Source organism: Vibrio sp. M260112 (assembly GCF_036533775.1).
Lineage (GTDB): Bacteria > Pseudomonadota > Gammaproteobacteria > Enterobacterales > Vibrionaceae > Vibrio.
This window is the reverse complement of record NZ_JATABH010000002.1, coordinates 57,323-114,993: the sequence shown is the minus strand read 5'-3', so window position 1 is coordinate 114,993 and position 57,671 is coordinate 57,323. Positions and strand designations below refer to the sequence as shown.

55 protein-coding genes and 3 tRNA genes (2 of these 58 running past the window's edge) are annotated in these 57,671 nt (G+C 45.4%); 26 read left to right on the top strand and 32 right to left on the bottom strand.

Annotated features, from left to right (window positions below):
• The 6 genes from dnaE to QTN95_RS01715 all read left to right on the top strand — a co-directional run.
• A protein-coding gene (dnaE, locus tag QTN95_RS01740) for a DNA polymerase III subunit alpha (RefSeq protein ID WP_331416113.1) crosses the window boundary here: on the top strand, positions 1–933 show its 3' portion. The gene continues 2,547 nt to the left of window position 1, outside the view; 933 of the gene's 3,480 nt are visible here — the last part of the coding sequence; the start codon falls outside the window, past its left edge; the stop codon is at positions 931–933.
• A gap of 38 nt (positions 934–971) precedes the next feature.
• Positions 972–1,931 carry an acetyl-CoA carboxylase carboxyl transferase subunit alpha gene (gene accA / locus QTN95_RS01735; protein WP_331416112.1) on the top strand — a complete coding sequence of 320 codons (960 nt, stop codon included), beginning with the start codon at positions 972–974 and terminating at the stop codon, positions 1,929–1,931.
• A gap of 96 nt (positions 1,932–2,027) precedes the next feature.
• Positions 2,028–3,347: a tRNA lysidine(34) synthetase TilS gene (gene tilS, locus QTN95_RS01730; protein ID WP_331416111.1), complete on the top strand. Its 1,320-nt coding sequence runs from the start codon at positions 2,028–2,030 to the stop codon at positions 3,345–3,347.
• Positions 3,348–3,397: 50 nt separating this feature from the next.
• Complete coding sequence (locus QTN95_RS01725; protein ID WP_331416110.1) at positions 3,398–3,712, top strand: c-type cytochrome; 315 nt, start codon at positions 3,398–3,400, stop codon at positions 3,710–3,712.
• 101 nt (positions 3,713–3,813) lie between these two features.
• Entirely contained in the window at positions 3,814–4,152 is a 339-nt protein-coding gene (glnB, locus tag QTN95_RS01720) for a nitrogen regulatory protein P-II (protein WP_331416109.1), read from the top strand.
• A gap of 55 nt (positions 4,153–4,207) precedes the next feature.
• Complete coding sequence (locus tag QTN95_RS01715; protein ID WP_331416108.1) at positions 4,208–5,050, top strand: endonuclease/exonuclease/phosphatase family protein; 843 nt, start codon at positions 4,208–4,210, stop codon at positions 5,048–5,050.
• A gap of 4 nt (positions 5,051–5,054) precedes the next feature.
• Here QTN95_RS01715 and QTN95_RS01710 read toward each other — a convergent pair whose 3' ends face one another.
• The 3 genes from QTN95_RS01710 to gloB all read right to left on the bottom strand — a co-directional run bounded on the left by QTN95_RS01710 (position 5,055) and on the right by gloB (position 8,129).
• Positions 5,055–5,741 (bottom strand): YIP1 family protein, encoded by a 687-nt coding sequence (locus QTN95_RS01710; protein WP_269376703.1) that lies wholly within the window; start codon positions 5,739–5,741, stop codon positions 5,055–5,057.
• Entirely contained in the window at positions 5,738–7,300 is a 1,563-nt protein-coding gene (locus tag QTN95_RS01705) for a LysM peptidoglycan-binding domain-containing protein (protein WP_331416107.1), read from the bottom strand. Before QTN95_RS01705 ends, QTN95_RS01710 begins: the two co-directional genes overlap by 4 nt.
• 70 nt (positions 7,301–7,370) lie before the next feature.
• Positions 7,371–8,129, bottom strand: a complete 759-nt coding sequence (gene gloB / locus QTN95_RS01700; protein WP_331416106.1) for a hydroxyacylglutathione hydrolase — start codon at positions 8,127–8,129, stop codon at positions 7,371–7,373.
• Positions 8,130–8,167: 38 nt separating this feature from the next.
• Between gloB and QTN95_RS01695 the strand changes: the two genes are divergently transcribed.
• The gene (locus QTN95_RS01695; protein ID WP_138973437.1) at positions 8,168–8,911 is read left to right on the top strand and encodes a class I SAM-dependent methyltransferase; all 744 of its coding nucleotides are present in this window, start codon (positions 8,168–8,170) and stop codon (positions 8,909–8,911) included.
• On the opposite strand, the gene rnhA is transcribed toward QTN95_RS01695, so the two are convergent.
• The gene (rnhA, locus tag QTN95_RS01690; RefSeq protein ID WP_138973436.1) at positions 8,908–9,372 is read right to left on the bottom strand and encodes a ribonuclease HI; all 465 of its coding nucleotides are present in this window, start codon (positions 9,370–9,372) and stop codon (positions 8,908–8,910) included. The two genes, QTN95_RS01695 and rnhA, sit on opposite strands and share 4 nt — an antisense overlap.
• A gap of 56 nt (positions 9,373–9,428) precedes the next feature.
• On the opposite strand from rnhA, the gene dnaQ reads away from it, so the two are divergent.
• Entirely contained in the window at positions 9,429–10,166 is a 738-nt protein-coding gene (gene dnaQ, locus QTN95_RS01685) for a DNA polymerase III subunit epsilon (protein ID WP_138973435.1), read from the top strand.
• A gap of 8 nt (positions 10,167–10,174) precedes the next feature.
• Positions 10,175–11,425, top strand: a complete 1,251-nt coding sequence (locus QTN95_RS01680) for a TIGR03503 family protein (protein WP_138973434.1) — start codon at positions 10,175–10,177, stop codon at positions 11,423–11,425.
• 116 nt (positions 11,426–11,541) lie between these two features.
• Here the strand turns inward: QTN95_RS01680 and fadE are convergent, their stop codons facing one another.
• Entirely contained in the window at positions 11,542–13,995 is a 2,454-nt protein-coding gene (gene fadE, locus QTN95_RS01675) for an acyl-CoA dehydrogenase FadE (protein ID WP_331416105.1), read from the bottom strand.
• A gap of 306 nt (positions 13,996–14,301) precedes the next feature.
• On the opposite strand from fadE, the gene lpcA reads away from it, so the two are divergent.
• Together lpcA and QTN95_RS01665 are read left to right on the top strand one after the other, a co-directional pair.
• On the top strand, positions 14,302–14,880 hold the full coding sequence (lpcA, locus tag QTN95_RS01670) for a D-sedoheptulose 7-phosphate isomerase (RefSeq protein WP_331416104.1): 579 nt from the start codon (positions 14,302–14,304) through the stop codon (positions 14,878–14,880).
• A 74-nt stretch (positions 14,881–14,954) separates the two neighbouring features.
• Positions 14,955–15,800: a class II glutamine amidotransferase gene (locus tag QTN95_RS01665; protein ID WP_331416103.1), complete on the top strand. Its 846-nt coding sequence runs from the start codon at positions 14,955–14,957 to the stop codon at positions 15,798–15,800.
• Between the two features lie 280 nt (positions 15,801–16,080).
• On the opposite strand, the gene QTN95_RS01660 is transcribed toward QTN95_RS01665, so the two are convergent.
• Together QTN95_RS01660 and tsaA are read right to left on the bottom strand one after the other, a co-directional pair.
• Positions 16,081–17,796, bottom strand: coding sequence for a proline--tRNA ligase (locus tag QTN95_RS01660; RefSeq protein ID WP_331416102.1), 1,716 nt, complete (start codon positions 17,794–17,796; stop codon positions 16,081–16,083).
• Between the two features lie 110 nt (positions 17,797–17,906).
• Positions 17,907–18,602: a tRNA (N6-threonylcarbamoyladenosine(37)-N6)-methyltransferase TrmO gene (gene tsaA / locus QTN95_RS01655; RefSeq protein ID WP_331416101.1), complete on the bottom strand. Its 696-nt coding sequence runs from the start codon at positions 18,600–18,602 to the stop codon at positions 17,907–17,909.
• Between the two features lie 119 nt (positions 18,603–18,721).
• Between tsaA and QTN95_RS01650 the strand changes: the two genes are divergently transcribed.
• From QTN95_RS01650 to QTN95_RS21230, 5 genes are all read left to right on the top strand, one after another.
• Complete coding sequence (locus tag QTN95_RS01650) at positions 18,722–18,982, top strand: type B 50S ribosomal protein L31 (protein ID WP_331416100.1); 261 nt, start codon at positions 18,722–18,724, stop codon at positions 18,980–18,982.
• Positions 18,983–19,108, top strand: coding sequence for a type B 50S ribosomal protein L36 (ykgO, locus tag QTN95_RS01645; RefSeq protein ID WP_009847431.1), 126 nt, complete (start codon positions 18,983–18,985; stop codon positions 19,106–19,108).
• 375 nt (positions 19,109–19,483) lie between these two features.
• A complete protein-coding gene (locus QTN95_RS01640; RefSeq protein WP_331416099.1) occupies positions 19,484–21,070 on the top strand; it encodes an AbgT family transporter in 1,587 nt (528 codons plus the stop codon).
• A 218-nt stretch (positions 21,071–21,288) separates the two neighbouring features.
• Complete coding sequence (locus tag QTN95_RS21235; protein WP_443088844.1) at positions 21,289–21,762, top strand: substrate-binding periplasmic protein; 474 nt, start codon at positions 21,289–21,291, stop codon at positions 21,760–21,762.
• 93 nt (positions 21,763–21,855) lie between these two features.
• Positions 21,856–22,050: a hypothetical protein gene (locus QTN95_RS21230; RefSeq protein ID WP_443088843.1), complete on the top strand. Its 195-nt coding sequence runs from the start codon at positions 21,856–21,858 to the stop codon at positions 22,048–22,050.
• 52 nt (positions 22,051–22,102) lie between these two features.
• Here the strand turns inward: QTN95_RS21230 and metQ are convergent, their stop codons facing one another.
• From metQ to metN, 3 genes are read right to left on the bottom strand one after another with little or no spacing between them, the layout of a single operon-like run.
• Positions 22,103–22,912 carry a methionine ABC transporter substrate-binding lipoprotein MetQ gene (gene metQ / locus QTN95_RS01630; protein WP_331416098.1) on the bottom strand — a complete coding sequence of 270 codons (810 nt, stop codon included), beginning with the start codon at positions 22,910–22,912 and terminating at the stop codon, positions 22,103–22,105.
• A gap of 47 nt (positions 22,913–22,959) precedes the next feature.
• The gene (locus QTN95_RS01625; protein ID WP_269376720.1) at positions 22,960–23,637 is read right to left on the bottom strand and encodes a methionine ABC transporter permease; all 678 of its coding nucleotides are present in this window, start codon (positions 23,635–23,637) and stop codon (positions 22,960–22,962) included.
• Positions 23,627–24,661: a methionine ABC transporter ATP-binding protein MetN gene (gene metN / locus QTN95_RS01620; protein ID WP_331416097.1), complete on the bottom strand. Its 1,035-nt coding sequence runs from the start codon at positions 24,659–24,661 to the stop codon at positions 23,627–23,629. The genes QTN95_RS01625 and metN overlap by 11 nt, the downstream gene beginning before the upstream one ends.
• Before the next feature lie 223 nt (positions 24,662–24,884).
• Between metN and gmhB the strand changes: the two genes are divergently transcribed.
• The 5 genes from gmhB (at position 24,885) to treC (ending at position 30,225) form a co-directional block, all read left to right on the top strand.
• Positions 24,885–25,436, top strand: coding sequence for a D-glycero-beta-D-manno-heptose 1,7-bisphosphate 7-phosphatase (gene gmhB, locus QTN95_RS01615; RefSeq protein ID WP_331416096.1), 552 nt, complete (start codon positions 24,885–24,887; stop codon positions 25,434–25,436).
• 42 nt (positions 25,437–25,478) lie between these two features.
• Positions 25,479–25,823 (top strand): MliC family protein, encoded by a 345-nt coding sequence (locus QTN95_RS01610; RefSeq protein ID WP_331416095.1) that lies wholly within the window; start codon positions 25,479–25,481, stop codon positions 25,821–25,823.
• 68 nt (positions 25,824–25,891) lie between these two features.
• Positions 25,892–26,839: a trehalose operon repressor TreR gene (gene treR, locus QTN95_RS01605; RefSeq protein ID WP_138973419.1), complete on the top strand. Its 948-nt coding sequence runs from the start codon at positions 25,892–25,894 to the stop codon at positions 26,837–26,839.
• A gap of 199 nt (positions 26,840–27,038) precedes the next feature.
• On the top strand, positions 27,039–28,463 hold the full coding sequence (gene treB, locus QTN95_RS01600) for a PTS trehalose transporter subunit IIBC (RefSeq protein WP_331416094.1): 1,425 nt from the start codon (positions 27,039–27,041) through the stop codon (positions 28,461–28,463).
• A 79-nt stretch (positions 28,464–28,542) separates the two neighbouring features.
• On the top strand, positions 28,543–30,225 hold the full coding sequence (gene treC / locus QTN95_RS01595) for an alpha,alpha-phosphotrehalase (RefSeq protein WP_331416093.1): 1,683 nt from the start codon (positions 28,543–28,545) through the stop codon (positions 30,223–30,225).
• Between the two features lie 154 nt (positions 30,226–30,379).
• Here treC and QTN95_RS01590 read toward each other — a convergent pair.
• From QTN95_RS01590 to QTN95_RS01580, 3 genes are all read right to left on the bottom strand, one after another.
• Positions 30,380–30,464, bottom strand: a tRNA-Tyr gene (locus tag QTN95_RS01590).
• A gap of 105 nt (positions 30,465–30,569) precedes the next feature.
• Positions 30,570–30,654: transfer RNA gene (locus QTN95_RS01585), tRNA-Tyr, on the bottom strand.
• Between the two features lie 104 nt (positions 30,655–30,758).
• Positions 30,759–30,843: transfer RNA gene (locus QTN95_RS01580), tRNA-Tyr, on the bottom strand.
• A gap of 284 nt (positions 30,844–31,127) precedes the next feature.
• On the opposite strand from QTN95_RS01580, the gene QTN95_RS01575 reads away from it, so the two are divergent.
• Together QTN95_RS01575 and vexH are read left to right on the top strand one after the other, a co-directional pair.
• Positions 31,128–32,198 carry an efflux RND transporter periplasmic adaptor subunit gene (locus tag QTN95_RS01575; RefSeq protein ID WP_331416092.1) on the top strand — a complete coding sequence of 357 codons (1,071 nt, stop codon included), beginning with the start codon at positions 31,128–31,130 and terminating at the stop codon, positions 32,196–32,198.
• Positions 32,198–35,320 carry a vibriobactin export RND transporter permease subunit VexH gene (gene vexH / locus QTN95_RS01570; RefSeq protein WP_138973415.1) on the top strand — a complete coding sequence of 1,041 codons (3,123 nt, stop codon included), beginning with the start codon at positions 32,198–32,200 and terminating at the stop codon, positions 35,318–35,320. Before QTN95_RS01575 ends, vexH begins: the two co-directional genes overlap by 1 nt.
• A gap of 61 nt (positions 35,321–35,381) precedes the next feature.
• Here the strand turns inward: vexH and QTN95_RS01565 are convergent, their stop codons facing one another.
• On the bottom strand, positions 35,382–35,981 hold the full coding sequence (locus tag QTN95_RS01565; protein WP_331416091.1) for a YitT family protein: 600 nt from the start codon (positions 35,979–35,981) through the stop codon (positions 35,382–35,384).
• Between the two features lie 345 nt (positions 35,982–36,326).
• On the opposite strand from QTN95_RS01565, the gene glyA reads away from it, so the two are divergent.
• Positions 36,327–37,577 (top strand): serine hydroxymethyltransferase, encoded by a 1,251-nt coding sequence (gene glyA, locus QTN95_RS01560; RefSeq protein ID WP_138973413.1) that lies wholly within the window; start codon positions 36,327–36,329, stop codon positions 37,575–37,577.
• Between the two features lie 153 nt (positions 37,578–37,730).
• Here glyA and QTN95_RS01555 read toward each other — a convergent pair whose 3' ends face one another.
• The 13 genes from QTN95_RS01555 to leuS form a co-directional block, all read right to left on the bottom strand.
• Positions 37,731–38,057 carry a hypothetical protein gene (locus QTN95_RS01555; protein WP_138973412.1) on the bottom strand — a complete coding sequence of 109 codons (327 nt, stop codon included), beginning with the start codon at positions 38,055–38,057 and terminating at the stop codon, positions 37,731–37,733.
• 133 nt (positions 38,058–38,190) lie between these two features.
• A complete protein-coding gene (gene lipA, locus QTN95_RS01550; RefSeq protein ID WP_331416089.1) occupies positions 38,191–39,156 on the bottom strand; it encodes a lipoyl synthase in 966 nt (321 codons plus the stop codon).
• Between the two features lie 7 nt (positions 39,157–39,163).
• The gene (gene lipB / locus QTN95_RS01545; protein ID WP_331416088.1) at positions 39,164–39,829 is read right to left on the bottom strand and encodes a lipoyl(octanoyl) transferase LipB; all 666 of its coding nucleotides are present in this window, start codon (positions 39,827–39,829) and stop codon (positions 39,164–39,166) included.
• A gap of 179 nt (positions 39,830–40,008) precedes the next feature.
• Positions 40,009–40,287, bottom strand: a complete 279-nt coding sequence (gene ybeD, locus QTN95_RS01540; protein WP_138973409.1) for a DUF493 family protein YbeD — start codon at positions 40,285–40,287, stop codon at positions 40,009–40,011.
• Between the two features lie 148 nt (positions 40,288–40,435).
• Positions 40,436–41,614: a serine hydrolase gene (locus QTN95_RS01535; RefSeq protein WP_331416087.1), complete on the bottom strand. Its 1,179-nt coding sequence runs from the start codon at positions 41,612–41,614 to the stop codon at positions 40,436–40,438.
• A gap of 90 nt (positions 41,615–41,704) precedes the next feature.
• Entirely contained in the window at positions 41,705–42,487 is a 783-nt protein-coding gene (locus QTN95_RS01530; RefSeq protein ID WP_138973407.1) for a septal ring lytic transglycosylase RlpA family protein, read from the bottom strand.
• Positions 42,488–43,609: a rod shape-determining protein RodA gene (gene rodA, locus QTN95_RS01525; protein ID WP_138973406.1), complete on the bottom strand. Its 1,122-nt coding sequence runs from the start codon at positions 43,607–43,609 to the stop codon at positions 42,488–42,490.
• 2 nt (positions 43,610–43,611) lie between these two features.
• The gene (gene mrdA / locus QTN95_RS01520; RefSeq protein WP_331416086.1) at positions 43,612–45,492 is read right to left on the bottom strand and encodes a penicillin-binding protein 2; all 1,881 of its coding nucleotides are present in this window, start codon (positions 45,490–45,492) and stop codon (positions 43,612–43,614) included.
• A 6-nt stretch (positions 45,493–45,498) separates the two neighbouring features.
• The gene (gene rlmH, locus QTN95_RS01515) at positions 45,499–45,969 is read right to left on the bottom strand and encodes a 23S rRNA (pseudouridine(1915)-N(3))-methyltransferase RlmH (RefSeq protein WP_331416085.1); all 471 of its coding nucleotides are present in this window, start codon (positions 45,967–45,969) and stop codon (positions 45,499–45,501) included.
• Positions 45,970–45,972: 3 nt separating this feature from the next.
• Complete coding sequence (rsfS, locus tag QTN95_RS01510) at positions 45,973–46,290, bottom strand: ribosome silencing factor (protein ID WP_138973403.1); 318 nt, start codon at positions 46,288–46,290, stop codon at positions 45,973–45,975.
• Between the two features lie 72 nt (positions 46,291–46,362).
• A complete protein-coding gene (gene holA / locus QTN95_RS01505) occupies positions 46,363–47,376 on the bottom strand; it encodes a DNA polymerase III subunit delta (RefSeq protein WP_331416084.1) in 1,014 nt (337 codons plus the stop codon).
• Positions 47,377–47,378: 2 nt separating this feature from the next.
• Entirely contained in the window at positions 47,379–48,017 is a 639-nt protein-coding gene (locus tag QTN95_RS01500; protein ID WP_331416156.1) for an LPS-assembly lipoprotein LptE, read from the bottom strand.
• A gap of 137 nt (positions 48,018–48,154) precedes the next feature.
• The gene (gene leuS, locus QTN95_RS01495; protein WP_331416083.1) at positions 48,155–50,743 is read right to left on the bottom strand and encodes a leucine--tRNA ligase; all 2,589 of its coding nucleotides are present in this window, start codon (positions 50,741–50,743) and stop codon (positions 48,155–48,157) included.
• Positions 50,744–50,932: 189 nt separating this feature from the next.
• Here leuS and QTN95_RS01490 point away from each other — a divergent pair, with 189 nt between their 5' ends.
• Complete coding sequence (locus QTN95_RS01490; RefSeq protein WP_138973400.1) at positions 50,933–51,403, top strand: zinc ribbon-containing protein; 471 nt, start codon at positions 50,933–50,935, stop codon at positions 51,401–51,403.
• A gap of 251 nt (positions 51,404–51,654) precedes the next feature.
• Here the strand turns inward: QTN95_RS01490 and lnt are convergent, their stop codons facing one another.
• The 5 genes from lnt to miaB all read right to left on the bottom strand — a co-directional run bounded on the left by lnt (position 51,655) and on the right by miaB (position 57,344).
• Complete coding sequence (lnt, locus tag QTN95_RS01485) at positions 51,655–53,178, bottom strand: apolipoprotein N-acyltransferase (RefSeq protein WP_331416082.1); 1,524 nt, start codon at positions 53,176–53,178, stop codon at positions 51,655–51,657.
• Between the two features lie 33 nt (positions 53,179–53,211).
• Positions 53,212–54,111, bottom strand: a complete 900-nt coding sequence (gene corC, locus QTN95_RS01480) for a CNNM family magnesium/cobalt transport protein CorC (protein WP_331416081.1) — start codon at positions 54,109–54,111, stop codon at positions 53,212–53,214.
• A 111-nt stretch (positions 54,112–54,222) separates the two neighbouring features.
• Entirely contained in the window at positions 54,223–54,687 is a 465-nt protein-coding gene (gene ybeY, locus QTN95_RS01475) for an rRNA maturation RNase YbeY (protein ID WP_269378089.1), read from the bottom strand.
• Positions 54,687–55,790: a PhoH family protein gene (locus tag QTN95_RS01470; protein ID WP_269378073.1), complete on the bottom strand. Its 1,104-nt coding sequence runs from the start codon at positions 55,788–55,790 to the stop codon at positions 54,687–54,689. The genes ybeY and QTN95_RS01470 overlap by 1 nt, the downstream gene beginning before the upstream one ends.
• Positions 55,791–55,919: 129 nt before the next feature.
• A complete protein-coding gene (miaB, locus tag QTN95_RS01465; RefSeq protein WP_331416080.1) occupies positions 55,920–57,344 on the bottom strand; it encodes a tRNA (N6-isopentenyl adenosine(37)-C2)-methylthiotransferase MiaB in 1,425 nt (474 codons plus the stop codon).
• 289 nt (positions 57,345–57,633) lie between these two features.
• Here miaB and QTN95_RS01460 point away from each other — a divergent pair, with 289 nt between their 5' ends.
• Positions 57,634–57,671, top strand: the 5' portion of a protein-coding gene (locus QTN95_RS01460; RefSeq protein ID WP_138973395.1) for a 2-octaprenyl-3-methyl-6-methoxy-1,4-benzoquinol hydroxylase. It continues 1,117 nt past the right edge of the window; 38 of the gene's 1,155 nt are visible here — the first part of the coding sequence; the start codon lies at positions 57,634–57,636; its stop codon lies off the right edge, out of view.

Here is a 57,671-nt window from a genome sequence, read left to right as displayed (position 1 = left end):
CTTGAAGCGCGGAATAAAGGTGGCTACTTCAAAGATCTGTTTGATTTCTGTGCGCGTATTGACCTCAAGAAAGTGAATAAGCGAGTTATTGAAAAACTTATCTATGCAGGTGCTCTTGATCGCCTTGGGCCGCACCGAGCTGCGATGATGGCATCACTTGCGGATGCCGTAAAAGCAGCCAGCCAACACCACCAAGCGGAAGCATTTGGGCAAAGTGATCTTTTTGGCGTTCTGACAGAAGCTCCTGAAGAAGTTGAGCACAAGTACATCAAAGTTGAGCCATGGCCTGAGAAAGTCTGGCTAGAGGGAGAACGTGACACACTTGGCCTTTATTTAACAGGGCACCCTATAAATGCGTATAGTAAGGAACTTGGCAAGTACACCAGTTGTCGATTAAAAGATGCAACACCAACAAGGCGCGATCAGAGCGTGACTCTGGCTGGTCTGGTTATTGCTGCTCGTGTCATGACAACTAAACGTGGTACCCGTATCGGTCTTATGACGCTGGATGATCGCAGTGGCCGAATGGAGGTCATGCTGTTTTCTGATGCGCTCGATCGCTACGCAGAATTGTTAGAAAAAGATAAAATATTGGTCGTTTCAGGACAGGTCAGCTTTGATGATTTCAATGGTGGTCTTAAAATGTCCGCGCGCGAGGTCATGGATCTCGGAACCGCTCGTGAAAAATATGCACGGGGCCTATCGGTTTCAATTGATGAATCTCAAATTAATGACCGATTTTTTGAGCGGTTTAGTCAAATACTAGAGCCTCATAGGGCGGGGAGCGTTCCTGTCCATGTATACTACCAACGCTCAGATGCGCGAGCGCGTTTAACGTTGGGTACAGAATGGCGAGTTACGCCAAGCGACGCATTATTAGATGATTTAAAACAACTACTTGGGAAAGGCCAGGTAGAACTCGAATTTAACTAAGTTCGGTAGAAGGTTACCGAATAAGAAAGGATCTATAGATGAGCCTGAATTTTTTAGAATTTGAAAAACCAATCGCAGAGCTAGAAGCAAAAATTGAAGCACTACGTGATGTCTCTCGTCACGGTGGTGATTCTGGTGTTGATCTTGATAAAGAGATCGAACAGCTAGAGAGAAAAAGCTTAGAACTAAAGAAGAAAACATTTAGCGACCTTGGTGCTTGGGAAACTGCCCAACTTGCTCGTCACCCATTACGTCCTTACACACTTGATTACATCGAGCATGTTTTCACTGAGTTTGATGAGTTGGCAGGTGACCGTCACTACGCTGATGACAAGGCGATTGTGGGTGGTATGGCTCGTCTAAATGGCCGTCCAGTCATGGTTATTGGTCATCAGAAAGGTCGTGAAACAAAAGAGAAAGTGAAACGTAACTTTGGTATGCCAAAACCAGAAGGTTACCGCAAAGCGCTACGTCTAATGCAAACGGCAGAGCGTTTTAATATGCCGATCATTACTTTCATCGATACCGCGGGCGCGTACCCAGGTGTTGGTGCAGAAGAACGTGGTCAATCTGAAGCTATCGCGACCAACCTAAAAGTGATGGCGGGTTTGAAAGTGCCTGTTATTTGTAACGTTGTAGGTGAAGGTGGTTCTGGTGGTGCACTTGCTATCGGTGTAGGCGACTACGTAAACATGCTTCAGTACTCTACTTACTCAGTGATTTCTCCAGAAGGTTGCGCTTCAATCCTATGGCGTGATTCTGACAAAGCGCCACAAGCTGCAGAAGCAATGGGTCTTATCGCTCCTCGCTTAAAAGAGCTTGAATTGATTGACGAAATCATCGAAGAGCCACTAGGCGGCGCGCATCGTGATCACCTTCAGATGGCTAAGAACATGAAAGATACGTTAGTTCGTCAGCTTGAAGAGTTAGAACAGTTCGATAATGACACGCTTCTTGAACGTCGTTACCAACGCCTAATGAGCTACGGTTACTGTTAATCTATACGGATTATGCTTAAAGGCTGAACTAGGGTTCAGCCTTTTTTTGTTTCCGGTGATAAACTGGTGTTTTGAATCGTCAAGTGCTTTCTATTTATGAGTCTTAAGTCCCACTTTGCCACTGTTATTGAACGTCACGCTCAAGCTCAAGGTCGTCTTGTGCTTGGGTTAAGTGGCGGATTGGATTCACGAGTTATGCTCGACTTGATGGCCGAGTACAGTCGGAGTCAGCAGACTGAGTGTCTAGCGGTGCATGTTCATCACGGATTAAGTGTCAATGCCGATCAGTGGGCGCGACAGTGTCAGCAATGGTGTCAGCAACTCAATGTGCCTTTAGTGATTGAAAAAGTCCAACTGGATCGCAAAGGGCGTAGTTTAGAAGAGAGTGCCAGAGAAGCGAGATATCAGGCGTTAGTTAACCATCTCGAGAACGATGATCTATTGCTGACAGGACAGCATGCCGATGACCAAGTAGAAACATTCCTACTCGCTCTCAAACGGGGAAGTGGACCTAAAGGCTTGTCTGCGATGGCAGAGGCGATGCCATTTGCACACGCTAAGATTGTCAGACCACTATTGACGATAAGCCGTCAACAGATAGAAGGTTACGCTGAGCAGAAGCAGCTAACTTGGGTGGAAGATGAGAGTAATCTTGACCAGCGCTTTGAGCGTAATTTTATCCGACATACTGTCTCTCCACCGCTGACGGAGCGGTGGCCTTACTTCAATCAAGCTGTCCAGCGGAGCGCAGAACTGTGTGCGGAGCAAGAGGCATTGCTTGATGAATTGATGAGTGACAAGTTGAACAGTGCGCTTCACAGTGATGCGAGTCTCGATATCAATACGTTGGCCACCTATAGTGAGTTGGTTCGAACTCGAGCATTGCGTATGTGGTTAGCTCGGCAAAACGTTCGTATGCCTTCGCGTGAACAGTTGAAGCTTGTATGGCCACAGGTTGCTTGTGCTCAGCAAGATGCAAATCCTCAGCTCGCGTTGATTGACGGACAAATCAGACGTCACGCCAATCGGCTCTATTTCGTCAGAGAGTGGCAACCTTTGGTGGAGTGGCAGCAAGATCTTCGATTCGATCAAGCGTGTGTATTACCAGAAGATTTAGGCCGCTTAGTTCTTCGCAGTTCACCGCATGGACAATTATCAAAACAAGCACTAAGCCAGGGACAGCTACAGGTAATATTTGATCCTCAGGGGTTAAGTGCGCATCCCGTTGAGCGTAGGCACAGCAGAAAACTCAAAAAATTGTTCCAAGAATATGATGTACCTAGCTGGCTACGACGTAGAACACCTATAGTAATTTGTGATCAGCAAGTTGTTGCGGTGGGTGATTTATTTATGGATCGTCATTTTGCAGGTCAGGATTGTGAACTCGTCTGGGACAAGCCATTGTTGTTTATGTAAAATTGTATACATAATAACGCACAACTAACATGGAATTATAAGGAAGAGCAATGAAGAAATTCGCAATTGGATTGGTATTAGGAATGGGGCTACTAAGTGGTCAGGCGTTGGCAGCTGGTGATGCAGCAGCAGGGCAAGCAAAAGCCGCGGTATGTGCTGCGTGTCATGGTGCTGATGGTATTGCAATTATCCCTGGTTATCCGAATCTAAAAGGTCAGAATGAACAGTACCTTGTGTCTGCAATCAATGCGTACAAAAATAAAGAGCGTAACGGCGGTTTAGCGGTTGTGATGCAAGCGCAGGCTGCAGCATTAAGTGATGCTGATGTAGCTAACCTTGCTGCATACTACGCAAGCTTGAAGTAACCGAGTTGTGAGAAATCAGCCCGAGCATGATTCGCTCGGGCTTTTTATTACCTAGTTATCGTGGGATAATGGCGCAAGTAACAATAGTTTAAGGGATGAACATGAAAAAGATTGAAGCCATCATTAAGCCATTCAAATTAGATGATGTCCGTGAGGCACTGGCGGAAGTAGGCATTACAGGCATGACGGTATCAGAAGTAAAAGGCTTCGGACGTCAGAAAGGTCATACTGAGCTATATCGTGGCGCTGAGTATATGGTCGACTTTCTACCTAAAGTAAAGCTTGAAATTGTTGTCACTGACGAAGTGGCTGATCAGTGTGTCGAGACCATTATTGAGACAGCGCAAACGGGTAAAATTGGCGACGGTAAAATCTTTATCACCGATGTTGAGCGTATCGTTCGAATCCGAACTGGCGAAGAAGACGAAGACGCAATTTAAAGATACACCTTGGAAAAAGAGCCGCATGGCTCTTTTACTTTTTGGATAGTGAGAAATGAATAAAGCTCGTTGGTTTGTAGTTGCTCTGCTTCTCGTTGGTACAGCACTGATTGGATATAAGAGCGTTTTTAGTTTGCCTTCTCAGGCTCAAATAACGTCATATGACCATGATTCAGAACAGCTATCCCTGACATGCTACGAAAACCCAACGACCAAACAGCTTGATCAAAACCAGCAAATTAGCTTGTTGGTGTGGAATATCTATAAGCAAAATCGATCTAACTGGAGCTCGAGCTTGAGCAACTATGCTCAAGGTAAACAACTGGTCTTGCTGCAGGAAGCCAGCATGACGGGGGAGCTGAGAGAGTGGCTGAAGCAAGGGCGGTGGTTTGGTAGCCAAGTTGATGCTTTTAAAGCGTTTGATACCACGGCTGGGGTGCTGAATTTATCTTTGAATACGCCACTAAAAGCTTGTGCATATACAGAGCTTGAACCTTGGCTTCGTCTACCTAAATCGGCACTCTACGCACTCTATCCGTTGTCAAATGGGCAACAACTTGCGGTCGTGAATATCCATGCGGTCAACTTTACCTATGGCACTGAAGAATATCATCGTCAGTTAAACGTATTGGCACAGGAACTCAGTGAACATCAGGGGCCAGTGATTGTGGCAGGCGATTTTAATAGCTGGAGCCAAGAGCGTTTGAGAGTGATGTCCGAAGCGCTAAGTTCATTAGGATTAAAGGAGGTGACCTATGACAGTGATAACCGGACTCAGTTTATGACCGGCTTACCTTTGGATCATGTTTTCTACCGTGGACTTACGTTGGAAAAAGCAGAGGCGCCAGTCTCTGACGCCTCTGATCACAATCCAATCTTAGTGACTTTTCACTTATAACCGATTAAAAAATGACAATATAAAGTGCCCAGATCAGGTAGTAGGCTAGCCATGGAAGCGCTGAAATGGCAAGAGCCTGACCTCGTTCAAACTCAGTCCAAGTCCCGACCGCGGCATAGCCCAAGGCAATGTACCAAGGGAGCAGTATTGGGAATGAACTGGCAAATTGAGACCAAGGATTGGTGAGTGGCAGCTTGAGAAAACCATTAAGGCTATTGAGATCTGCGGCATAAACTAACACCTGACCATGTTTCAGTAGCGCACTTACGTAACTTGCTAAGTCGCCAATGATAGCAGGGAAGGTAATGACTGCACTCGCGGCGAACCACTTCCAAAAGCCATGTTGATGCTGGCTTGGCTTCGTTGCTAGGTTGAACCAAAATGCTAGCATCAAGATAGTCAGGGTTCTGCCTGCAATGTCGCTGATGATTTCGCTGGCCATAAGGGTGTTTGCGTCTAAAAGCTCAAGTTGCTTAGGATTCGTGACCGCCAACTGAGCCGCAAGCGTTTCTCTCAGCCAATCAAAGTTGACCATATCAAAGTACGCTCCCCAAAATAAAAATGGAGAGAGAATCAAGAAAATGTATGGTTGCCAGCCCCAAGCTCCACGTTGGTAGAGAGCGAGAAAACAGGCGCTAGGCGAACGGAAGATATCGACCAGCATAATAATAGGGTTACTTGAGGGGCTCATACACTTACCTTAGTTACATCAACATACAGCTTCAGCTTTTGACCTGGTTTGAGGTACTTCTGATTGCTCAGATCATTCCATTTGACGATGTCATTGGACTTCACTTTAAATTTGGTGGCAATACCACTGATCGTGTCTCCTGAGCGAACGCTATAGAAGACGGTTCTGACGACGGCGCCATCAGAGCTATTTTTCCAAATAACCAGTTTCTGCCCAACTCGCAGGGTATCTCTTGGTCCCATTCCATTCCATTTCGCAAGAGATTGGTGAGATACTTTGTTGGCTTTGGCAATGGACCATAAGCTATCGCCAGAACGGACCGTATGAGTCAGTTTGTACTGACCTCGACTTTCAGACTGCGTTTTAGCTAAGCGGTTTGATGCGCTTAGGGCATACGCTTTGTCGTCACGAGTTGAGGTCGGAATCATTAAGTGTTGGCCGACTCGGATGTTATTGCCGCTAATATTATTCGCAGTGCGGATGACTTGGGCTGTCGTGTTATATTTCTCAGCCAAAACACTCAAAGTATCGCCAGATTTCACTTTGTAGCGTACCACTTTCATCCCTTTACCACGGTTTTTACTAGCCGCACTGTTAAACTGAGCGACGTTGTCGATAGGTAGCAGCAACTGGTGTGGACCATCTGGTGCTGTAGCCCATTGGTTGTATGCTGGATTCAAGCTTTGCAGCTCTTTGACACTGATACCAGCGTAGTTAGCCGCGATAGCAAGGTCGAGCTGTTCTTTGGGATTGACCAATTCCACAACCTGTCGGTTGGCGATAGGTGGGATTTCAATGCCGTATTTTTCTTGATTGGCGACAATGTCTGCCAGAGCCAGTAATTTTGGCACATAACCACTGGTTTCTTTTGGTAAGTCGAGAGAGAAGAAGTCGATTGGCTTACCGAGTTTGTTGTTTTTGCGGATAGCGCTGGAGACACGGCCGCCACCACTGTTGTACGCGGCAATCGCGTGTGTCCAATCGCCATCAAAACGCTTATTTAGGTAAGTCAGGTAATCGAGTGCAGCATCTGTCGCAGCGGGGACATCGCGACGACCATCGTACCAGAAGTTTTGTTTGAGACCGTACATCTCGCCCGTACCGGGAACAAACTGCCATAAACCAGCGGCACTACCATGAGAGTAAGCGAAGGCATCAAATGAACTTTCAACGACAGGAAGAAGTGCCAGTTCCAGTGGCAAGCCACGTTGCTCGATCTTCTCTGTAATCAAATATAGGAAAGGTTCGGCGCGTTGCGAAACCGTTTTTAAATGATTTGGATGCTTCAAATACCATGTGCGGTAGTAATCGACCAGTTGGTGATCAGGGATCGGCATATCGAGTTGCATCGCGATACGCTGCCAGACGTCTTGCTGAGTTTGCGGTGTGACCACCGGCTCTACTTTGACTACCGGTTTTTCTGGCTGAGCTACAGGCTCAGTCGGTGTTATGGTTGGATTGTTGGTATCTGGAGAGACGGCTTCTCCAGAATCGGTCGGCTGGGTAAGCTGACAACCTGCTAAGAGTAATGCCAATACCCAGCTGTGTTTAACTCGCATTGCACAGCCCTTTTTCTATTTGGCTGCTGATAATACTTGCCTCTCTCAGTAGGTGACAAGCAGCAAATCGTTAAAATTCGTTCTTCCACTCACGTAATGCAGTAAAAATCGCGAGTGGATCAGTTTGAGAGGTTCTATTTGATACGGAGCGGATAACGCTAGGCTGATCGGTACGCAAAAATGGATTGATCCACTTTTCTCGGCGAATGGTAGTCGGTAACGTCGGTTTGTTTTGCGCTCTTAAGCGGTTTACTTCGTCTCGATATTGTTGCAACTGACTATTATCTGGTTCAACGGCCAGTGCAAAGGCCAGATTGCTGGTGGTGTACTCGTGTGCACAGTAGACCTCCGTCTCTTCTGGCAAGGCTGCGAGTTTGTTGAGAGAGTTATGCATCTGTTCCATCGTTCCCTCAAATACGCGCCCACATCCAGCAGAGAACAGCACGTCACCACAGAATAACTTTCCATCTCCGACATAGCCGATATGGCCACTAGTATGGCCTTCTAAACCTAGAACAAAAAAGATTTCATCAAATAGCTCTATTTGATCTCCTGCATCGACGGCATGAGTTAAGGTGGGTACAGGTTCGTTGGCGGGGCCGACAACATCGACGCTAGGAAACTGTCGTACCAGCTCAGCAACACCACCAATATGGTCATTGTGGTGGTGAGTAATGAGAATTGCCTCTAAATTCAGTTCGTGCTCTTTTAGGTAAGTGAGGACTGGGGTCGCGTCACCTGGATCAACCACAGCACAACGACGATCGCTATTTTCAATTAGCCAGATGTAATTATCATTAAATGCAGGTATGCTTTTGATATTCAACATGGTTGTGTCTCCAGTTACCAGGGTGAAGCAGGTTATATATGAAACCAGCACTTAGCAGAAAAAAGCTTGAAAAGCCTCATTCATGGTCTCAGCTAAAAAATGGCCAGTGGGTCAGTGATTCAATTCAAACCCGCATTGACGAATGGTGCCCAAAACTATTCGGATATCACCTACTTAAGCTGGGCGGGTTGAGCTGCGAGTTAACCAGTTTCAACTGTAACATTCAACATCAAGTTCACTTAGATATCCAGAACCCTTTGCACAATGTGATTGCAGATGGTTACGATTTGCCCTTTCTGGAAAAAAGTTTCGATGCTGTGCTGATGTCCCATCAACTTGACTACTGTAACGATCCTCATCGTATGTTACGAGAAGTTGACCGAGTCATGATTGATGATGGTTACCTGATTATAACGGGTTTCAACCCAATCAGTTTTACTGGGCTTGCGAGCTTAATGCCTTGGCGACGTAACAATTTACCATGGAGCGGTCGGATGTTTACGCCCAATCGAGTTAAAGATTGGCTTGGGCTATTAAACTATCAGGTGTTGGAGTGCGACAGTTACGCACTGTTCCCTATGCAGAAATATCGCACTATGTGGACTTGGTTGGAGAACAGTCTTGGCGATTGGGCGGCACCTGCGGGAAGTCTCTATTTTATCGTGGCACGAAAACGTACTTATCCACTCAAGCTAATTAAGCCTCACTGGAAGTTAAAACGAAAATTGACGCCAGTTGGCGTCAATTACAAAGTGTCGAGCCGACAGTCTAGCTCCAACTAGCTAGGCTGATAACCGACATCTTCATCGGTTGGGTTTTCCGCTGCGGTACGGGCTAATTCATCACACATTTCGTTTTCTCTATGCCCTGCGTGACCTTTGACCCAGCGCCAATCGATGCTATGGCGCTGGGTTTCTGTATCAAGCGCTTGCCAAAGATCGGCATTCTTAACGGGTTTCTTGTCTGCTGTTTTCCAGCCGCGCTTTTTCCAGTTGTGTATCCACTGAGTAATACCTTGACGAACATATTGACTGTCGGTCGTTAGAATTACGTCGCATGGCTCTTTTAAAGCTTGCAAGGCGACAATGGTAGCCATCATTTCCATACGGTTGTTTGTGGTAAGGGTAAAACCTTTGGCGAGCGTTTTTTCGACCTGTTTATAGCGGAGTACGATTCCGTAACCACCAGGACCTGGGTTACCTAAACAAGAACCATCAGTGAAAATTTCCACCTGTTTCGTCATGATTTGATACTATTGGGTTAAGCACATTATTGACATAGTCTGACACACATATTGTTATGAATACCAGCAACAATTCTAATCAACATCGTATCGTTGTACTCGATACAGAAACCACAGGTATGAACCGTGAGGGTGGACCTCACTATCAGGATCACCGAATCATTGAAATCGGTGCTGTGGAGATCATAAACCGCAAACTGACAGGGCGTCATTTCCATGTCTACATCAAACCCGATCGTGAAATTCAGCCTGATGCGGTAGAAGTTCACGGTATTACCGATGAGTTTTTGGTCGACAAACCAGACTATCGTGATGTGCATGCTGAATTTCTAGACTTCATCAAAGGGGCTGAGCTGGTGGCGCACAATGCGCCCTTCGACGTTGGCTTCATGGACAATGAGTTTCGGATGCTTGACCCTAGCATCGGCAAGACGATTGACTATTGTAAAGTGACCGATACGCTGGCTATGGCGAAGAAAATCTTCCCTGGCAAGCGAAACAACCTTGACGTACTTTGTGATCGTTACGGTATAGATAACTCTCACCGTACTCTCCACGGGGCATTACTCGATGCCGAGATTCTGGCAGATGTTTACCTGCTAATGACGGGTGGACAGACTTCGCTGCAGTTCAATGCAGGGAGCTCTGGAGGTGAAGAGGGCGAAGTCATAAAACGTGCGGCAAGTGGTCGAAAATCGCTAAAGGTTTTACGTGCAACAGCCGATGAATTAGAAGCCCACCAAAGTAGATTAGACATAGTAGAGAACAGCGGTAGCTGTCTCTGGCGTCAGTAGGAGAAAGGATGTTGAGGTTTTGGATTGCCATTTTAGGTTTTGTATTTAGTTCGTTAGGCTATGCTGCCGAAGGAACCTCAATGTCGTTGTTGGATAATCGCTTTAGAGTCGACCCGTCGATTAAGCAAATTACCTTTGTTATCTACCGAGCGCAAAGTTCTCAACCAGTGGTCTTAGTGAGACCCGACGGCAAGAAATATTATGCCTGGCGTAGTCCAGACAATGTTCGCTGGTACCAAGAACCTTCAATGGACATCGTTTCCATTGATAATCCTATGCCTGGCCCTTGGCAAGCAATTGGTAAAGTGACTCCCAAGAACAAGATAAAGCTGATTTCTCATCTTGAGCTGTCCACGGACACGCTGCCGACTCGATTGTATCAAGGAGAGTCGATTAAGTTTAATGCCCGCTTGACCTCAGACAATCAGCCACTCGTATTAAGAGATTTTCTTGATCGTGTGAAACTGAAAGTGACCTTTACGAAATATGTCGAGAATGAAGAGTCGTTGGTGAAGGAGGCACGTCCATTACCTGAAGTAATTGGTGAGTTCGCTGATGATGGTAAGGATCTTGATGAGGTTGCTGGCGATGGTATTTTCACCGTTGCTTTGCCTATTACCAGTGAGCCAGGCAAGTATCGTGTCAGAATCACTTCTGGTAATGGCGTGTTCTTGCGTGCTCAAGAGCAAGAGGTTTTAGTCTACCCATCGCCCCTGTTGGCTACCTTTATTCAGTCTCGTGAAGAAATGAGTCCTAACCAGATTGTCTTTGCAGGTGAGCAGGGAATGATTAAACCAGGCTCGATTGCCGGTCACGTTGAGCATACCTCTCCTAATGGTGCGTTGACCACCGTTCAGGGCAGTGCGGGCGAGGAGAGTAATAAGCTGACGCTTGAGATTCCTTACAGTGCGGATCTTGGTCTCTATGCTTGGCATGGTAAAGCCTTTGCAACCGAAATGGGCTCTGAGCGACCACTGATTTTCCCGATCAGTGAACACACATACAGCGTGGTAGAAGAGGTAGATATTGCCGAAACCCGTCGTTTGCAGGAAGAAGAGCGTCTCAAGCAGCAAAAAATGCTGGAAGAAATTCAAATGATGGAGATGCGCGAAGCTAAACGCACTCGTACCATGATTCTAATTGGTGTGGGTAATTTGGTGGTACTGATATTGGGTATCGCGGTTTGGTTTGTTATGCGTAAGTTAAAGGCAAGCAGACAAGCACTGCCGGAAATGCAACTCGATATGCCTAAAAAGTAGTGAGTCGTTAATGGGACCCGCGTTAATGGGGCTACCGTCTTTCCTCTAGGCATTCTTTGATACAAGAATAAATAAAGGGCTGCGATTGCAGCCCTTTATTTCAGTTTTAAGTTGGGTTACGCCACTTCATCCATCTCTGGTTGAAGCAGAGGCATTGGCTTTGCGGCCAGTTCCTCTGGGCTGAAGTCATCAACGTTAATGACGTATAAGCGATGTTGCTCTGCTTCAGTCAGTAGTTTCGCATCGTCAGCATCAATGATGCCTTTTTCGAGGCCCAGTTGAGCGACTTCATCTAGACGCAAGAATGGGCGACGTTGACCTAGCTGCTCACAGATTTTATTGAATACTGGCTCTGCTTGCAGAATCACTTCTAGAGCCTGCTCAATACGACCTGCCGCGTTGAACTCAGTTGCTGCCAAGTATTGGTTACGGCCAATACGTGAACGAGTTTCGCTCGGTGTTTGCAGAATTTGAGCCACTTGGCTATCCAGCTTATCACTCGGTGCTTTACGAACTCGACCAAACGGCATGATGACTAGACGCAGGGCTTTACCGAGGACTTTGTTCGGGAAGTTTGCTAAAAACTCATCAATCGCCAACTCAGTTTGTTTCAGACTATCTTGTAGTCCCCAATGTACTAAAGGTAGATCATCTGCAATACGGCCGTCACTCTCAAAGCGTTTTAATGTTGCAGAGCTTAAGTACAACTGGCTCAAAATATCGCCCAAGCGAGCAGATAGACGTTCCTTGCGTTTCAGGGAACCGCCAAGCACTGCCATTGAAATATCAGAGAGGAAGGCAATGTTGGCACTGTATCGGTTAAGCTGCTGGTAGTAACGCGTTGTGGCATCTTTGACCGGTGCATCCGAGAAACGACCATCTGTTAAAGCAAGCCAGAAGCTGCGAACAAGATTACTCATGGTAAAGCTGACGTGTCCAGCCAGCGCAGAGTCAAACTTGTCTAGCGCGTCTGAGGCTTCTGAGTAGGCTGCATTCATCTCTTCCAATACGTAAGGGTGACAACGAATAGCACCTTGACCAAAGATGATCATAGAGCGAGTCAGAATGTTTGCACCTTCAACTGTCACCGCAATGGGCGCACCTTGGTAACCACGAGCAAGGAAGTTAGAAGGGCCAAGACAGATGCCTTTTCCGCCGACAATGTCCATAGCGTCGATGATGCTTTGCTGACCACGGTGAGTACAGTGGTATTTTACAATCGCAGAGATGACGGATGGTTTCTCACCAAGGTCAATACCCGCGACTGTTAGGTTACTTGCAGCATCCATGACATAAGCATTGCCGCCAAGGCGTGCCAATGGCTCTTCGACACCTTCCATGTGGCCGATTGGTTGCTTAAACTGACGGCGAATACGAGCGTAGGCTCCCGTGGCTAAAGCGGCGGACTTAATGCCACCCGTCGAGTTTGAAGGCAGAGTGATACCACGACCTACCGACAGACACTCAACCAACATACGCCAGCCTTGGCCAGCCATTTTTGGACCGCCGATGATGAAATCAAGAGGAACAAACAGGTCTTGGCCACGTGTTGGACCATTTTGGAAAGGCACGTTAAGTGGGAAATGGCGGTTGCCAATTTCAACACCTTCTAAATGTGTTGGAATAAGGGCACAGGTGATGCCAATATCTTGTTGATCACCAAGTAGGCCATCTGGGTCGCGCAGTTTAAACGCTAGACCCAACACAGTCGCAACCGGTGCCAGTGTGATGTAGCGTTTGTTCCACGTCAGACGCATACCAAGCACTTCTTTACCTTGCCACTCACCTTTGCAGACAATACCAAAATCTGGAATTGAGCCCGCATCTGAACCCGCTTCAGGGCTAGTTAGGGCAAAACATGGGATCTCTTTACCTTCTGCAAGTCGAGGCAAGTAGTATTCTTTTTGCTCAGTGGTACCGTAATGTTGCAGCAGTTCACCTGGACCCAATGAGTTAGGAACGCCAACCGTTGAAGACAGCACACCAGAGACACCGGTCAGTTTCTGCAATACTAGGGATTGTGCATACGCTGAAAACTCTAGGCCACCATATTTTTTCTTAATGATCATCGCGAAGAATTTGTTGTCTTTTAGGTATTGCCAAACTTCAGGTGGTAAATCGGCAAGCTCATGAGTGACTTGGTAATCATTGACCATGGCACAGACTTCGTTCACAGGGCCGTCTAGGAATGCTTGTTCTTCTGCGCTCAATTGAGGGGCTTTGATGTCGTGAAGCTTTTTCCAATCTGGCTTGCCTTTGAACAGTTCTGCTTCCCACCAAACCGTACCTGCATCGAGTGCTTCTTTCTCTGTTTGAGACATAGCAGGCAACACTTTTTTAAACAGCGATAACGCTTTCTTGCTAATCAGAGATTGACGGATTGATGGAACCGCTAAGGTAGCAATTGCCGCGATAAACAGTATCCAACTAAGTGAACCAGCAGAACCGAAAATTGAAAGCGCAACCATGGTTACAGTCAGTGCAGCAATCGACACTAGCAGTGAGGTGCGATGATAGAGGCAGACTGCCAGTACCGTGGTAAAGCCAAGAATAGAGAGCAAAATGTCCATATGTATATTCCTTTTGCGGCGATTTATAGTTGGTTATTCGCCGGTGACGGGTAAGAGGTCTAACCAGTTAAGTGTAATCAAAATATTAATGAAATGTAAAACCTGTATTTGTTCAAAAAGTGATCTAAGTAGAGTCAAAGGTCTAAAAATGGCGAGCTGTGCGGAAATTGTGAGCGGAGAATGGCAAGAAAGCGGTAAATGTTATCGGCAAGCTATCGACAGTGAGAATTGTTTGAGTAAACTCTGTAGATAACCGTTTCTGTCTTGTTCACAGAACTATTTATTACAAAAATTAGAGAAAAACCTATGTACCAGGACCTGATTAAAAGCGAATTGAATGAAGCTGCTGATGTTCTAAACAAGTTCTTGAGCGACGAGAATAACATCGCTCAAATTGAAGCTGCGGCGAAAATGATTGCGGATTCATTTAAGCAAGGCGGTAAAGTACTGTCATGTGGTAATGGTGGTTCACACTGTGATGCGATGCATTTTGCAGAAGAACTGACAGGCCGTTACCGCGAAAATCGTCCTGGTTTGCCAGGCATTGCGATTTCAGACCCAAGCCATTTATCTTGTGTCAGCAATGACTTTGGTTATGAGTATGTCTTCTCTCGTTATGTAGAAGCGGTAGGTTCAAAAGGTGACGTGCTATTTGGCCTGTCGACTTCAGGTAACTCTGGCAATATCCTTAAAGCGATTGAAGCTGCGCAAGCTAAGGGTATGAAAACCATCGCTCTAACCGGTAAGGATGGTGGTAAAATGGCAGGTCTAGCGGATATTGAAATCCGTGTCCCTCATTTTGGTTACGCAGACCGCATCCAAGAGATCCACATCAAGATTATTCACATTGTGATCCAACTGATTGAAAAAGAAATGGAAAAATAACCCTTTATCAAGGGTTGTAAACCGTATTAGTGCTTTGCACTAATACGGTTGCTGTATAGGGAGTTTTTAAAACCATGTGTGAACTGCTCGGAATGAGCGCCAATGTGCCAACCGATATCTGTTTTAGTTTTACCGGTCTTATGCAACGTGGTGGCAATACCGGTCCGCATCGTGATGGTTGGGGCATTACTTTTTACGAAGGCAAGGGCTTTCGTAATTTTAAAGATCCCAACCCTAGCTGTGACTCAAAAATTGCTGAACTGGTCCAGAACTATCCAATTAAAAGCTGTGCAGTGATTAGCCATATTCGCCAAGCGAATCGTGGAGCAGTGAACCTTGAAAACACCCACCCATTTACCCGAGAGCTTTGGGGACGTTACTGGACTTTTGCCCATAATGGGCAACTCACTGACTATCAAGGCTTAAATTCGGGTCGTCATCGCCCTGTCGGCCAAACAGATAGTGAACTGTCATTTTGCTGGTTATTGAATCAAATGGAGCTGCGTTATCCACAGCCTCCACAAGATATGGTCGGCGTATTTCGTTTTATTGCCGAGTGTTGCGAACAACTGAAAGAGAAAGGTGTCTTCAATATGCTGCTGTCAGACGGTGAGTTTGTCATGACATATTGTACCAACCATCTTTATTGGATAACGCGTCGCGCTCCGTTTGGTAAAGCGTCACTGATTGATGAAGATGTAGAGATCAATTTCCAAGAAGAAACAACACCTAATGACATAGTTTCGGTTATTGCGACGCAACCATTGACTGATAACGAAGAGTGGCATCGTATGAAACCAGGTGAGTTTGGTATTTTCCATTTTGGTGAACTTATCGATGGCAATTCTGCGGCGCTAAGGGATGTTGCTTTTGCTCCAAAAAAGGTCGCCAGTCAGGCACCTACAGAGCCGTTGGAGTAGGAATACGAGACCGGACTTCGTCCTGCGAGAGCGCTTCGCTTCGAGAGGCGAGAACGGACTGCGTCCTATGGATAACTGGATCGGGCTGCGCCCTATGGATCGCTTCGCTGCTAGATAACTGGTACGGACTTCGTCCTCCGAGAGGTTGGGGTTGGTAGAACGGTGAAAGAACCTTTAGTACAAAGGTGTTGACAGTACTTCTTCCCTGGAAGAGATAATAGTCCAGCTCAAAAAAAAAAGGCCGATGTCTCCATCGGCCTTTCTATATCTTAGCGAAAGCTTATGCTAGCTGAGCTTTTACGTATTCAACAATATCGGCCATCGCTACGGCTGTTTTCTCACCTGAGCGGCGGTTCTTATACTCGAAGTTGCCTTCTTTCATTGAACGGTCACCGATGACGATAGTGTGAGGAATGCCGATAAGTTCCATATCCGAGAACATCACACCTGGGCGTTCTTTACGATCGTCGAATAGAACTTCAATACCCATTGCTGTGAGTTCAGCATATAGCTTCTCTGCCGCTTGCTGTACTTCTTCTGATTTGTGCATGTTCATTGGTACGATAGCAACTTGGAAAGGAGCAAGTGCGTCAGGCCAGATGATGCCGTATTCGTCGTGGTTTTGCTCGATTGCAGAAGCCACTACGCGTGAGACACCAATACCGTAACACCCCATCTCTAAGATGACGTTCTTACCATCAGGACCAAGAACGCCACAGTTCATTGCTTCCGAGTAAACGTTACCTAGCTGGAAGATATGACCGACTTCGATACCGCGTTTTAGCATTAGGGTACCTTGACCACATGGGCTTGGATCACCTTCAACAACGTTACGCAGATCTTCAACTTGGCCTAGCTCAACATCACGACCCCAGTTGATACCGAAGTAGTGTTTATCATCAATGTTCGCACCAGCACCAAAGTCGCTCATTACCGCTACAGTGCGGTCAACGATGAATGGTAGCTCAAGACCAACAGGGCCTAAAGAGCCAGGACCTGCACCGATAAGCGCACGAATTTGCTCTTCGGTTGCCATCTCTAGAGGTGCTGCAACTTGCGGTAGGTTTTCCGCTTTCACTTCGTTCAGTTCGTGGTCGCCACGGATGATAAGTGCGATGATCTCAGCGTCTACTTCATCAGATGCTTTAACGAATAGAGTTTTAACCGTTTTCTCGATTGGTAGATCGAATTGCTCTACTAGTTCAGCGATAGTTTTCGCGTTTGGAGTGTCGACTAGCGTCATCTCTTGTGTTGGTTCTGCGCGATCGCCAGCAGGCGCGGCCGCTTCTGCTTTCTCGATGTTCGCTGCGTAATCAGACTCAGTAGAGAAGGCGATGAGGTCTTCGCCGCTTTCAGCCAGCACGTGGAACTCTTGAGAACCACTACCACCAATAGCACCAGAATCTGCCAATACAGGACGGTACTCAAGGCCCATGCGGTCAAAAGCTTTACAGTAAGCGTCATGCATAGCTTGGTAAGATTTCTCTAGACCCGCTTTGTCGATATCGAAGCTGTACGCATCCATCATGCAGAATTCACGAGCACGCATTACGCCGAAACGTGGGCGACGTTCATCACGGAACTTAGTTTGGATTTGGTACAGGTTTAGCGGTAACTGCTTGTAAGAGCTCACTTCATTACGCACTAGGCTAGTGATCACTTCTTCAGCTGTTGGGCTAAGTACAAACGGACGAGTGTGACGGTCAGTAAAGCGTAATAGCTCAGGGCCCATCTTCTCGCTGCGACCTGTTTCTTCCCATAGTTCAAACGGCTGAACAACGGGCATCAAAGTTTCGACAGCGCCTGCATTGTCGATCTCTTGACGAACGATGTTTTCGACTTTACGCAGAACACGTAGACCGGTAGGTAGCCAGGTGTATAGACCTGAAGCCAGCTTACGGATCATACCTGCACGTAGCATGAGCTGGTGGCTCACTACTTCTGCGTCGTTTGGAGTCTCCTTCAGAGTAGAAAGAAGATAATTACTGGTACGCATTTAACTTATCCGTTTATTAAAGTTAGATACTCAAGCCGCAATGGATTGAAGTATGGAAGTCCCACAAGGGAAAATTGTTAGCCGCTTATAATATCAGCCAATTGCCTTTGTCAAAAGCTTTCAATCGCAGTAACCGTTATTAAGTTATCGGTGACCATGAACTTAACATTAAGATCGAACAAATTTACCGCATATTCCTTGCTGTCGGGCTTATTCTTTTTGTAGGCTGGGCGAGGATCCTGTGCCAAAACCTGTTCTATCACCGCTTTAACATACTCAGCCTCGTTGTGCTGCTGCAATTGAGATAAGGCGGCGGCCGAAAAGTTGACGGGATAAGTATCGGGTTCTCCTTCAGCATAGCCTTCACTTGCCGCCGTAATCGCATCGGAGTAGGGGATGTAGGGTTTGATATCGATGATAGGTGTGCCATCAACCAAATCGACATTTCCGAGCTCTAAGTAGATCTGATCACCTTGTTTGGTGACTCCCTTTATTTTCACCGCAGACATACCTATACCGTTTGGTCTAAAAGTTGAACGTGAAGCAAAGACACCAATTCGTTCATTGCCGCCAAGACGAGGTGGACGAACGGTTGGCTTCCAGCCTGCGTCTAGATTCTGATCGAACAAAAATAGCAACCAAACATGAGAGAACTGCTCAATGCCACGCAGTGATTCAGGGCTGTTTGCTGCTCCTGTTAATCTGACACGAGAGCGGGCAGCGGACACTAAACCTGGTTGACGGGGAACGGCAAATTTCTCTTTGTATGGGCTTTCAATAAAACCGATCGGCTCTACGGAATACATGGTTTTCTTAACTCTGTGGATAGGGTTACAGCAAAAGTATCATAAAAAAAGCTTGCAATGATTGTTGAGAATGATTACTAATTGATATGTTATAACATAACAATTTGAAAGGGCTTATCATGCAAGCAAATATCCACCCACAATATCGAACAGTTGTTTTTCACGACACCAGTGTCGATGAGTATTTTCTGATTGGTTCTACGCTACAAACAGATCGAACAATCGAATGGAGTGATGGGAAAACCTACCCTTATTTCACCGTTGAAGTCTCTTCGAAGTCTCATCCTTTCTATACAGGTAAGCAACGAGTGATTCAAAAAGAGGGTCGTGTGGCGAACTTTAGACGTCGTTTCGGTCAGTTTGAAAAAGGGGACCAATAGATGAAAGTAGTGAAATCATTAAAGAGTGCCAAGAGTCGTCATCCTGACTGCCAGATCGTAAAACGTCGTGGGCGACTCTATGTGATATGTAAATCGAACCCAAGGTTTAAAGCAGTGCAAAAATAGTGCGACGGATGTTTGAGGTTGGTTTAAAAATCGTCAGTTGACTCTTTTTCCTCAACTAGGGTTTTAATCGTCCAAGATGGTGTGCAATAGGTCACTCTCATCTTGGCCGCTTTCCTATCACCCTTAATCGAATCAAGAGGTTAGATTTTGTTTTATTCTGATAGTAAATGCGTGGCATTGAACTATAATTCTGGATTTTGATTTAAAATTAGCCACGTTTGCTAATTTTTTGTTTGTTTTTGGTTAAATTGAATTGGGTGTTACACACTTTGTAACATTTTGAATTTCTAATTGAGAGTTTTGTCGAGTAATCTCTGCCGGCATTTGGAACATTTTTGTCACATTTGCACAGGAATAACTACAAGGAGGGAACAGATGAGTTCATCTGCTTCGATTAAACAAAACTCGCCAAAAAAGCCGCTGTTTACACGCTTTCTTGATACTGTTGAATATTTGGGGAACCTTTTACCCCACCCAATCACTCTTTTCGCCATCTTCTGTTTAGCGATCCTAGTTACATCAGGCATTGCTGGTTACTTTGAAGTTTCTGTTATGGACCCTCGCCCAGAAGGCGCTAAGGGCCGTGCAGCAGATGGTATGATTCATGTTGTGAGCCTGCTTAACGCCGAAGGTCTCCAACTGATCGTTACTAACCTAGTTAAAAACTTTGTTGGTTTTGCACCGTTAGGTACAGTACTTGTTGCTATGTTAGGTGTGGCAATCGCAGAGCACTCTGGCCTTCTATCAGCTGCAATGCGCGGCATGGTAATGGGTGCGTCAAAGCGCATGGTTACAATAACGGTAGTCTTCGCTGGTATCATTTCAAATACCGCGTCTGAGCTTGGCTATGTGGTTCTAATCCCACTGGCTGCAATGCTATTCCACTCTTTAGGTCGTCACCCTCTTGCTGGTCTTGCAGCAGCGTTTGCTGGTGTTTCTGGTGGTTACTCTGCGAACCTACTGATTGGTACCGTTGACCCGCTACTTTCTGGTATTACCGAAACCGCAGCACAAATGATTGATCCGACTTATACAGTTGGTCCAGAAGTTAACTGGTACTTCATGTTTGTGTCGACGTTCTTTATTGCTGCAATGGGTGCGTTTGTTACTGAGAAAATTGTTGAGCCTAAGCTTGGCAAATACAGTGATGAGGAAGCATCGGAAGATCTGTCAAACGACTCTATGGGTAAACTGACGGATATTGAAAAGAAAGGTCTTAAATTAGCTGGTCTTGCTGTTGTTGTCGTTTCGGCGCTTCTTGCTTGGACGATTGTTCCTGCAGATGGTGTACTTCGTTCAGATGCGGGTACCGTTGCTGGTTCGCCATTCCTTAAGAGTATCGTAGCGTTTATCTTTGTCTTCTTTGCCATCCCAGGCTTTGTTTACGGCAAAGTAACGGGCACGATGAAGACGGATCGCGACGTGATCGATGCGATGGCTAAATCGATGTCTTCTATGGGTATGTACATTGTGTTGGTGTTCTTCGCTGCTCAGTTTGTTGCATTCTTTAAGTGGACTAACTTTGGTCAGGTATTTGCTGTTGCAGGTGCTAACTTCCTACAAGATATTGGTCTGACAGGCCCAATGTTGTTCTTCGCATTCATCTTGATGTGTGGCTTCATTAACCTAATGATCGGCTCAGCGTCGGCTCAGTGGGCAGTAACAGCACCTATCTTTGTTCCAATGCTAATGCTAGTGGGTTATGCGCCAGAAACGATTCAAGCTGCATACCGTATCGGTGATTCGACCACCAATATCATTACACCTATGATGAGCTACTTTGGTCTTATCCTAGCCGTAGCGACTCGCTACATGAAGAATCTAGGTATTGGTACACTTATCGCAACTATGCTTCCTTACTCTATTTGTTTCATCGTAGGTTGGAGTCTGCTGTTCTATGTGTGGGTATTTGTCTTGGGTCTACCTGTAGGTCCAGGTGCGGCAACGTATTACACACCTTAACCACGATACAGATATTGGTTAATTTCAAAGCCAGAGCATTCGCTCTGGCTTTTTTGTCAATGATGATTTGTGCAATTCGAGTTGACAAGTGAATGCGGTGAACTTTACTTACCACTATAGCAGTGAGTTCGGAGGTTAAATGAAAATCAGACAGTGGTATCTCTTGCGGCTAAACGGCGCTTAACAGAATCGCTCAACTCTTTTGAGTTTTTTTGTTCATGATTCGACGTATCGCGTTATCTGCATTGTTTTTTGGGCTCGCTTTTAACGTTCGTAGTGAAGCGCCAATTCAACTCGTTACCCTTGAATACCCACCGTATATTGTCAGTCACGAAGATGAACTTTCCGGAGTGGCGGTCGAATTAGTAGAAGCGGTATTTAAACAACTCAATGTTCCAATTTCTATCGAAGTATTGCCATGGGCTAGGGCGTTAAGTAATGTCCAATTTGGTCGAGCCGATGCAATTTTTACAGCATTTAAAAATCCACAAAGAGAACAGTTTGCCGATTTTAGTCACCAGATATTGTTCACACAAAACATCAGCTTAGTCGTGAAGACAAACAGTAATATCTCTAGTGACTTATTCTTAACCTCTGATTTATCCAATTCAACTATCTGCGTTGTTAACCGAGTGAGTTACGGCGCAAGAATGGACGCTTTACTTGCAGAGCCGTTTCAAAATGGTTTTTAGGCGTAACCATACTCGCGACTGTGCACATCTGGTGAGAACCGGACGGGCAGATATATGGGTGAATAACATCGAAGTATCATTGCTAGTGAGGGGATGGATAAGGTGTTAGAAATCCTCTCTCCTCCTATTGAAGCGACACCCAGCTATATCGCTTTTTCTAAGTTGAGGGAACATGCTTGGCTGCGAGAGCGATTCGACGAGGCATTGCGAGAAATGAAACAAGATGGTCGCTATGAAGCCATTATTGATAACTATTTTGAACGTATCAAAAAGCCGGAACAAAAATAAAAGGGCTGACGAATCTCGTCAGCCCTTAGCGAATGTTTAAGCGAGTTGTGGATTACCAGCCTTTAACTACACCACCTTGGAAGATGTCTGATGCTGCGTTGTACACTTCTTCAGTTTGGTAAGACTTAACGAAGTTTTGTACGTTTTCAGCTTGGACATTGTCTTCACGAGCGACGATAAGGTTTACGTATGGAGACTCTTTGTCTTCAACGAAGATACCGTCTTTTTGTGGTGTTAGATTGATTGAGCTCGCGTATGTAGTGTTGATCACTGAAAGTGCAACGTCATCAAGTGAACGTGGTAGCTGAGCTGCATCAAGTTCTACAATTGTGATGTTTTTTGGGTTTTCAACGATATCACGAACCGTTGCTAGTAGACCGACGTCTTCGCGAAGTTTCAGAAGACCTTGTTGCTCAAGAAGCAGTAAAGAACGACCAAGGTTTGTTGGATCGTTTGGTACCGCAATACGAGCGCCATCTTGGATCTCTTCAACAGATGTTACTTGCTTAGAGTAACCTGCGATCGGGTAAACAAAGGTGTTACCCGCAATTGTCAGTTTGTAACTGCGGTCTGCTACTTGCTGATCAAGGTATGGTTTATGTTGGAATGCATTGATATCGATTGAACCGTCATCCAACGCTGCATTTGGTGTTACGTAATCGGTGAAAGTCACTAACTCAACCTCTAGGCCGAATTTTTCTTTAGCCACTTTTGCTGCTACTTCAGCAACTTGTGCTTCAGCACCAGCCATAACACCAACTTTGATTTTGCTTGTGTCTGCTTCTTTATCGCCACAACCTGCCAGAACCAGTGCAGACGCTGCTGCAGCGATAGCCAAAATACCTTTAAGACTGAATTTCATCACTATCTCCTTATAAATAAAATCTGTGATTAATGTTTAATTTATTATTAACGGTGATCGACGCGACGCACAATCGCATCACCAATAGATTGAATAATTTGTACCAGTACGATGAGCATGACGACTGTCACTGCCATGATCACCACATCGTAGCGGTGGAATCCGTAGCGAATGGCTACGTCACCTAAACCTCCACCTCCGACCGTTCCCGCCATTGCAGAGTAACTCACTAGAGTGACTAGCGTGATAGTGACGGAGTTGACGATAGTTGGCATTGCTTCTGGGAGTAATACCTTTGAGATGATCTGCAACGGTGTCGCGCCCATAGACTGCGCAGCTTCGACAAGTCCCGTTGGGACTTCAAGCAATGCGCCTTCGATAAGACGAGCGACAAATGGAATCGCACCTATGGTCAAAGGAACAATTGCCGCTGTTGTGCCGATAAAGGTTCCCACTAATAACTTAGTGACTGGAATGATCGCTACCATCAAGACAAGGAATGGTACAGAGCGACCAATGTTTACGATGGCACCAAGCGCACTATTGAGCTTAGTGTTTTCGAGCAGGCCATCTTTTTTAGTCGTGTGTAAAACAACACCTAACGGGATGCCTATTGCAAAGCCGACAATACCAGCGACAGCGACCATATAGAGAGTTTCAAGTGTTGCGCCAATAAGTAGGTTGCTGTTTAAGTTCAGCCACTGTGAAATTTCATTAAAGGACATAACCCAGTACCTCTACTTTTACGTTGTGTTCGCGCAGGAATTCAATGGCAGCATTATCGTCTTGTTCGTTGCCGAACAGTTCGGCGACCATCATGCCAAACTTAACGCCGCCAGCGTAATCGAGATCGGAACTCAAAATGCTGACATCAATATTGAATTTACGAGCAATCTGGCTCATGAGTGGTGCATCAACAGTCGCGCCAGTAAACTCTAAACGCACTAGTGGGTAGCTGTTCTCAACGCGCGTGTCCTGTAGACGAGCTTGGTAATCTTCAGGAATAGAAAGATCCAATGTTGAACGAATAAACTGGTGAGCTAGCTCGGTTTTAGGGTGCGCGAAGATCTCACCAACACTGCCTTTCTCTACCAATTCACCACCCCCAATAATAGCTACTTGGTGGCAAATACTTTTCACAACATCCATCTCGTGAGTGATCAGGAGAATGGTGATGTTGAGCTTGCGGTTAATCTCTCTGAGCAGCTCTAAAATAGACTGAGTTGTCGCTGGATCTAGTGCACTGGTGGCTTCATCACATAAAAGTACTTTAGGATCGCAAGCCAGTGCGCGAGCGATGGCAACACGCTGCTTTTGACCACCGCTAAGGTTAGCAGGGTAGCTTTCGTGTTTATCTTCAAGGCCTACCAACTTAAGTAGCTCAGTCACTTTTTGGTTGATATGCGCTTTATCTTTGTCCGCGAGCTCTAACGGTAGTGCCACGTTGTCATACACAGAGCGTGACGACAGCAGATTAAAATGCTGGAAGATCATCCCAATATTACGACGAGCTTCACTCAACTGAGATTTAGACAGCTTAGTGAGATCCACGCCATCAACCACGATCGAGCCTGTCGTTGGTGCTTCTAGCATGTTGACACAACGAATAAGCGTACTTTTCCCTGCTCCTGATGAGCCAATAACACCAAAGATTGTTCCTTGAGGAATATGAAGGTTTATCTCTTTCAAGGCGTGAATTTCCTTAGTGCCTTGGAAGAAAACCTTATTAACTTGATTAATTTCAATCATCGAGAAACCCACTATCAGATTGGATGAGCAGCAGAAGATTATTTTGAGCCACATCTCATTTACTAGAGGATGCTATGGGTTTGCGTGATTGGTGTCAATAGATATTTTTACGTCTAGACGTCTAAACGTATTTTTTGCCCAATCGTTTAGTAATTAGATAGTGATGAAAGAAATAAAGCGTGCAATAATTCTTATTAATCAAAGCAAAAACGAGAAGCATATTTTGGCAAAACCTGCAGTCTTTCTAGACCGAGATGGCGTAATCAACGTTGACCACGGCTATGTGCATGACGAACACGATTTTGAGTTTATTGAAGGTGTGTTTGAAGCGACGAAAAAGCTCCAAGAGATGGGCTATCTGCTTGTCCTTGTGACTAACCAGTCTGGTATTGCACGTGGCATGTTCAGCGAAGATCGTTTTCTATCACTAACTCAGTGGATGGATTGGAATTTCGTTGATAATGGCGTTGAGCTAGATGGGATCTATTACTGCCCTCACCATGCAGAGCAAGGTCAGGGTAAATATAAGGAAGATTGTGATTGTCGTAAGCCAAAACCTGGGATGCTTATCTCTGCTCGTGACTTTTTAAACATTGATATGGCCAACTCAGTGATGGTTGGTGATAAGGCGGAAGACATGATGGCGGCTGACGCTGCTGGTGTCGGAACTAAGATTCTTGTTCGTACTGGCAAACCAGTGACTGAGAAAGGTGAAGCGTTAGCCTCAGTGGTACTCGATAGCATTAAGCAAGTACCAGACTATCTCGTCAAGTAAACAAAATCAGGTTGTCCGCTGTAATCTTGTCAGGAGGGAATCATGAAATCTAGAGTGTTACTCACGGCGATGATTGGACTCGTTTTAACAGCGTGTTCCTATAATGCTGTAGAGCGTGATAGTGCCTATCAAGGTGATTTCGAGTTTTATCAGTGCAGTGCAGATAAAACCTTCAAAGTCGCCTTTATGCCTAATCAACCTTTGGCATTACTGAGGTTACCAGAGCATGACTATAGACTGGTTCAAGTTCCTTCTGGCTCAGGGACAAAATACATTCTTGATGATGGCACGGCGCAGACCCTCAACCCAGTGACCCTCTTTACTAAGGGCAGTGAAGCTCGCTTAGAGCTAGGGCGTGTCGTGTATAAAAATTGTATCAGCCAATAAATGTGTTCGGATAGTATTAAGGAGGCGTTCGCCTCCTTTTAACATTTAACTATTAGACCCAATAACCTATGAGCAAAAAATTAACCATTCTTGATATAGCTAAGCTGTCTGGTGTCGGCAAGTCGACGGTGTCTCGCGTTTTGACCAATGATCCTAAGGTGAAGCCTGAAACTCGAGCCAAAGTTGAGCAGGTGATTCAAGAGTGTGGTTATGTGCCATCAAAATCTGCACAAGCCATGCGTGGAGGCAGCCAGAAGGTGGTTGGGGTCATCATATCTCGCCTCGATTCGCCATCAGAAAATAAAGCCGTCGGCAGCATGCTAAGTACCTTATACGATGCAGGCTATGATGTTGTTATTATGGAGAGCCAGTTTGATCGCGAGAAAACCAATGAGCATCTCGATGTCCTGAAAAAACGAAATGTAGATGGTGTTATTGTGTTTGGCTTTAGCGATTTCGATATTTCCAAGCTGGCGAGCTGGAAAAACTGCTCAGTCGTTATTGCCATGGATACAGATCAAGTCTCTTCTATCAACTACGACAACACGCAAGTGATCACCAAAGCTCTGGAATATTTGCAGAAAAAGTCACTCCAACACATCGCATTTATCGGAGTCTCACCGAGCGATAAAACAACGGGAAAGCTACGTTTAGAGGCATACCTAAATTGGTGTGAACAGCACGCAATTAAAGCCCATTATCAAACAGGACAACTCAATCATGAAAGTGCCTACTTACTGGTTGATAGCGTACTCGACGCCCGAACAGAAGCGATTGTTTGTGCCAGTGATACGTTGGCACTTGGTGTGATAAAACGCCTTCAAGAGCTCGACAGAGAAGATGTCGTGGTGACAGGGGTAGGGGGAAATGAACTACTTTCTTTCCTTTTTCCAAAAGTCTTTAGCATTGATCCAGGTTATTCCCTTGCGGGAGAAAAAGCCGCTAATTTATTGATCTCTCAAATAAATGGTGAGCTGAAACAGGTTCATATCACTCAGCAGCCGCTTGCTCTCTAAGCCATTATTTTCAAAGTGAATTAAAATTATACTGTGATCTCATTCAATTAATGGGACTGTTCCCATTTTTATCTAGTATTGGATCTGACAATATAATAAGTATAAATGGGAACATTCCCATAATTATAAAAGCAGGTCAGTTTGTAAGTCTGATGTTGATTTAGACATGAATGAGAATCCAATTAGGGTGGACATGGAAATGAGTAAGATTGCGAAACAAGAAGTTGAGCGTCTGATTGAGTTAGTCGGTGGACGCGACAATATCGCGAGCGTAAGCCACTGTTTAACGCGTCTTCGCTTTGTACTAAACAATACTGAGCAAGCCGATGAGAAAGCATTAGAAGCGCTGCCAATGGTAAAAGGTTGCTTTACCAATGCGGGGCAGTTTCAAGTGGTTATCGGTACTGAAGTCGATGAAGTGTATAAAGTTCTGATTGAACTGACCGGACAAAAAGCGGCATCGAAAGATGAGGCTAAACTCGCGGCTCGCCAAAACATGAACATCCTAGAACGTGGAATCTCCCATTTAGCTGAAATTTTTGTTCCGCTTCTACCTGCGATTATTACGGGTGGTTTAATTTTAGGCTTCCGTAATGTCATTGGTGACATCAAGATGTTTGATGGCCAGACTCTGACTGAAATCAGTCAATTTTGGGCAACGGTACACAGCTTCTTGTGGTTAATTGGCGAAGCCATTTTCTTCTTCCTTCCCGTTGGTGTGTGTTGGTCTACGGTGAAAAAGCTGGGTGGTACACCGATTTTAGGCATCACATTGGGTGTGACGCTTGTCTCTCCTCAATTGATGAATGCGTATTTGATTGGTAAGCAAGTACCAGAAGCATGGGACTTCGGCCTCTTTGTCATTGAGAAGGTGGGTTATCAAGCTCAGGTTATCCCTGCGATGTTAGCAGGTGTTGCACTCGCCTTTATCGAAACCAATTTGAAACGTATTGTTCCGTCTTACCTCTACCTAGTTGTTGTCCCATTTGTATCCATTATCGTTTCTGTGGTTCTGGCGCACTCGCTAATTGGTCCATTTGGTCGAGTTCTGGGTGATGGTGTGGCTTTTGCCGCAAAAGCAGCAATGACGGGTGACTTTGCAGTCATTGGTTCAATGGTATTTGGTTTCCTCTATGCGCCACTCGTTATCACGGGTATTCACCATACGACCAATGCCGTGGATCTTCAGTTGATGCAAGATCTTGGTGGTACCCCTATCTGGCCTTTGATTGCTCTGTCAAACATCGCTCAGGCCTCAGCAGTTGTTGGAATCATTATCATCAGTAAAAAACATGGCGAGCGTGATATCTCGGTACCAGCAGCAATCTCTGCATACCTAGGTGTCACGGAACCCGCAATGTACGGTATTAACCTTAAATACAAATTCCCTATGCTTAGTGCCATGATTGGTAGTGCAGTTGCCGCGGCAATCTGTGGTAGCGCTGGCGTGATGGCAAATGGTATTGGTGTGGGTGGCTTACCTGGCATTCTCTCAATCCAACCACAGTTTTGGGGCATTTATGCTGTCGCGATGCTCGTCGCAATCGCTCTTCCAGCAGTGTTAACTCTGTTCTTCTATAAGCGCGCACAAATGAAGGGCGAATTGGAGCCTGTGAACGCGTAATTCAGCAATACATTTAGGAGCGGGCAGTCACCGCTCCTTTTTTAAAGATTCAATTTTTATTTGGTAAGTGAGTTTAGAAATGACAGCTATGGCTAAAGATCCAAATTGGTGGAAAACCGCTTCGATCTATCAAATTTATCCCAAAAGTTTCTGTGATAGCGGAAGTAAGGGAACGGGAGATATTCAAGGCATTATTTCTAAGCTCGACTATCTAAAGCGCCTTGGTGTCGATGCAATCTGGCTGACTCCAATTTACCAGTCACCAATGATTGATAATGGCTATGATATTTCGGACTACTACGCCATTAATTCAGATTTTGGCACTATGGCCGATTTTGATCAGTTGCTTGAGCAAGCCCATCAACGTGGTATTCGTATCATTATGGATATCGTCGTGAATCACACCTCAACTGATCACCACTGGTTCCAGTCTGCGTTGGGCGACAAGAACAGCCCATATCGTGACTACTATATTTGGCGAGATCCGGTTAATGGAGAGCGACCAAATAACTGGCAATCAAAATTTGGCGGAAGTGCTTGGGAACTCGATCAACAAACGGGACAGTATTTTCTGCATCTATTTGCTCAGCAGCAGGCCGATCTGAACTGGGAGAACCCTCAGGTTCGCGCTGAAGTCAAACAGGTGATCAGCTTCTGGGCTGAAAAAGGGGTCGATGGCTTCCGTCTTGATGTGATTAACCTGATTTCTAAGCAGCAAGACTTTCCGAACGATGATATTGGTGATGGACGTCGTTTTTACACCGACGGTCCTCGTGTTCATGAATATCTCCGAGAGATCAGTTCAGCGGTATTTCAAAAGTATGGCAGCGTTACCGTTGGTGAGATGTCTTCGACAACACTGGAGCATTGTCAGCAATACTCGTCATTAGATAACAAAGAGTTGTCGATGGTGTTCAACTTCCACCATTTGAAAGCGGATTACCCAAATGGAGAAAAGTGGACCAAGGCGCCTTTTGACTTTATCCAGTTAAAACAAATTTTCAACCACTGGCAAACGGGTCTTAATGGCAAAGGGTGGGGGGCGCTATTCTGGTGTAACCATGACCAACCTCGAGTGGTGAGCCGTTTAGGTAATGATCAACTGTATCGGGTTGAATCCGCAAAAATGTTAGGCGCATCAATACACATGATGCAGGGGACGCCTTATATTTATCAAGGCGAAGAGATTGGAATGACCAATCCTGGCTATACCCGCATTGATCAGTACCGTGATGTTGAAAGTACCAATATGTACGACATTATGGTCAATCAGCAAGGCGTCTCACACGACGATATGATGGCTATTCTGGCACAAAAGTCTCGCGACAATTCCCGCACACCAATGCAGTGGAATGATGATAAGTTTGCTGGTTTCTCCAAAACGACACCGTGGCTAGAAGTGGCAGAAAACTACCGTGAAGTGAATGCCAAGTCGGCCGTAGAGGACGAAAACTCGGTCTTTTATTTCTATCACAAGCTGATTGAGTTACGTAAAGAGTGGGATGTGATCACGACAGGTGATTATCTGGACCTTTACCCGAATCATGAAGCGATATTCGGTTATCGACGTCAAACCCAAACCGCCACTTTGATCTGTCTAAACAACTATTATGGTCAAGAGACAGAGTGTATCTTGCCTGACAACTTCGATGTGTCACGTGCTAGGTACCTGTTGGCTAACTATGCTGAGCTTAGACCGCAGGTAGACAAGGTGCAGAAACTCAGACCTTACGAAACACGTATTATTTTAGTGGAAAGCTAACACCCCCTAGTCGTGTTTGCTTCATCAGATCCTATTGGTTCTGATACTTGCCCCGCATTGTCGGGGTTTTTTTGTTGGATTCTTAATAGATAGAGATGGATGTGACTTTGTAGAGACGAAAAAAAACCAGCTCGATGAGCTGGTTTCTTCAATATGGTGGAGGGGGACGGATTCGAACCATCGAAGGCAGTGCCAGCAGATTTACAGTCTGATCCCTTTGGCCACTCGGGAACCCCTCCAAGGTATTTTTATACTTAACTAATGTTTTCCCAACACGTTAATCAAGTGTTTCTCACAGTTTATCCAGAGGTTTATTCACCGTAAGGCTAAGTGTAAGAAGAATATGGTGGAGGGGGACGGATTCGAACCATCGAAGGCAGTGCCAGCAGATTTACAGTCTGATCCCTTTGGCCACTCGGGAACCCCTCCAGGGTATTTTTATACTTAACTAATGTTTTCCCAACACGTTAATCAAGTGTTTCTCACAATCTATCCCAAGGTTATTCACCAAAGTCAGATTCCAAGAAGAAATATGGTGGAGGGGGACGGATTCGAACCATCGAAGGCAGTGCCAGCAGATTTACAGTCTGATCCCTTTGGCCACTCGGGAACCCCTCCAGGGTGTTTTCTATTCTCATTAAGGAATAGCTTAAGTAATGTTTTCCCAACACATTGCTCAAGTGCGGAGCGCATCATAGCAAACTCGTAAATGCTGTAAAGACTTTTCTTGTATTTTTGAATTGAATGATGCCTTTTTGGACAAAGGAGCTAGGAAATGAGCATAAAGCTCAAACAATCAACGGCTTCACTTACAGAATATTTCTCGCTCTTTACATTACTTGACGTTCATAATGGATTTTAGCGGGTACAATATATCTAGTTTATCTATGCAGAATCTCACTATGAAAAATAAAATTGTTTTGAGTCTTTTGTCTCTGTCTATTCTTACAGCAGCACCGCTCTCTTATGCAAAGAGGCAAGGACCTTCGACAGTTACAGTCGTCACTGAGCTTGTTCAAACACACAATGTCTCTCAGTCCCTTGTCTTGGTCGGTAAGTTGGAAGCTGAGCAATCGGTAGAGATCTCTACCGAAGTCGCCGGAAAAGTCGACACTATTGCTGTCAAAGCGAATCAAGCTGTGCGTCAAGGTCAAATGATCATTCAGCTTAATGATGATAAAGCTCGTGCTTCTGTCGCTGAGGCAAAAGCGTATTTGAAAGATGAACAACGTAAGTTGAAAGAATTCGAGCGTCTTGTTAAACGCAACGCCATTACGCAGACAGAGATCGATGCGCAAAAAGCCAGTGTGGAAATTGCTCAGGCTCGCCTAGATGCGGCCAACGCAAACCTTAAAGATCTTCATATCACCTCCCCGTTTGCAGGCACCGTTGGTTTTATCGATTTTAGTCGCGGAAAAATGGTGACGGCAGGCGAGGCGTTACTCACACTGGATAATCTATCCGTGATGCAGTTGGATCTTCAGGTGCCAGAGCGTTACCTGTCACAGCTCTCTGAAGGCATGAAAGTGACGGCGACTACGGCTGCTTGGCAGAATAAAGTGTTTGAGGGACAAGTTGTTGCTATTGACTCTCGTATTAACCAAGAAACGCTTAATCTTAGAGTGCGTATTCACTTTAGTAATCCATCCGAAGATCTAAAACCCGGCATGCTGGTATCAGCCAATATGGACTTTCCTGCTATAGAAGCGCCAATTATTCCAGTCCAGGCTCTGGAGTATTCGGGCACTAAGCGTTACGTCTATGTTATTGATCAAAACAACAATGCTAAACGAACCGAGGTATTGCTGGGCGCTCGTGTCGACAATTTAGTGGTCATAGAGCAAGGATTATCGATTGGCGACAAAATTGTCGTGCAGGGTATAGTGAATATGCGTGATGGCGTAGTGGTTTCTGAGTTAGGTAGCGATGGCCGCCCTAAAGAGAAAGCAAAGCCGCAAGAAGGGGCTAACTAATGCTGCTGTCGGATGTTTCAGTTAAGCGACCCGTTGCCGCGGTTGTTTTAAGTTTGTTGTTGTGCGTTTTCGGTATTGTTTCCTTTAATAAGCTGGCCGTGCGAGAAATGCCGGACATTGAAAGTCCTGTTGTCTCTATTAGTACTCGTTACGAAGGTGCTTCGGCGACCATTATTGAAAGCCAGATAACCTCAGTACTAGAAGACCAACTGTCGGGTATCAGTGGTATTGATGAGATATCGTCGACAACCCGCAACAGTATGTCGCGTATTACCATCACTTTTGATCTTGGTTATGACCTTAATACGGGCGTGAGTGATGTTCGTGATGCCGTTGCCCGTGCGCAGCGTTCACTACCCGATGAAGCGGATGATCCCGTTGTGTTCAAAAACAACGGTTCAGGTGAAGCTTCACTCTATATCAACCTCAGTTCTTCTGAGATGGATAGAACTCAGTTAACGGACTACGTTGAACGCGTATTGATTGACAGGTTCAGTCTTATCTCAGGTGTCAGCTCTGTCGATATCTCGGGTGGCTTATACAAAGTTATGTACGTCAAGTTGAAGCCAGAACAGATGGCAGGCCGAGGCGTAACCACTTCTGATATTACTTCCGCTCTTCGTAGTGAGAATATTGAAAGCCCTGGAGGTGAAGTGCGTAACGATCAGATTGTGATGTCGGTACGTACGGCTCGTAGTTATAACAAGGCAGAAGATTTTGAGTATCTGGTGGTCAAGCGCGCATCAGATAACACACCTATCTACCTAAAAGATGTTGCTGATGTCTACATAGGTGCAGAAAACGAGAACTCGACTTTTAAGAGTGATGGTGTGGTTAACGTCAGTATGGGGATTGTGCCGCAGTCAGATGCCAACCCACTAGAAGTGGCGGACTTAGTTCATCAAGAAGTTGAAAACATCCAGAAGTTTCTACCGCAAGGCACTCGTTTAGCGATCGATTATGATTCGACAGTGTTCATTGAACGCTCGATTGCAGAAGTGTACAGCACCTTGTTTATTACCGGTGGTTTAGTCATCTTAGTGCTCTACATCTTTATTGGTCAGGCAAGGGCGACCCTTATCCCTGCGGTAACCGTTCCTGTCTCTTTGATTTCATCGTTTATCGCGGCTTACTATTTTGGTTTCTCGATTAACTTGATTACCTTGATGGCGTTGATTCTATCGATTGGTCTGGTTGTCGATGATGCTATCGTTGTTGTAGAGAACATTTTCCATCATATCGAAAATGGTGAAAAGCCATTGCTTGCGGCATACAAAGGGACCCGCGAAGTGGGTTTTGCGGTTATAGCTACCACGTTGGTTTTGGTTATGGTGTTCCTGCCTATCTCTTTTATGGACGGCATGGTAGGTCTGCTATTTACTGAGTTTTCTGTTTTGCTTGCGATGTCGGTGATTTTTTCTTCGCTCATCGCATTGACGTTGACACCTGTTTTGGGAAGTAAACTGCTTAAAGCGAACGTCAAACCGAATCGATTTAATCTGTTTATTGACCAAATATTTGGTCGTTTGGAGTTGCTATACCGTCGAGTATTGAAAGGGGCATTGAAATGGCAATGGGCTGCACCGCTGATTATTGTCTCCTGTATCGGTGGCAGCTGGGGGCTGATGCAACAAGTACCTGCACAGTTAACACCCTCTGAGGACCGCGGCGTAATTTTTGCGTTTGTTCGTGGTGCCGATGCGACCAGTTATAATCGCATGGCGGCAAATATGGACATTGTCGAAGACAGACTAATGCCTCTGCTTGGGCAAGGTTTTCTGAAGTCTTTCAGTATCCAATCGCCAGCATTTGGCGGCAATGCGGGGGATCAGACCGGCTTCGTTATTATGATTCTGGAAGATTGGAATGATCGCCAAGTCACAGCACAGCAGGCGTTAGGTGAAGTGCGTAAGGCGTTGGCTGGTATGGCGGATGTGCGCGTGTTCCCATTTATGCCAGGATTTAGAGGGGGGTCAAGTGAACCTGTTCAATTCGTACTTGGCGGTTCCGATTACAGTGAACTGAAAACCTGGGCTGAGAAATTGGAGCAGATCGCGGAAGACTCTCCGTATATGGAAGGCAGCGACATTAACTACTCTGAGAAAACACCTGAGCTGGTGGTGAGCGTAGACAAACAGCGTGCGGCTGAACTAGGGATCAGCGTACAAGACATTTCCGATACTTTGGAGATCATGCTGGGCGGTAAGAGCGAGACGACCTTTGTCGAACGAGGTGAAGAGTATGATGTTTATCTGCGTGGTGATGAAAATAGCTTTAACAATGCGTCAGACTTGAGCCAAATCTACATGCGTACATCATCAGGTGAACTTGTTACGCTTGATGCGGTAACGAAGATTGAAGAAGTGGCTTCGTCGATTCGACTCTCTCACTACAACAAGCAAAAAGCGGTCACGATAACAGCGAACTTATCGGACGGTTACACTCTTGGTGAGGCGCTCGATTTCCTTGACCAGCAAGCGATTGAACTACTACCTAGTGATATTTCAGTTAGCTATTCTGGGGAATCGAAAGATTACAAAGAGAACCAATCGAGCATTCTATTGGTGTTTGCGTTAGCACTTTTAGTCGCTTATCTGGTACTGGCCGCGCAGTTTGAAAGCTTTATAAACCCATTGGTGGTGATGTTTACGGTTCCTATGGGGGTATTCGGTGGTTTTCTTGGTCTATTTCTGATGGGGCAGGGAATGAATATCTACAGCCAGATCGGAATGATTATGCTTATCGGCATGGTCACTAAGAACGGTATTTTGATTGTAGAGTTCGCTAACCAACTGCGTGACCGTGGGATTGAGTTCGAAAAAGCGATTCTTGATGCCTCTGCGCGTCGTTTACGCCCGATTATGATGACCGCATTCACCACATTAGCGGGAGCGATACCGTTGATTCTCTCGACGGGTGCTGGTTATGAGAGCCGTGTTGCGGTAGGGACAGTGATATTCTTCGGTATGGGCTTTGCGACCTTTGTTACCTTGTTTGTCATTCCTGCAATGTATCGTCTGATTTCGCAAGGCACACAATCACCTGGTCATGTTGAGGCTGAACTGAATAAAGAGTTAAGCCATGATGTGAAAGCGAGAAGCTCACATGGTGAATTGAACTAAATAACGCAATAAGCCCGCGAGTGATCGCGGGCTTAATTGTATTTGTAGTAGAAGTTAACGACTAACCGTAAGTCACCGAGTAGCGAGTTGGTTTGTGGTTCATTGCTAAGACAAGATTTAGAGCGACAGCCCCGAGAATCGATAAACCAATCACTTCTGGAGAGACAAAAAAGAACGAAGCAAAAAGAATCGCACAATCTATAGCCAGCTGAGACTTACCCACTGAAATGCCGAATTTGTCCTGAATGAACAGGCACAACACATTGAAGCCCCCCAAACTCGAACGATGGCGAAAAAGAATCAGCATCCCTAATCCCATCAAAAGGCCTCCGGCGATCGCGCAGTAGACTTGGTTGATGGTCTCTAGACTGATGACTAAATAGAGGTGATCAGTAATCAGTGACACAAGAGCACCAGAAATCGCACTATTAATTGCAAATCGAGTACCGAAACGCTTCCATGCTAATAAATAGAATGGACAGTTGGCAATAAAGTACAGAGTGCCGAGTGAAAAATGGGTCATCTGGCTGGCTAAAAGTGCCAGTCCTGCTGTGCCTCCAGTCAACAGTGATGCTGATTGGAGGAAAAAGAAGCCTTGGGCGACTAAAAAGGTGCCGGTCAAAATTGCGACCCAATCTTCTCGTCTTGAGTGTTTTTCCATCAATTTGAAATTTAACAAGTAAATAATAGCGTGCATACTATTTAAAAAAATAGGTTTTCGGTAGCTTGAGAGTGAAATTTAAGGTAAACCTATGTAATTATCGTTTTACGGGGTGTAAAGGATGGAATTGACACTTAGCTGGCGAAATGTTCGGATAAGTGCTCAACATGAGATTCCCTGTAAAGCATTATGAAAAAACTGCATGAGAAAAACTGAAATTTTCTCTTTATGACAAAGATCAAATTATGTAGAATGCGCGTCATTAGCTTGATGCAAACGTTTGCGTGAGTGTCAAAGGTCGGTTTTTTTGCAATTTAAAGTCTCAATCTGAGTCAGGAGATACAGATGCTAAAGCGTGATATGAACATCGCAGATTACGATGCGGAACTGTTCGCAGCAATTCAAGAAGAAACTCTTCGCCAGGAAGAACACATTGAACTTATTGCTTCAGAAAACTACACAAGTCCACGTGTAATGGAAGCGCAAGGTTCTCAGCTTACAAATAAGTACGCTGAAGGTTACCCAGGCAAGCGCTACTACGGTGGCTGTGAGTACGTTGATAAAGCTGAATCTCTGGCAATTGATCGTGCATGTCAGCTATTTGGCTGTGAATACGCAAACGTACAGCCTCACTCAGGCTCACAGGCAAACAGTGCTGTTTACATGGCTCTACTTAACCCTGGTGATACTGTTCTTGGTATGAGCTTAGCGCACGGTGGTCACCTTACACACGGTTCTCCAGTCAACTTCTCTGGTAAACACTACAACGTTATTCCTTACGGTATCGACGAAGCTGGTCAAATCAACTACGACGAAATGGAAGCACTTGCTCTAGAACACAAACCGAAGATGATCATCGGTGGTTTCTCTGCTTACTCACAGATCGTAGATTGGGCCCGCATGCGTCAAATCGCAGATAAAGCAGGCGCGTACCTATTTGTCGATATGGCTCACGTTGCAGGTTTAATCGCAGCGGGCGTATACCCAACGCCTGTACCACACGCTCACGTTGTCACTACAACAACGCACAAAACGCTAGCAGGTCCACGTGGTGGTCTTATCCTGTCTAACGCGGGTGAAGAGATGTACAAAAAACTCAACTCAGCTGTCTTCCCTGGTGGCCAAGGTGGCCCGTTAATGCATGTTATCGCTGGTAAAGCGGTTGCATTCAAAGAAGCGATGGAGCCAGAGTTTAAAGAGTACCAAGCTCGCGTAGTTAAAAACGCGAAAGCAATGGTTGCTCAGTTCCAAGAGCGCGGCTACAAGATCGTTTCTAACGGTACTGAAAACCACCTATTCCTTGTTGACCTAATTGACAAAGATATTACAGGTAAAGATGCAGATGCAGCACTAGGTGCAGCAAACATCACAGTTAACAAGAACTCTGTACCAAATGACCCTCGTAGCCCGTTTGTAACGTCTGGTATCCGCGTTGGTTCTCCTGCAATCACGCGTCGTGGTTTCACTGAAGAAGACGCAAAAGAGCTAGCAAACTGGATGTGTGATGTTTTAGATAACATCGGTAATGAGGAAGTTATCGCAGCAACGAAAGCGAAGGTGCTCGATATCTGTAAGCGTCTACCAGTTTACGCATAATGGTTCTGCCTGACTTGGTCTATTTTGTTGTCAAAGGTGCTCATTTACTAGCGTAAACCCCGCACCTTTTCCTCGAGCTAGAACCAATAGAGTTAGAAAACAAAAAGGGCCGATGTTGTCACATCGGCCCTTTTTATTGTTCATTTACTTACGTTACTTAGGTAGGCTAAGAAGAGTGCCAGACTTACATTTGAACGAGTAATACTTACTGCTTTCGTTGAATTTACCTAAGCCTTCACCGTCACAGTAGTCGATATTAATGTCACGCATCGTTTCCAGAGTGCTTTCATTCGTCAGTGCGAATTTAGAACCGTCAGAGCAAACAATGCGTACGCGACCGTCATCACTCACTGAGTAGATATCCACTTCGGTATTGCAAAGCTCAAATGAAGCTTCTCGAAAATTGTCTTGCTCGGTATTTGAAGCACAGCCAGCAGACAGGGCCGCCAGAGTCATTGCCGCTAGTCCAAACTTTTTCATACTAGTTCCTTGGAATACGCTTAGTAGTAATGGTTGTAGGTTAAGCCTACCGAAGTGTGGTGATTCATTCAACAACCGATAACAAAAAGGGTCGACTTATTATGTCGACCCTTGCAACAAAAGATGGTTTGATTTAGCTAACTTCTACACCTTGAGCTTGAAGATCCGCATGGTACGAAGAGCGCACAAATGGTCCACATGCTGCATGTGTGAAACCAAGCTCTAGAGCAATTTCTTTTAACTCATCAAACTCTGATGGTGGCACATAGCGTTCAACAGGTAAATGGTGGCGGCTTGGTGCAAGGTATTGACCCAATGTCAGCATAGTGACACCGTGTGCACGAAGGTCTTTAAGAACCTCAATGATCTCTTCTTTCGTCTCACCAAGACCCATCATCAAACCAGACTTAGTTGGAATGCTAGGATGCTGTTCTTTGAATTTTTTCAATAACTCCAGTGACCACTTGTAGTTCGCTCCTGGACGCGCTTTACGATAAAGGCGAGGTGCTGTTTCAAGGTTGTGGTTGAAGACATCTGGCGGGTTATCTTTAAGAAGTTCAAGGGCGATATCCATGCGACCACGGAAATCAGGAACCAAGGTTTCAATCTTGATGTTAGGGTTGAGAGCACGAATTTCACGGTTACAGTCTGCAAAATGCTGAGCGCCGCCATCACGAAGATCATCACGGTCTACCGATGTGATCACCACATACTTCAGCTTCATGTCTTGGATTGTTTTTGCTAGTTTCTTTGGCTCATCATTTTCTGGAGCGAGTGGACGTCCATGGGCAACGTCACAAAACGGGCAACGACGAGTACAGATTGCACCAAGGATCATGAAAGTTGCTGTTCCGTGGTTAAAACATTCTGCTAGATTTGGACACGAAGCTTCTTCACAAACGGAGTGCAGGTTGTTTTTACGCATTGCAGATTTGATATCTTGAATACGTTGGCTGTCAGAAGGCAGTTTGATCTTCATCCATTCTGGCTTACGAAGAACTTCTTTCTGCTCGGTAGGCATGTTCTTTACCGGGATCAGAGCCATTTTGTCAGCGTCGCGGTACTTAACGCCTTTTTCCATTTGGATTGGTTTACTCATGCTTCTCTTACTTCTCGTTGTTGCTTGCCGATTTTGCGGCTGTATCTAGTTCTACGTGGTCATAACCAAGTAAAGTCACCAGTTCTTCGACTAGCTTTGTCTCAACTTGAGCGATATCGTCAGGCCCACCTAATTGGCTGACTTGTACCATCTCCATACCTGCATAACCACATGGGTTGATGCGTAGGAAAGGTGACAAGTCCATGTTGACGTTTAGTGCCAAGCCGTGGAATGAACAACCTTTACGAATTCTAAGCCCTAAGGAACAAATCTTTTTGCCATCGACGTAGACACCAGGGGCATCAGGTCGAGCAGCGGATTCGATATTGTATGCTTTTAGAGTGTTGATTACGAGGTTCTCGATATGTGTAACGAGTTCTCTAACACCTAGCTTTTTACGACGAAGGTTGATAAGAAAATAAGCGACCAGTTGTCCGGGTCCATGGTAGGTGACTTGCCCACCACGATCGCTTTGAACGACCGGAATATCCCCTGTGTTCAACAGGTGTTCAGCTTTGCCGGCTTGTCCTTGTGTGAAGACAGGGTTGTGTTCGACAAGCCATACTTCATCAGGCGTTTCTTCTGTTCGATTGTCAGTGAAATCGTGCATCGCTTGCCAGATAGGCTTATAGTCCTGTCTACCAAGATGTTTCACAACAAGCTGGTTTTGCATTCCGCTCTTCCATCGTCGGTTAGTAAAGTGGAAAGATTATAAACTGCTTCTGGTTATTGAACTATATGCCAGTAACACATTTTTAACCCTAGAGTTTTTGCAGGATATTTATCTAATTGATATCTAAAAAGAAAGCAGCTTTCGCTGCTTTCAATAAAATTTGAGTGTATTCAAATTTTTTATAGCACCATGCGCACGATGTCAATCTCACCAAGCTCTTTATAAAGCGTTTCAACCTGTTCAATCGAGGTTGCAGTGATGTTGATTGATACCGAGTGGTAATTTCCCTTAGCACTTGGTTTTACTGTTGGGCTGTAATCACCTGGAGCATGGCGTTGGATGACTTCAAGAACCTTTTCTGGTAGCTCTGGCTTAGCGTAGCCCATTACCTTGTATGTGAAAGAACAAGGGAACTCAAGCAGGTCTCTCAATTTTGCATCTGAGTTAATGTTCAGCATGTTGAAACTCCAAGTTGGAAAGTCGTTATTCGCAGCGCAGAATAGTACTGTCTATCTGAGATGAACTCAAGACGTGGCTCACGCTAGTCACTACTGAGATAAATAAAAAAAGCCGCTAACGGCGGCTTTTTTTTGCTAAGTACATAGATTACAAGAAGCTTTTGAACAGCATGACAATGTAATCCCATAGGCGGCTGAATAGGCTACCTTGTTCTACGTTTTCAAGAGCAAGTAGTGGGTACTCGGCAATATCTTCACCTTCTAGTTGATAGTATAGCTTACCAACTACGTCACCCTTCATTATTGGGGCTTCAAGCTCTTTTTCAAGGATAAAGCTAGCTTTGAGATTTTTCGCTTGTCCACGAGGTAAAGTCACATAGGTGTCTTGATCCAACCCAAGTGCCACAGTGTCTTTATTACCCATCCAGATTTTTTCTTCTACGAATGTTTCACCTGCTTTGTGAGGCGCGACGGTTTCGAAGAATCGGAAGCCGTAGCTGAGTAACTTCTTACTTTCTGATTTACGAGCGTTAGCATCTTTAGTCCCCATCACGACGGCAACAAGGCGCATTTTCCCCTCTGTTGCAGAGCTTACTAAGCTGTAACCAGCATTGCTTGTGTGGCCCGTTTTAATACCATCAACGTTCATGCTTTTATCCCAAAGCAGGCCGTTACGGTTGTACTGAGTAATGCCGTTGTAGGTGAATTTTTTCTCAGAGTAGATACGGTATTCTTCCGGTACGTCGCGAATAAGCGCAGTACCAAGTAGTGCCATATCGTAAGGTGTCGAGTAAAGATTCGCGTTGTCTAGGCCATGAACGTTGGCGAAGTGTGTGTCCTTCATACCAATTGTGTCAGCCCATGCGTTCATTAGATCAACAAATGCATCTTCAGATCCGGCAATATGTTCAGCCATAGCAACACAAGCATCATTGCCAGACTGGATAATGATTCCTCGGTTGAGGTCTTCTACTTTTACGGTAGTGCCGACTTCGATGAACATTTTCGATGAATCAGGGAAGTTTTTTGCCCAAGCGTTCTTGCTGATGGTGACATCGTCTTGCAGTGAGATGTTACCGCGTTCTAACTCTTGACCAATAACATAGCTGGTCATCATTTTCGTTAAGCTTGCTGGAGAGAGTTTTGTATTCATCTCTTTTTCAGCTAAAACTTTACCTGAATGATAATCCATCAAAACGTAGCCTTTAGCGGCGATTTGAGGCGCGTCTGGCATCACAATTGGTGATGCGAAGGCAGAAGATGCGATGGTTGCAGAAAGCGCAATAGAAGACGCAAAAACTGATTTAATTAGCGTTGTTTTTTTCATATTGACTACAGGTTTATCGTTAACTGTCCATATCTTAACAGAATCAATCTCTCAAACCAGTATAGGAATAGGGATACACTGGATTGAGGACTAGTGGGATTTAATGAAAGCACTGGTATAACCGAGTTCTTTCACTCTTTCTAGTGCTTTTTGGCTCGACATATAGTCGTCGAAAGGGCCCAAAAAGACGCGGTGTACATTACTACTCGAGTTGACGTAGCTTTTCACCGATAGCTTTTGACTTAAATCTCGCGCTAAAGTTTCAACGCGATCTTGATATTGTGAAGAGGCTACCTGAACGGCAAACTTAGTCAGGGAATCCTGTTTATTGGTTTGCGTTGGTTTATCGACCGTAATGACTTCGATGGCGACGTTGGCAGTACCCGTTTTAATCACATCTAATTTCGTTGCAGCTGCATAGCTCAGGTCAATGATACGGCCTGGGTGAAATGGACCACGGTCGTTGACGCGAACGATCGCTGTCTTTCCATTGTCTTTGTTTGTGACTTTGACATAACTAGGGATCGGCAACTCTTTGTGGGCAGCTGACATGGAATACATATCATAGACTTCGCCATTGGAAGTTAAGTGACCGTGAAATTTTTTACCATACCACGAAGCAATGCCTTCTTGTTTGAAGCCTTTAGGCTCTTTAATGATGGTGTAGCTATTGCCTCTTAGCGTGTAGTTGCTGTTACCTCCTAAGCTATAGGATTCGTATTGTGGAGTAGCATCTTCAATATGATCGACTGAAATTGGTGCATCAGGCGCAATGTCATCATCAATGGTGTAGCGTTTTGATGGTGCTGAAGAGCAGCCTGCCAAAATAGTACAAGTTGCAACAAGAGTAAGCAGTAGTCGCTTGTTTATCATTTAAATTGCCTTGGAAAATGCTTTTCTATGAGTGTGAATTGACATCAGTATCCCGAAACCAGCCATTAGAGTTACCATGGATGTACCACCATAACTGATTAAAGGGAGCGGTACGCCAACAACAGGTAAAATTCCACTCACCATGCCAATATTTACGAAGACGTAAACGAAAAAGCTGAGAACGATACTACCCGCCATCATTCGACCGAATGCGGTTTGTGCTTTGCTGGCTAACACCAAGCCTCGACCAATAATGAACAGGTACAAGCCTAATAGGATAAGAATACCAATCAATCCCCACTCTTCGGCAATGACGGCAAAAATGAAGTCAGTATGACGTTCAGGCAAAAACTCCAATTGTGATTGGGTACCTTGCAGCCATCCTTTCCCTGATATGCCTCCTGAGCCGATAGCGATTTTACTTTGAATAATGTGATACCCCGCACCAAGTGGGTCAGACTCAGGGTTAAATAGCGTTCTCACCCGTACCTTTTGATACTCTCGCATCAGGAAGAACCATAAAATAGGCAAAAAGGCACCTAGGCCACAGGCGGCTGCAAAAATGATTCTCCAACTTATACCGGCGAGAAAGATAACGAAAATGCCTGATGCGGCAATCAGTATTGAGGTACCTAAATCAGGTTGCTTAGCAATCAGAATTGTCGGGACAAACACCATGACCAATGACATGACCAGAGTCTGGAATGTTGGCGGAAGAGGGCGTTTACCAATATAACGAGCCACCATCAGAGGCACTGCGAGTTTAAGCAGTTCAGATGGCTGGAAGCGAATAAACCCCAAGTTTAACCAGCGCTGAGCTCCCTTAGAGGCTTCACCGAAAAAGAGCACGCCTAGTAGTAGCACCACACCACCAGCAAACATGATCGGTGCCATCGCCTCGTAAGTGCGTGGTGGAATTTGTGCGAGAAGTAACATAACGCCAAGGGAGAGAGCCATTCTCATTGCTTGACGATCCATCATGGCTAAACTTTGTCCGCTAGCGCTGTACATGACGACAAGACCAAATCCCATCAGGACCAGAATTCCTAGTAATAAAGGTAGATCGAGGTGGAAGCGTTCAAACAGAACTCGGTTTTGACCCGTTGCTGGATTCAAATCCATGATTAGTTCGCCTCTTTGTTTTCCACGAGTACGTGGTCAAATATCTTTCTTACCACTGGGCCACCCAGAGAAGAGCCACCCCCAGCATTTTCTAATACGATTGTGACAATCACCTTTGGATTGTCAATCGGAGCAAACCCAGTGAAGAGCGCATGGTCGCGAAGGTGTTCCGCAATTTCATCTGCGTTGTACTCTTCATCCTCACTTAGTCCAAACACCTGCGCTGTCCCGGATTTACCCGCACTGACATACGGTGTCTTAGTGAACGCTCGACGAGCGGTTCCCTTCTTACCATGGTTAACCAGTCGCATGCCTTCAATGGCCATGTCCCAGTAACGAGGTTTGACACCAGCGATAGGTGGATAAGTTTCAATATCGGATAACTGTTGTTTTTCAAACACTTCACCATTATCGATAGTGGCTCTTAGTAGGTGAGGAGCGACCACCTCTCCGCGTTTTACGAGTACCGATGTTGCCTTAGCAAGTTGCATTGGGGTCGATGTCCAGTACCCTTGTCCAATACCGACAGGAATAGTGTCACCCTGATACCAAGGCGTTCGATGTCGTGCCATTTTCCATTCACGGGTTGGCATGTTAGCTTTACTTTCTTCGTAAATATCAATGCCAGTGTAGTCACCGAATCCGAACATCATCATCCAACTCGATATGCGATCAATCCCCATATCGTAAGCGATTTGATAGAAAAAGGTATCAACAGATTCTTCAATCGACTGAACAATATCTACTTTGCCGTGGCCCCAGCGTAACCAATCGCGGAACGGCTTTGTTTTAGAGTTCGGAATATTCCAGTACCCAGGATCATTTCTAGTGGTATAAGGGGTAACCACGCCTTCTTGCAACGCCGCCACGGCCATAAATGGTTTGATGGTTGAAGCGGGTGGATATATTCCGAGTGTTGCTCGATTCACCAAGGGGCGGTTTTTGTCGTTAAGTAATGAGCTGTATGCCTGTCCTGAAATGCCATGAACGAAAGCATTGGGGTCGTAACTTGGACTGGATACCATTGCTAATACGCCGTTGTCTTCAGGATCGAGAACGACCGCGCTGCCACGACGCCCATCAAGCAACTTATGAACATAGAGCTGAAGGTCAATATCCAGGTTAAGTACAATGTCTTTGCCCGGAACCGGAGGTACATACTTAAGTGTACGAATGACGCGGCCACGACTGTTAACCTCGACTTCCTGATAACCCGCCGTACCATGCAGCATATCTTCGTAATAGCGTTCAATGCCGAGTTTACCGATATCACGTGTGGCCTGGTAGTTGGCATCTTTCTCTTCACGAACTAGACGTTGCATGTCACGGTCATTGATACGCGACACATAGCCAATAACGTGAGTCAGCACTTCAGCATAAGGGTAGTGACGTTTGAGCGCGGCATTAACCGATACGCCAGGAAAGTTATGTTGGTTGACCGAAAATTTGGCGACTTGCTCTGGTGTCAGTTGGTTTAAGATCGGAACAGATTTAAAGCGTCGAGTTTGTCGGCGTTCTTTTTGAAAACGCTCTACTTGCTCTGGAGTAATGGTTAAGATTTTTTGCAGACGAGCAATGGTATCATCCATATCTTTGATCATTTCCGGCGTCAGTTCGAGGCTGAACACTGGGCGGTTTTCCGCTAGCAGTTTACCGTTACGGTCGTAGATTAAGCCGCGGTTAGGCGCGATAGGGACAACTTTAATTCGGTTGTCATTAGAGCGGGTTTTGTAATCTTGGTATTGGTTAATCTGGATGTTGTACAGGTTGGTTACCAAGATGCCCAGCATAGCGACAATACCGATGAAAGCGACGATAGCGCGGCTTTTAAATAGTCGCGCTTCTTCATGGTAATCCCTTATTAGGGTACGCTTCCTTAACATTGATGGTTATTCTCGATGATATGGGTGGTTAGCAGTAATGCTCCACGCTCTATACAGGCTTTCTGCCATTACAATGCGCACCAGTGGGTGTGGTAGCGTTAGTGCTGATAGTGACCAGCTCTGGTCAGCGGCTGCTTTGCATGCAGGTGCTAGACCTTCTGGGCCACCGATCAGAATAGACACGTCTCTGGCATCAAGTTTCCAATGCTCTAGTTGTTCCGCTAATTGTGGTGTATCCCACTTTTTGCCAGGAATATCGAGAGTAACAATTCGGTTGCCTTTTGGCACTGCTGCAAGCATCGCTTCGCCCTCTTTTTGCAAGATTCTTGCAATGTCGGCGTTTTTGCCACGTTTTCCAGCTGGAATTTCAACCAGCTCAAGCGGCATATCATGTGGGAAACGACGACGATACTCTTGAAAGCCCTCTTCAACCCATTTCGGCATTTTAGTGCCAACGGCAATTAGCTGTAATTTCATCGCTTAGCCCCAAAGCTTTTCAAGTTGGTATAGCTCGCGTTGCTCTTCCTGCATAACATGGATAATCGTTGTTCCCATATCAAGTACAACCCATTCACCTTCAGCTTCGCCATCAATGCCTAGTGGAATAATACCAGCAAGTTTAGATTCTTTTGCGACGTGTTCAGCAATAGAGGCAACATGGCGTTTTGACGTGCCAGTACAAACGATCATGTAATCTGTAATGCTTGATTTACCCTGAACATCAATAGTTTTAATGTCTTGAGCTTTCATATCATCAACTTTGTCGACTAGAAATTCGTTTAACTGTTCAAGTTGCAAGGCTTTTTCCTCGTTATTTAATCGATTGACACTTGGTAGTGTATTTTGGGGCGGCGAAGTATACCACGCTTTTTATAGCTTAACTTGAGGTAAGCAAATCTCAGTACTCAACTGGTGTAATAGTGGCCAGCTAGATTGTTCGTACTGAGTTTTTATTGTCCTCTCAGTCTGTGCCAATAACTGAAGAAGTTGCATCAGTCTCACTGGTGTCAATCGGTTTAGAGCCGCAGAGTAAAGAGGACGCTTCGACTGCCAAATTCTGTATTTCTCAAACACTTGTCCGATAGGCAGTGTTTGTAGAAGCTGCGACATTGTCAGTAGTTGTGTGAGTTCCTTTTGTACTGTGCGGGCTAGGATGACGGTTTCTACACCTTCAGCTTCCAGTTGGCGAAGGATGCGCTGAGAACGCTTAGCCTTGCCCGCCAATAGGGCGTCTATCCAATGAAACGCAGTAAAATGGTTGTGACGGCTAAGGGACTCTTCTAACCGAATTAGATTAAGTACGCCATCCGGATAGAGCAGAGCCAGTTTTTCCAAACTCTGAGTCAGTGCAAACAAGTTACCTTCGTGCCATTGAGCCAGCATTTGAACTGCTTCAGGGTCCGGCTTAAGACCAAGAGCGCGGCAACGGATTTGAACAAACTGAGGTAGGCGCTGAATATCTGGCGTGAGGCAGTTTACCAAGCAGCCCGTTCCTGAGAGAGCTTTAAACCACTTAGCACTCTCTTGGACCTTGGTGAGCTTGCTTCCAATTAGAACCAGAATGACATCACTATGGAGTAAGTCGGAGACCGCAAGCAACTCTTTAGCGATGGTGGTATTTACACCAGATTCAGGGAGCTCCAACTCAATAATTTGTCGGGCAGAAAAAAGGCTCATCGCCTGACAGCAATCGTAAACTAAGTTCCAGTGAAAGGAATTATCGATAGCAAACCTATGTTTTTCCTCAAAACCTTGTTTATAGGCGGCTTGTTGAATCGCTTGGCGAGACTCCTGAAGAAGTAGCGGTTCGTTACCGAAAATTAAGTAGGTAGAGTAGAGCTGTTTGGTTAACTGCTCCACCAATCGATCAGCGAAAACTCGCATAGTTACTGCTGGTTCTCAGAGGAAGTTGTGACGGTTTGTTGAGGTTCATCACTAGCGAATGTCTTCACTCGGTACTGCTCCTCTTGTTCCTTAAGTTGCGCCTGTTGCTCTACTTGACTAAGCATAGTGCCGGATTCGATATTGGTTTTTAGGCGAGCCATCTGACGAATGATCTGTGACGCTGCGAGTTTACGCATTTCATCTTCGACCATGTCACGTTCTACCGATTTCGCTAAAGCTGTCAGTGGGTTATCTAAGTAGCTGCGCGTTACGCTAGTAGAAAACGTTTTGGAACCTAGCTCTGGAATAGTCACACGGTAAGAGGTACGGAATGTCAGCTCTTTTTCGGCTGCACGGGTGTTTTGGTATAGCGAGAGCGTACGTTCACCGACGCCTTCGCTAATTAGGTGCAAATTCGGAACATCTGCCGCAGGAGAAACCAATTTAATTTCACTCATACGCAGTTGGCCTTTCATCATACGCGTGAAGTTGCTGTACTGGTCATAACTGGTCAGTGACATCGTATCAAGCTCTTCAGGGATTGAGTAGTCACCGCGCAGGTGGAAACCACAAGCAGATAAAAGGCTTGCAGCAAGAACAACCGTAGATAGCTTTACAGAACGAGTTGAAATGAGTCGTATGACTTGAGGAAACATAGGTTGATGGCTCTCGATTATTGAAATACTTATCTTAGCGTTCTGAGTTATTGCGGGTCAAAACGCTAAGATAAATAAAACAGGGTAGGTGGCTACCCTGTTTATGACGTTATTAGAACAGATTAGTTCGCAACGATGTTTAGAAGTTTACCTGGTACGTAAATAACTTTACGTACCGTTTTATCTTCAGTGAACTTAGTCACATTCTCATCGTTTAGGCCCAGTTGTTCAATCTCGTCTTTAGAGATATCTGCCGGTACTGTTAGCTTCGCACGTAGTTTGCCGTTAACTTGAACAACGATGGTTTTCTCATCTTCAATGAGTGCTTTTTCGTCAAACGTTGGCCATACCGCGTTATCGATATCTGATTCACCTAGCGCAACCCATAGTTCGTATGAGATGTGCGGAGTGATTGGGTAAAGCATTGCGACAACCGCTTTTAACGCTTCATCAAGGATCGCGCGGTCTTGCGCTGATTCTTGAGGCGCTTTCGCTAGCTTGTTCATTAGTTCCATGATAGCGGCGATTGCGGTGTTGAACGTTTGACGACGAGCGATATCGTCTGTCACTTTCGCGATAGTCTTATGAACATCACGACGTAGCGCTTTCTGGTCACCAGATAGTGCTGACGTGTCAATGGCTTCAGCCGCGCCTTTTGATGCATGCTCTTTAACCAGCTTCCAAACACGTTTCAAGAAACGGTTAGCGCCTTCAACGCCTGATTCTTGCCACTCAAGAGTCATATCTGCTGGAGAGGCAAACATCATAAATAGGCGTACTGTGTCAGCGCCGTACTTGTCTACCATCTCTTGTGGGTCGATACCGTTGTTTTTCGACTTAGACATCTTGATCATGCCTGAGTGCTCAACGTCGCGGCCTTGGTCATCTTTTGCAGAAGTGATTCGGCCTTTGCCATCGCGCTCTACGGTTACATCAGTAGGTGCAACCCACTCTTTACCGCCTTTCTCGTTTTCAAAGTAGAACGCATCAGCCAACACCATACCTTGACATAGCAGCTGTTTGAACGGCTCGTCAGAGGTTACGTAACCCGCGTCACGTAGTAGTTTATGGAAGAAGCGAGAGTACAGTAGGTGCATACAAGCGTGCTCGATACCACCGATGTATTGGTCTACTGGTAGCCAGTAGTTTGCTTTTTCTGGATCTAAGATGTCATCAGCTTGCGGAGAACAGTAACGTGCGTAGTACCAAGATGATTCCATAAAGGTATCAAATGTATCGGTTTCGCGCAGTGCTGGTTCACCGTTGAACGTGGTCTTCGCCCACTCTTTATCTGCTTTGATCGGACTCGTTACACCGTCCATTACCACATCTTCAGGAAGAATCACTGGTAGTTGGTCTGCTGGCACTGGATGAACTTGGCCATCTTCCGTTGTGACCATTGGGATTGGAGCTCCCCAGTAACGCTGACGAGAAACACCCCAGTCACGTAGACGGAAGTTAACTGTTTTAGTGCCTTTACCTTCAGCTTCTAGTTTTGCTGCAATGGCATCAAATGCGGCTTGGAATTCAAGACCGTCAAATTCGCCTGAATCGAACAGTACACCTTTCTCTGTATATGCTTCTTCAGCGATGTTTAGCTCGCTGCCGTCAGTTGGCTTGATAACAGGGATGATATCTAGACCGTACTTGGTCGCAAACTCGAAGTCACGTTGGTCGTGCGCAGGTACAGCCATAACAGCACCTGTGCCGTAATCCATCAGTACGAAGTTAGCAATGTAAACAGGAACTTCACGACCATTCAATGGGTGAATTGCGGTAAGGCCAGTCGCCATACCTTTTTTCTCCATTGTTGCTAGTTCCGCTTCAGCGACTTTAGTGTTTTTACACTCTTCGATGAAAGCTGCAAGCTCTGCGTTATTTTCCGCTGCGATAGTCGCTAGAGGGTGACCTGCTGCGATGCCCACGTATGTCACACCCATTAGTGTGTCTGGGCGTGTTGTGTAAACTTCTAGGTCTTGCTGACCTTTCGCTTCGACGTTCTTTACTGTAAATCGCAGTTCAACACCTTCAGAACGACCGATCCAGTTGCGCTGCATGGTTTTAACCATTTCAGGCCAACCGTCTAGGTTATCGAGATCGTCTAGCAGTTCTTGAGCGTATTCTGTGATCTTAATGAACCACTGCGGGATCTCTTTTTGTTCTACAGGTGTGTCACAACGCCAGCAACAACCGTCTTCAACCTGCTCGTTAGCTAGAACCGTCTGGTCGTTTGGACACCAGTTAACTGAAGATGTTTTTTTGTAAACTAAGCCTTTATTGTAAAGCTTAGTGAAGAATTCCTGTTCCCAACGGTAGTACTCTGGTGTACAGGTTGCAAACTCACGATTCCAGTCGTAACCAAAGCCTAGAAGTTTAAGCTGGTTCTTCATGTACTCAATGTTTTCGTAAGTCCAAGGCGCTGGTGCCGTGTTGTTTTTAACGGCTGCATTTTCTGCAGGTAGACCGAATGCATCCCAACCGATTGGTTGCATTACGTTTTTACCTTGAAGGCGTTGGAAACGAGATACCACATCACCGATAGTGTAGTTACGCACGTGACCCATGTGCAGTCGGCCACTTGGGTATGGGAACATAGAGAGACAGTAGAATTTTTCTTTGCTTGGGTCTTCACTTACAACAAACGTCTTGTTGTTATCCCAGTGCTGTTGAACTTTTTGTTCAATATCTTGCGGGTTATATTGTTCTTGCATCGATGATATCCGGTTATCTTGGAATTTGTGAGTTCGGTTAGAACAGACATTAATAGATCGTCATAGAATACCTAAAGGAGAGGGGCACAACAATAGCCAATACCCACTCAAATCACGCAAAGATGGTGATGTTTAATGCCTTAACTGGGCTTTATGAATGTGCACCACTGAATCGAAAGGAGGTTAGCGATGGCAAAACGCAAAGCAGGTTACGAGGAGATGTTTGAAGATGTTGTCGAAGCTCTAAAGCATAGTCCTGATGAAGTTAACCACGTTTTAGAAACCTCTGGTAAGGTCGTCGATGCCGCGAATGACTTAACCAAAGATGAGTTAGCACTTGTGTCTGCATATGTTAAGTCAGATTTAAAAGAGTTTGCTGACAATTATGAAGACTCAAAAAGTGGTCCATTTTATATCATGATTGCCGACTCCATCTGGCAAGGGCTACTTGATATTACGGATAGAACGAAAGTCGAGTGGGTCGAGTTATTTCAGGATCTAGAGCACCAAGGTCTATATCAGGCGGGCGAAGTGATTGGTTTGGGTATGCTTGTCTGTGATGAGTGTGGTCATAAAACACAATACACTCACCCAACCGTTATTATTCCATGCACGCACTGTGGCCATAAAGGGTTTAGTCGACAGGCATTGAAACCGTAAAAAAGAGCGGGCTGCGCCCTACGAGATGCTAGAACGCTTCGCTTCGAGAATCGAGACCGCATTTCGCGCTGCGCGGGAGGTGGATGTTAGTAGTAAGTAGAAGCAAGCTTTGTCCATAAGGTGTTGACAGAACGACTCCTTACCAAGCCATAATTTTCTCGATTCTCAAAAAAGGGTTGATGCTTTCACACCAACCCTTCAATCTTTTTCTAGAGACTAGAGACTAGAGACTAGAGACTAGAGACTAGAGACTAGAGACTAGAGACTCCCTTTCTCATTATCCACCCAATCACCAGACTTAATCCAACCCAGATATACAGCGGCCAAGTGCCAAGGTTTCGGTAGGGTGTTTCGCCCTTTGTCGCAGGAACTTCAGCGCGCAGCACTGCCGTTTCAAATTGTGGCACTTGCGCAGTGATATGACCGCGATAATCAGTCACAGCAGTGATGCCATTGTTTGTTGCACGAATCACCGGCTTACCTAACTCTAGAGCTCGCATACGGGCAATCTCCATGTGCTGGAGTGGGCCGATAGAGCGACCAAACCAAGCGTCATTTGAAAGCGTTAAAATAAAATCTGTATCGTCATCGACATTTTGCCTGACTTGCTCGTTGAAGATAATCTCGTAACACAATGCAGGAGCCATCTGCTTACCATTGGCATCAATATTCGGCTGGATAAAATCTCCTCGGCTGAAGGAAGACATGGGTAAGTTGAAGAATGGAGCAAGCGGTCTCAGGATGCTCTCAAATGGTACGAACTCCCCAAATGGTAGCAGGTGATGTTTGTGGTAACGCTGGTTCATATCGTAACGATAATCACCATAAGGAGTTTGACCTACAGTGAGAATGCTATTGTAGAACTTCTTGTCTTCACCTTGGTTGACAATTCCAGTAATGACCGCGCTGTTGTTCATACGAGCTGCGGCATCGAGATTGCTTAGAAATGAGGAGATCTCGAATTCAAAAGCAGGTATTGCCGCTTCAGGCCAGATGATAATGTCTGCATCCCAATTTTCTCGAGTCAGGTCGGTATACTTCATTATGGTTGGCCAGCGTTGACTCGGTTGCCATTTCAGTTCTTGCGCGATATTGCCCTGAATAAGTGCTACTTTAGTCACTTTATCCATTGAAGGAGACACCCACTGAGCGGATTGTAATCCAAAGCCTGTCATCAGAATAACGGCAGGAATAAGTAGATGTCGCCATTGACGCGAAAGAGCGGCGTAAGCGATAGAGCCCGCACTAATTATCACCAACAAGGTAATAAGTTCAACCCCACCTAACGGAGCAAAATTGGCGAGTGGACTGTCTATTTGGCTATAGCCTAGCCATAACCAAGGAAAGCCCGTCATTACCCAGCCGCGCAACCAATCCATGATTAGCCATAGAGCAGGCGCAGCGAGCAGCAATCGTGAGCGCTGCTTGTTCGGAAAAAAACGGTTTAGACTCCATGCAAATAGTGCGGCATAAACAGCGAGGTAGCCAACTAATAGCACCATGAGGAAGACGCTGGCTATTTTGGGCATACCACCGAAGTTGTCGATACTGACATGTACCCAGCTAATGCCTGTAGAAAATTGCCCGATGCCCCAAGCATAGCCTATCCATAGCGAGTGTTTAGCAGACTGCTTGTTAATAAGCAGTAATAGAAGCGCAGGGCTGACAATTGCCAGAGGCCAAATTTGATAAGGGGCAAATGCTAGAGTTGTTAATGCGCCAACAAAAACGGCCGCAAGCGGCCGTTTGAGGCGATGAAAAAGTGAATCCATCATCGTATTATTTCGTTTCCCTTAGGGGGAGTAGCGTTACTCTTCAGTAGAGTCAGTAACCAGCTCTTCATCAGGAATGGTTACCTGAAGTTGGAGTACTCGGCGGTTGTCCGCAGAGGTTACTTTGAAGCTGTAACCATCAATATCAACAACTTCGCCACGAGATGGTAAATGGCCAAATGCCGTCATCACCATACCGCCGACAGTGTCGACCTCTTCATCACTGAAAGTGGTACCGAATGTAGTATTAAACTCTTCGATAGTGGTCAGTGCTTTTACCGCAAATGTATGTTTGCTGAGCTTACGAATATCAAGTTCTTCATTATCATCGAACTCGTCTTCAATATCGCCCACGATCTCTTCGAGAATATCTTCGATAGTCACAAGACCGGATACACCACCAAACTCATCGACAACGATAGACATGTGATAACGCTCTTCGCGGAATTCCTTTAGCAGACGATCTACTCGTTTGCTTTCAGGAACGACAACCGCAGGACGGATCACTTGCTCAATATCGAATGGTTCACTTCCAGAACCTAAGTATCTAAGTAAGTCCTTCGCTAACAGAATACCTTCAACATGGTCCTTATCTTCACTGATGACTGGGTAGCGAGAGTGCTGAGCATCGGTGATGAGGTTGATCAAGGTGTCTAAATCGTCACTGCGATCAACGGTAACCATCTGCGAACGTGGCAACATGATGTCGCGCACACGCATTTCTGAGATCTCCATGACACCTTCGAGCATATCTCGAGTGTCGTGGTCGATCAGGTCATTTTCTTCAGAGTCGCGGATGACATCGACGAGCTCTTGGCGATCTTTTGGTTCACCTTGAAAAAGTTGGCCTAGGCGTCCGAAGAAGGACTTTCTACTCGGACCTTCAGATTTTTCTTTCTTACCTTCTAGAGAAGAGGGCGAATTGTCTTCGTTCATTGTTTCTCATTTAAGTAACGCTATCAGAAGTGTGATAGCACACATTAGTAGTAAGACATCAGCTTGCAGCGAGAGAGGCGACTCTGCTTGCTGGTTACGGTTGAGTCTTGACTACTCTTTTTCAGCAAGATATGGATCATCAAATCCCATCTCTTGCATAATTTCAGTTTCGAGTGACTCCATCTCTTCGGCTTCGTCATCTTCGATATGATCATAACCTAGCAGATGCAGACTACCATGTACAACCATATGCGCCCAGTGAGCCATTAAAGGCTTGTTTTGCTCGATGGCTTCACGTTCTACAACCTGACGGCAGATGATTAAATCGCCAAGTAGGTCGATATCCATTCCTGGTGGCGCTTCGAAAGGAAAAGACAGCACATTAGTCGGTTTGTCTTTTCCACGGTAGTCGCTATTGAGCTGCTGGCTCTCTTGCTCGTCAACAATTCGAACGGTCACTTCAGCTTGAGGCTGAAACTTGGTAACGGATGAGCTTAACCAAAGTTGAAAATCTTCAGTGTTTGGTAAGCCGCTTTCATCTTCGACAGCTAATTGTAGATCAAGTTCGATTGTCATCACTGTTTGCTCTCTGTTGTCACTTCAGGTTGAGGTGCAGCTGCAACTTGGGCTTCAATAAGTTTTGCTTCACGCTCTTCGCGGCGACGTTTCTCGTATTCTTTGCGCTCTTTTTGGTCTTGAGCTTCCCATTTCTCGTAGGCATTAACAATGCGTGCCACAACGGGGTGACGAACGACGTCGTCAGATTGGAAAAAGTTAAAGCTGATTTCCTCGACGTCGCTTAAAACTTCAATGGCATGGCGCAGACCAGACTTGGCACCACGAGGTAAGTCGATCTGAGTAATATCGCCAGTGATCACCGCTCGAGAGTTGAAGCCGATACGAGTGAGGAACATTTTCATCTGTTCTACAGTGGTGTTCTGGCTTTCATCGAGAATAATAAACGCATCATTTAAAGTTCGACCACGCATATAGGCAAGTGGGGCGACTTCGATAACGTTTCGTTCAATCAGTTTTTCAACCTTTTCGAATCCGAGCATTTCGAATAGAGCATCGTAAAGTGGACGAAGGTAAGGGTCGACTTTCTGGCTGAGATCTCCCGGAAGGAAACCGAGCTTTTCACCCGCTTCGACAGCAGGTCGAGTCAGCAGGATTCGACGAATTTCTTGTCGCTCTAGCGCATCAACGGCTGCGGCAACAGCAAGATAGGTTTTACCCGTACCCGCTGGACCAACGCCAAATGAAATATCATGAGTGACCATATTGACCAGATACTGTCCCTGATTTGGAGTACGAGGTTTGATCACCCCTTTCTTGGTCTTAATGAACACTTCTTTGCCATGTTCAATACTGGATTCTACATTTTGCTCTAGAACACCAGTCTCTTTGATCGCTAAGTGGATCTCATCAGGTTCGATATCGGGAATGTTGCCGCGGACTGGCGCAGTATTAACATACAGTGTTTTGATGATTTCCAAGGCGGCCGCGGAAGTATGTGGTTTACCAACGATGGTAAAGAAGTTGCCACGGTAGCTGATTTCAACACCTAGGCGGCGTTCAAGATGTTTAATGTTGTCGTCGAAAGGACCACAAAGACTGGCTAAACGGCGGTTGTCAGAAGGTTCTAGATTGATTTCTAGCGTAACGATTTTCGTGCTCAAAGTTGCCTCTCATATTTGACCATTGCCATGAAGCCCGATTTAGACCGGGCTTCGAATGGTTACGATACCTATTTCTAAGATGGTCACTTAGAGAGGTATTTTCAAGCTTCTAGTAGCGAAGAGTCGTAATTAAGGTGTAAATGTTGCTACACCTAACTCATCTTCACGCTTGGTTTTCGCCATCATTTGAGTCGGTGAAATGACTGTACGCAGATCCATGTCTTTCTCTGTACGCACTAGCTCACCACGAAGAGAGTTAGCGAATACGTCAGTGATCTTAACATCAACAAATTGACCGATAAGATCCGCACCACCTTCAAAGTTAACCACTCGGTTGTTCTCTGTACGAGCACGTAACTCCATTAGGTTCTTCTTAGAAGGACCTTCAACAAGAACACGTTGCTCAGTACCAAGCATTAAGCGAGAGTAACGCATTGCTTGAGCATTAATGGTTTGCTGTAGTTCATATAGACGCTCTTTCTTCTCTTGCTCTGGAACATCACATGGATAGTCCGCCGCAGGCGTACCTGGGCGTGGTGAGAAGATAAAGCTGAAGCTCATATCAAAATCAACGTCTTTAATTAACTTCATTGTATCTTGATGATCTTTTGCCGTTTCGCCTGGGAAACCAACAATAAAGTCTGAGCTGATTTGAATGTCAGGACGCGCTTTACGTAGCTTACGGATGATTGACTTGTACTCAATCGCCGTGTGTGGACGTTTCATCATCGTAAGAATACGGTCGCTACCGCTCTGCACTGGTAGGTGCAAGAAACTTACTAGCTCTGGTGTGTCCTCGTATACCGCAATGATGTCATCAGTAAACTCTAGTGGGTGACTAGTAGTAAAGCGGATACGGTCAATACCATCAATCGATGCGACAAGACGAAGCAGTTCAGCAAATGAGCAGATTTCACCATCGTGCATCGGACCACGGTAAGCGTTAACGTTTTGACCCAGTAGGTTAACTTCACGCACGCCTTGGTCAGCCAATTGAGCAATTTCAAACAGAACATCATCCATTGGACGGCTAACTTCTTCGCCACGAGTGTATGGCACTACACAGTAAGTACAGTATTTAGAACAGCCTTCCATGATTGAAACGAAAGCAGTTGCGCCTTCTGCACGTGGTTCTGGAAGACGGTCAAACTTTTCAATCTCAGGGAATGAAATGTCCATCACCGGTGCTTCATCCAGTTGAGACTGTTTAATCATCTCTGGTAAGCGGTGAAGTGTTTGAGGACCAAAAATTACGTCTACAAATGGTGCACGTTCGCGAATGTGGTCGCCTTCCTGTGTTGCTACACAGCCACCAACACCAATCACAACACCTGGCTTTTTGTCTTTTAGGGTTTTCCAACGACCTAGCTGGTGGAATACCTTCTCTTGCGCTTTTTCGCGGATAGAACAGGTATTAAGTAATAACACGTCTGCTTCTTCTGGTTCTTCTGTCAGCTCATAGCCGTTAGCCGCGTTCAGTAGATCCGCCATTTTAGACGAATCGTATTCATTCATCTGGCAGCCCCAGGTTTTAATTAGCAGTTTTTTACTCATGTTGTTCGCTCGATCGTTAGTTTAAATTAAGGGAGCAAATCGCCCAATATTTCCAGTGAGTCACTCGCATCTACATGCTTGGGTGACCTTATTTTAGCCGCCATCTCGGCGGTAAGCCGCGTATTGTACTGCTTTAAAAACCTACTGACTAGTGTTGGTGCAAAAACAGTTAAACCCTATATTGCGCAAGGGGTTTGCCCTGATAGTGGGTAAGGTTTTTCGTTACATTTTGGTAATGAAAACGTACAATAAAAAACAGTCAATTTATCAAGTAATTGAAGTGCAAAATATGAGCAGATTTGATGTCGCAGTTATCGGTGGTGGTAT

Bases quoted from the DNA above. Each gene is read 5' to 3' on its own strand.
- treR (WP_138973419.1), top strand. From the start codon at position 25,892: ATGAGCAAAAAATTAACCATTCTTGATATAGCTAAGCTGTCTGGTGTC.
- rnhA (WP_138973436.1), bottom strand. From the start codon at position 9,372: ATGACGAAACAGGTGGAAATTTTCACTGATGGTTCTTGTTTAGGTAAC.
- treB (WP_331416094.1), top strand. From the start codon at position 27,039: ATGAGTAAGATTGCGAAACAAGAAGTTGAGCGTCTGATTGAGTTAGTC.
- QTN95_RS01535 (WP_331416087.1), bottom strand. From the start codon at position 41,614: ATGAAAAAAACAACGCTAATTAAATCAGTTTTTGCGTCTTCTATTGCG.
- QTN95_RS01705 (WP_331416107.1), bottom strand. From the start codon at position 7,300: ATGCGAGTTAAACACAGCTGGGTATTGGCATTACTCTTAGCAGGTTGT.
- QTN95_RS01565 (WP_331416091.1), bottom strand. From the start codon at position 35,981: ATGGAAAAACACTCAAGACGAGAAGATTGGGTCGCAATTTTGACCGGC.
- mrdA (WP_331416086.1), bottom strand. From the start codon at position 45,492: ATGTTAAGGAAGCGTACCCTAATAAGGGATTACCATGAAGAAGCGCGA.
- QTN95_RS21230 (WP_443088843.1), top strand. From the start codon at position 21,856: ATGGATAAGGTGTTAGAAATCCTCTCTCCTCCTATTGAAGCGACACCC.
- corC (WP_331416081.1), bottom strand. From the start codon at position 54,111: ATGAACGAAGACAATTCGCCCTCTTCTCTAGAAGGTAAGAAAGAAAAA.
- QTN95_RS01665 (WP_331416103.1), top strand. From the start codon at position 14,955: ATGTGTGAACTGCTCGGAATGAGCGCCAATGTGCCAACCGATATCTGT.
- ybeY (WP_269378089.1), bottom strand. From the start codon at position 54,687: ATGACAATCGAACTTGATCTACAATTAGCTGTCGAAGATGAAAGCGGC.
- QTN95_RS01625 (WP_269376720.1), bottom strand. From the start codon at position 23,637: ATGTCCTTTAATGAAATTTCACAGTGGCTGAACTTAAACAGCAACCTA.
- treC (WP_331416093.1), top strand. From the start codon at position 28,543: ATGACAGCTATGGCTAAAGATCCAAATTGGTGGAAAACCGCTTCGATC.
- lnt (WP_331416082.1), bottom strand. From the start codon at position 53,178: ATGATGGATTCACTTTTTCATCGCCTCAAACGGCCGCTTGCGGCCGTT.
- glnB (WP_331416109.1), top strand. From the start codon at position 3,814: ATGAAAAAGATTGAAGCCATCATTAAGCCATTCAAATTAGATGATGTC.
- QTN95_RS01650 (WP_331416100.1), top strand. From the start codon at position 18,722: ATGCAAGCAAATATCCACCCACAATATCGAACAGTTGTTTTTCACGAC.
- tsaA (WP_331416101.1), bottom strand. From the start codon at position 18,602: ATGTATTCCGTAGAGCCGATCGGTTTTATTGAAAGCCCATACAAAGAG.
- glyA (WP_138973413.1), top strand. From the start codon at position 36,327: ATGCTAAAGCGTGATATGAACATCGCAGATTACGATGCGGAACTGTTC.
- QTN95_RS01555 (WP_138973412.1), bottom strand. From the start codon at position 38,057: ATGAAAAAGTTTGGACTAGCGGCAATGACTCTGGCGGCCCTGTCTGCT.
- QTN95_RS01715 (WP_331416108.1), top strand. From the start codon at position 4,208: ATGAATAAAGCTCGTTGGTTTGTAGTTGCTCTGCTTCTCGTTGGTACA.
- fadE (WP_331416105.1), bottom strand. From the start codon at position 13,995: ATGGACATTTTGCTCTCTATTCTTGGCTTTACCACGGTACTGGCAGTC.
- QTN95_RS01530 (WP_138973407.1), bottom strand. From the start codon at position 42,487: ATGATAAACAAGCGACTACTGCTTACTCTTGTTGCAACTTGTACTATT.
- QTN95_RS01710 (WP_269376703.1), bottom strand. From the start codon at position 5,741: ATGAGCCCCTCAAGTAACCCTATTATTATGCTGGTCGATATCTTCCGT.
- miaB (WP_331416080.1), bottom strand. From the start codon at position 57,344: ATGAGTAAAAAACTGCTAATTAAAACCTGGGGCTGCCAGATGAATGAA.
- QTN95_RS01640 (WP_331416099.1), top strand. From the start codon at position 19,484: ATGAGTTCATCTGCTTCGATTAAACAAAACTCGCCAAAAAAGCCGCTG.
- rodA (WP_138973406.1), bottom strand. From the start codon at position 43,609: ATGGATTTGAATCCAGCAACGGGTCAAAACCGAGTTCTGTTTGAACGC.
- lipB (WP_331416088.1), bottom strand. From the start codon at position 39,829: ATGCAAAACCAGCTTGTTGTGAAACATCTTGGTAGACAGGACTATAAG.
- ybeD (WP_138973409.1), bottom strand. From the start codon at position 40,287: ATGCTGAACATTAACTCAGATGCAAAATTGAGAGACCTGCTTGAGTTC.
- rlmH (WP_331416085.1), bottom strand. From the start codon at position 45,969: ATGAAATTACAGCTAATTGCCGTTGGCACTAAAATGCCGAAATGGGTT.
- QTN95_RS01695 (WP_138973437.1), top strand. From the start codon at position 8,168: ATGAAACCAGCACTTAGCAGAAAAAAGCTTGAAAAGCCTCATTCATGG.
- metQ (WP_331416098.1), bottom strand. From the start codon at position 22,912: ATGAAATTCAGTCTTAAAGGTATTTTGGCTATCGCTGCAGCAGCGTCT.
- leuS (WP_331416083.1), bottom strand. From the start codon at position 50,743: ATGCAAGAACAATATAACCCGCAAGATATTGAACAAAAAGTTCAACAG.
- QTN95_RS21235 (WP_443088844.1), top strand. From the start codon at position 21,289: ATGATTCGACGTATCGCGTTATCTGCATTGTTTTTTGGGCTCGCTTTT.
- tilS (WP_331416111.1), top strand. From the start codon at position 2,028: ATGAGTCTTAAGTCCCACTTTGCCACTGTTATTGAACGTCACGCTCAA.
- metN (WP_331416097.1), bottom strand. From the start codon at position 24,661: ATGATTGAAATTAATCAAGTTAATAAGGTTTTCTTCCAAGGCACTAAG.
- ykgO (WP_009847431.1), top strand. From the start codon at position 18,983: ATGAAAGTAGTGAAATCATTAAAGAGTGCCAAGAGTCGTCATCCTGAC.
- gloB (WP_331416106.1), bottom strand. From the start codon at position 8,129: ATGTTGAATATCAAAAGCATACCTGCATTTAATGATAATTACATCTGG.
- QTN95_RS01490 (WP_138973400.1), top strand. From the start codon at position 50,933: ATGGCAAAACGCAAAGCAGGTTACGAGGAGATGTTTGAAGATGTTGTC.
- QTN95_RS01725 (WP_331416110.1), top strand. From the start codon at position 3,398: ATGAAGAAATTCGCAATTGGATTGGTATTAGGAATGGGGCTACTAAGT.
- lipA (WP_331416089.1), bottom strand. From the start codon at position 39,156: ATGAGTAAACCAATCCAAATGGAAAAAGGCGTTAAGTACCGCGACGCT.
- QTN95_RS01660 (WP_331416102.1), bottom strand. From the start codon at position 17,796: ATGCGTACCAGTAATTATCTTCTTTCTACTCTGAAGGAGACTCCAAAC.
- dnaQ (WP_138973435.1), top strand. From the start codon at position 9,429: ATGAATACCAGCAACAATTCTAATCAACATCGTATCGTTGTACTCGAT.
- holA (WP_331416084.1), bottom strand. From the start codon at position 47,376: ATGCGAGTTTTCGCTGATCGATTGGTGGAGCAGTTAACCAAACAGCTC.
- vexH (WP_138973415.1), top strand. From the start codon at position 32,198: ATGCTGCTGTCGGATGTTTCAGTTAAGCGACCCGTTGCCGCGGTTGTT.
- QTN95_RS01610 (WP_331416095.1), top strand. From the start codon at position 25,479: ATGAAATCTAGAGTGTTACTCACGGCGATGATTGGACTCGTTTTAACA.
- QTN95_RS01575 (WP_331416092.1), top strand. From the start codon at position 31,128: ATGAAAAATAAAATTGTTTTGAGTCTTTTGTCTCTGTCTATTCTTACA.
- accA (WP_331416112.1), top strand. From the start codon at position 972: ATGAGCCTGAATTTTTTAGAATTTGAAAAACCAATCGCAGAGCTAGAA.
- lpcA (WP_331416104.1), top strand. From the start codon at position 14,302: ATGTACCAGGACCTGATTAAAAGCGAATTGAATGAAGCTGCTGATGTT.
- QTN95_RS01680 (WP_138973434.1), top strand. From the start codon at position 10,175: ATGTTGAGGTTTTGGATTGCCATTTTAGGTTTTGTATTTAGTTCGTTA.